This is a genomic window from Roseomonas sp. TS2 (genome assembly GCF_058833935.1).
Genome location: NZ_JCACVY010000001.1, coordinates 1 through 57,671, shown reverse-complemented (window position 1 = coordinate 57,671; position 57,671 = coordinate 1). Strand labels below are relative to the sequence as shown.

Here is a 57,671-nt window from a genome sequence, read left to right as displayed (position 1 = left end):
TGTGCGGCGAACAGCGCCGGCCGGTCGCCGGGATGCGCGGAGCGCCGCAGCAGCCGCCCGCTCGGCGTCAGCACAAGCCCGTTGCCGAGGCCGAGCAGCGCCCAGACCGGCAGCAGCACCGGCCATGACGGCACCAGGGGCGCCAGCAGCAGCCCAGTGACCAGGAGCGCGGCGCCGGCCAGCATCGCGCTCCGGTCGGTCATCCGATCGCCGAGCAGGTGCGGCAGGGCGAGCGCCGCGACCATGGAGCCCAGGCCGTAAGCGGCCAAAGTCCAGGCCACTTCTCGCTCGCCGAGGCCGAAGCCGGCCCGCACCAGCACCACGGTGTTCACGATCACCATCGCGCCCGCCGCGGCCGCGGCGAGGTTCAACGCCAGCAAACCGCGCAGCCGCGGCGTCGCGAGATAGATGCGCGCCCCGCGCGTCGTGCGCCCCCAGGCACCCTCGGAAGTCGTCGGTGGCTTCGGCGAGGGCAGCACCACCGACAGCACCAGCACTGCAGACGCGAGGAAGCCCAGCGCGTTCAGCCCGAACAGCCAGTGGAAACCGATCACGCCAAGCAGGGCCGCGGCGATGGCGGGGCTCGCCAGCGCCTCGAGGTCGTAGGCGAGGCGCGAAAGCGACAGCGCCTTCGTGTACTCCGCCTCCTCCGGCAGGATGTCGGGGATGGTCGCCTGGAAGGTCGGCGTGAAGGCGGCCGAGCCCGCCTGCAGCAGGAAGATCAGCAGGTAGACCTGCCAGATCTCGGTGACGAAGGGCAGGCAGACCGCGACACCGGCGCGCAGGAGATCGAGTGTCACCAGCAGGCTGCGCCGCGGCACCAGGTGGACGAAGGCGCCGGCGACGGGCGCGATGCCGACATAGGCGATCATCTTGATCGCGAGCGCCGTGCCGAGCACTGCACCGGCATCGGCGCCTGCCAGTTCGTAGGCCAGCAGGCCGAGCGCGACCGTCGCTAGCCCGGTGCCGAGCAGCGACAACACCTGGGCCAGGAACAGGTGGCGGTAGGTCAGGTTCGACAGCGGCGACAGCACGGCGTCCTCCGAGCGAATTAGCCTAGCGTAGTCCGGCCGGCGCCGCTCGGCACCGGCCGTGCGTGTGCATCAGGGCATCACATAGCGCGCCTGGACGGTGTGGCCGTCCGGCATGCGGCCGGTGACCACCACGCGGGCGCCTGGCGTGATCGGCGTCTCCAGCGTGGCGGAGAAGCCGTCGCCGCTGGCCGTGAGCGCCGCCGTGCGGTTCGCCTGGCCTTCCTGGATCACCATCCGCGCCGTCGCCCCGCTGCGCGGCGGCGCCACACGGCCGTGATTCACCAGGTAGACGCGGATCGCCGTGCCATTGGCGACCAGTTCCACCTCATGTCCGTCGCTCCCGGCGAGCAGCCCACCATTCGGGCCGCGTCGCTCGCGCTGCTGGGCGAGCGCCGGGGTAGCAAGGGTAACGGCGAAGCCGGCCAGGATCATGCGTCGGTTCATCGGGGTCTCTCCTTTCGGGTTCAGAAGGTGGTGGCCGGGCGCAGCGCCGGCCTCAGCCGCCGCATCGCGCGCGGCGATCAGGCGTTCGAGCGGACGCCGCCCGAACAGCAGGAACAGCACCGGCGTCAGCACCGCGTCGAATAGGGTCGCGGTGACCAGCCCACCGAAGATCGTCACCGCCACGGGGTGCAGGATCTCGCGCCCCGCTTCGCCGGCGCCGATCATCAGCGGCACCAGCGCAAGCCCGGCCGACAGCGCGGTCATCAGTACCGGCCCTAGCCGTTCCAGCGTCCCGCGGAGGACGAGGCCGGGCCCGAAGGTCTCGCCCTCATGCAACGCCAGGTTGATCCAGTGCGAGACCTTCAGGATGCCGTTGCGCGCCGCGATGCCGACGAGCGTCACGAAGCCGATCATCGAAGCGACCGAGAGCGGCTGCCCCGCGATCCACAACGCCGCGACGGCGCCGACAAGGCCCATCGGGACTACCGCCAGCACGATCAGCGCAAGCACGACGGAGCGGTAGCGCTGCCACAGCACCAGCAGGACCAGCAGCGCCGAGACCGCGCCGAGGATGGCGATGGCCCGGCTTGCCGCCTCCTGCGCGCGGAAGGTGCCGTCCAGCACGATGCGGATGCCGGGTGGTGGCGCGGGCTCGGCCACCAGCCGCGCTAGATCGGCGGCGAGCGCCGCCATGTCGCGCGAGCCGTCGCTGTTCGCATAGACGACGATGCGCCGCGCGCCGTCCTCGCGCAGGATCTGGTTCGTCACCGTGGTCTCGACCACCTCGGCGAGGCGCTCCAGCGGCACCGCGCCATGCGGCGTCGGCACGAGCAGGTCGCGCAGCGCGTCGGCATTGCGCCCCGCCTCAGGCAGGCGGAGGACGATCTCGGTCCGCCGCGTACCCTCCCCGAGCGCGCCGAGCACGCGGCCGCCGGCCAGCGCCTCGACCGCCGCGGTGACGGCCTGCGGCGTCAGCCCGTGCAGCGCGGCGGCGGCCGGGTCAACGCGGATCTCGACCTGCGGCACCAGCGTCTGCGCCTCGACATTGATGTCCACCAGGCCTGGGATGGCCTGCATGCGCGCGCGCAGCCCTTGGGCCACGATGCGTGCCGCCTCCTGATCCTCGCCGAACACCTTGAACGACAGCGCCGCCCGCACGCCGGAGAGCATGTGGTCGATGCGGTGGCTGATCGGTTGGCCCATCACCACCGAGGCTGGCAGCACCGCGAGCCGTTCTCGGATCTCGGCGAACACAGTCTCGCGCGGGCGGTCGGAGCGGCGGAGCGTCACGTCGATCTCGGCCGCGTGCACGCCCTCGGCATGCGGGTCGAGCTCAGCGCGGCCGGTGCGACGGCCCACGCTCACCACCTCCGGCACCTGCATCACCAGGCGCTCGGCGATCAGGCCGAGACGCTGGCTCTGCTCGAGGCCGATGCCCGACTCAAAACGCATGCCGACCAGGGCCGTGCCCTCGTTGAAGGGCGGCAGGAAGGCGCGCGGCAGCAGCACGGCACCGACTGCCGCCAGCGCCACCGCCCCCGCCACGCCGCAGATCACCAGGCGCGGCCGGCGGAAGGCGCCCTGAAGCACGCGCGCCTGCGCACGCTTCAGCGCACGCAGCACAGGCGTGTCGCCATGCGCGCGCTTGGGCACCTTTACCAACAGGAAGCTCGCCAGCGCCGGCGTGACTGTGATGGAGACCAGCAGCGAGGCCAGGATGGAGACGATGTAGGCGACCCCGAGCGGGACAAACAGCCGCCCCTCCAGGCCGGCGAGCGCAAAGAGCGGCAGCAGTACCAGTACGATGATGAAGGTCGCATAGAGGATGCCCGAGCGCACCTCCTGGCTTGCCTGCGCGATCACCACCATCGATGGCAGCGGGTTGGGTCGCTCGGCATTCTGGCGCAGGCGGCGCAGGATGTTCTCCACATCCACCACCGCGTCGTCCACCAGCTCGCCGATGGCGATCGCCAGCCCGCCCAGCGTCATGGTGTTCAACGTCAGCCCAAAGGCGTCGAAGACCAGTACCGTGACGAGGATCGAGATCGGGATCGCCGTCAGCGAGATCGCCGTCGCCCGCCCGTTCAGCAGGAACAGGGCGAGCACCAGCGTCACCGCGATCGCCGCTTCGATCAGCACGATGCGCAGGTTGCGGATCGAGGTCTCGATGAAATCGGCCTGGCGGAACTGGATCTGGTTCGCGGTGACGCCGGCGGGGAGCGACGCCTGCACCTCCGCCAGCCGCGCCTCGACCGCACGTGTGGTCGGCAGCGTGTCGGCGGTCGGCGCCTTCTGGACGCTGAGGATGACGGCGGGCTGGCCGTTGAAGCCGGCATCGCCGCGACGGGTGCGGGTGGCGAAGTCCACCTCGGCGACCGTCCCGAGCGGTACCGCGCCGCGCGGGGTTGCCACCGGCAGGGCGCGCAGCGCGTCGAGGTCCGGCGTCGGTGTGCTGGCGCGCAGCACGAACTCGACGCCACGGCTCTCGATGAAACCGCCACCGGCCGAGGCACCAACGCGGGCCATCGCCTGCGCGATGGCGTCGATGCCGATACCGGCCTCGGCCAGCGCGGCCATGTCGGGGCTGACGCGGATCTGCCGCACGGCACCGCCGATCGGGTTCACCTGCACCACGCCGGGAACTTCGAGCAGGCGCGGGCGCACCTGAGCCTCCACCACGTCGCGCAGCCCGGCCGGATCGAGCCCGGACGCGGTCACGGCGATGAGCAGGATCTCGCCCATCACCGTGCCGATGCCGCCCATCTGCGGAGCGAGGCCTGGCGGGAGTCGTCCCTGCAGGCGCGTCAGGCGTTCTGCCGCATCGGCACGCGCTGCGGTCAGGTCGGCGGCCCACTCGAATTCGGCGAGCACGATGGACAGGCCGGGCGCGGAGGTGGAGCGGATGCGCGCCAGCCCCGGCGCGCCGCGCAGCGCTGCCTCGACGGGCGCGGTGACCAGCCGCTCGACCTCGGGCGGCGCGAGGCCCTCGGCCTCGGTCATGATGGTGACGGAGGGCCGCGTCAGGTCGGGGAAGACATCCACCGGCACGCGCGGCAGGACATAGAGGCCATAGGCGACGAGCAGCGCCGCCGCCGCCAGCACCGCGACGCGGTGCCGAAGGCTGGCCGAGACCAGGAAGTTGAACATGCGCGCCCCCTCAGCGGATCTGGTTCACGAGGAGGGCGCCCTGGACGAGGATCTGCTCGCCCGGCTCGATGCCGGCCAGGATCGCGACGCGGGTCGCGTCCAGCGGCTCGAAGCGCACGATGCGTGGCTCGAACAGCTCCGGCTCGGCGTGGCGGAACACCACGGGCAGGCCGTTCGGCGCCTGCACCACCGCGTCGCGCGGCAGGATGATGGCGGTGCGGCGCTCCGGCAGTTCCACCACGACCTGCACGCGGCGGCCGATCTCGAGGCCATGGTCCGCGGCGCGGGGCGCGAAGTCGAGCAGCGCGGTCTGGCCGCGGAGCGCGGGCGCGCGGCCGAGCAGGGCGGCCGGCACCGGCGCCATGCCGCGCGCCTCGATGCTGGCGGCGGCAGTGGGCGCGAGCGCCAGCGGCGCGAAGGCCTCGGCCTCGATCCGCACGCGAGCGGGGTCGAGGATCTCCACCAGGGTCTGGCCGGGCGAAACCGTCTGGCCCTGGGCCAACGCAACGGTCGCGATCACGCCATCGGCCGGCGCGCGCAGCGTTTCCGCACCGGCGATCTCGCCGGTAGCGGCGGCGAACGGCACTACGAGGGCGAGCGCATCGCCCGCGCGCACCGCCTGGCCACGCCGCGGCAGGGCGCCGTCGATGGCGACGATCCGGCCGGCGGTCGCGGGCTGGACGACGGCCTGCGCGTCCGGGCTCGGCAGCACACGGCCGGCAAGGGTGACGCGGCGCGCGGTCTCCTCCGGCACGACGCGGCGCGTGCGGAGTTCGAGCAGGCGCTGCGTCGGCTTTGGCACGAAGACCATGCCATCGGCGCGGCGGCGCGGCGCGTCGCCGTCCTCGGCGGTTGCCGTCTCGGGGCCATGGCTGTGGTCCGGGCCGCCCGGCCCCGCCGTCGAGGGCGAGACAGCCAGCAGCGTCAGCGCCAGCACCGCGATGCCGGCGCGGCGACGGCCGAACAGGAAGCCGATCGCAAGGGCGCCGGCGCCGGTGGCGGCCAGGGCGATGAGCACCGTCTCGACCGAGATGCGGCGGTGCAAGAAATCACTGAGGGCGTGGGAGTGACCGTGCGCCGCGGCGGGTGCGGCCGCAGCGCCAGGGACCCGGATGGTGCCGACCAGCAGGTCGGGCGCCGCGCCGCCGATGGTGGCGAGCACCTCGATCTCCCCGGTGCCGAGCGCCTCGGCCGGGATGCGGAAGCTGCCGTCCGGCTGCGCCTCGGCGCGAACCGTCCGGCCCGCGATGTCGAGGTCGAGCGTCACGCCCGCGGCCGGCGCGTTGTCCTCCTGGCGGTCCAGGTAGAGCGTCAGCGCGCCGCCCTTGAGGATGCCGACGAGCTGCCAGGCCTCGGAGACGGCTACGAGCCTTGGGCTCTGCGGCAGGGCCGTGGCGGTGGGTTCCGGACCATGCTGGTGGTCAGGGCCGCCAGGGCCGGCAAAGGCGGGCGTGGCAAGCAGGAGTGAACACAGGGCAAGGCGGCGCAGCCCGGCACGGGCGCGCGACAGCAGATGAGGCATGGGAACTCCACGAGAAACGACGCGGGCCGGCGCGGTGGCGCCGGTGGCTCAGGCGAGCGCTGCGTCGCCTCGTGGCGGACGGTCGAGATTGCCGGACGGCGCCCCGGACAGTCGGGCGAACAAGGCCCGGGTCATGGATGCGCCGAGGTCACGTTGAGCCAGACCCGATGCGGCGGGCAGCAGGAAGGCGACCCCATGGGCGTGGTCGGCCAGGAGACCGTCCGGCCCGTCATGCTGATGCGCGGGCCCGTCGCCATGGCTGTGGCGGCCCTCGGTACCGAAGACCTGCACCGACGCATCGTTGCTATCCGCGGCGCCACCGGCGAGCCAGTCGCGTTCGGCCTGAAGGGCTGCGAGCCAAGCCGCCGCAGGGTCGGGACCACCGTGATGCGCCCAGGCATGTCCCACTTGGCCCAGCACTCCGGTCAGGAGCATGAGCGCAGCGAGCAGCATCCGGACGCGGCGGACAACGGATTTCGGCACGCGACGGCGGGTAGCATTCGCGCGCCGCGTCTGTCCAGTACGCAGCGTTCTAGGCTTGGCGTTCCTCCGGCGGGCGGATTTGACGGAACGCCCACAGCAAGGCGAAGTCCTAGGCGATCTTGAGGACACCGCAGAGGATGAAGGGCGTCGCCTGCCACCCTGCCGCAAAGATCGCCCCGGCAATCGCCGGTCCTGCCGCCGCCGCCAGGCTGCGCGGCACAGCCGTGAAGCTGGCCGCGGCGGTGCGCTCGGGGGGCGTCACCACGGCCATGACGTAGGAGGAGCGCGTCGGCACATCCATCTGCGACAGCGCCGCGCGCAGCAGCAGCAGTCCGAGCGCGACCTCCACCTGCGGCGCGAAGGCGGCCCCGATCAGGCAGAGGCTGGACGGGATGTGGGTGAACACCATGGTGTTCACGAGGCCGATGCGGGTGGCGAGCCAGGCCGCCACTGGGAAGGAGAAGGCCGAGAGCACGCCGGACCAGAAAAAGAACAGCCCGGCCTCGGCGAGCGAGAGGTCGAAGCGCTCGAATAGCCACAGCGCGAGCAGCGACTGTACCGCGAAGCCGCCCGCGAAGGAATCGACGCAGAACAGAGCCGCGAGCCGCACCACAATGCCGCGCGACGGGCCGAGAACGCTGTGGCCTGAGCCCACCTCAGCCGGCGCCTCCCGCGGCAGGCTGCGATAGACGAGCCCGCCGGCGATGCCGAGCGCGGCGTAGAGTACGAACATTGCGCGCAACGCGACGATCTCCGACAGCCCGGTCCGCGCCAGCAGATCCGGCGAGGCCGCGGCGAGCGCGCCCAACGCCGCCGCCATGGCGCCGACCAGGCTGTAGCGAGCGAAGCTGCGCGTGCGCTCCGCGTCCGGCACGGCGCGGGTCAGCACGGCATGCTCCAGCGGCACGAAGATGCTGACGCTGCCGGCCGAGGGATTGATCGTGCCCACCAGGGCGACGAGGAGGATGATGGCGAGTGCATCCGTCGCCGCGAAGACAAATCCGCTCGCCGCCATCACGACCGAGGCTGCCATCAGCAGGCGTCTTTGCCCGAACCGGCCACTGACCACACCGATGCCGAGCGTCGTCAGCGCCGACCCCAGCAGCGCGAGCGTCGCGACCAGGCCGATGGCGGCCGGGCCGAGGCCGAGCGCGGTCAGATAGACCGGCAGGAGCACCGCTACGAAACCGTCACCGAAGTCGCGCAGTGCGCGCGCCCAGAGCAGGCGCGTCGTCACCACAGTCACGTCAGGATCTCCCGCAGCCGGCGCGTGTCCTCCGCCGCTTCGCGCAGCAGCCAGTCGCGGAAGGCGATCACTTTCGGCAGGCCGGATGTCGCCCTGGGTCCAACGATCCAGTAGCCATAAGGCACCGCGAGGCGCGGGCCGAAGGGCTGCACCAGCCGGCCCGAAAGCAAATCCCAGGCGGCAAGCGCTGTGCGCGCCAGCGCCACGCCCTGGCCGTCCACCGCCGCGTCGATCGTCATGCTCGCCTGGTTGAAGACCGGGCCGCGCCCGGCATCCACGCCCTTGGCGCTGGCCTCCTCCACCCAGCGCGACCAGTCGCGGCGGTCGTTGGTGTGCAGCAGCGTGTGGTGATGCAGTCCCGCTGGCGCGCGCAGCGGACGGCGCCCACGAAGCAAGGCCGGGCTGCAGACGGGGAACAGCGCTTCCTCGCACAGCCGGGTCGCGTGTAGCGTCGGCCAGGATCCGTCGCCGTGGCGGATGGCGAGGTCCACATCCTCCCGCGCGAAGTCGATGTGCTGGAGCGAGGCGCTGACGCGCAATTCGATTTCGGGATGCGCTTCCGCGAAACGGCCGAGGCGATGGACCAGCCACTTCGACGCGAAATTCGGGGAGGTGCTGACGGTAAGCGTGCCCGCCCCCTGGCGTTCCAGCAGGCGCTCGGTGCCGGAGGCGATGCGGTCGAAGGCGTCGCGCACGACTTCGAGATAGGCGCGCCCGGCCTCGGTGATGACCAGGCCCTGCGTGCCGCGGTCGAACAGGCGCAGGCCGAGGCCCGCCTCCAGTGCCTTGACCTGGTGGCTGACGGCGCCCTGGGTGACGCAGAGCTCCTCGGCGGCGCGCGTGAAGCTCTCGTGCCGCGCGGCGGCCTCGAAGGCCTTCAGCGCATTCAGCGGCGGCAGGCGACGCGGCATGGCACCCGGGAGGGCATGAGGAAAACTAGGGCAGGCTAGAGAAACGATGCTTCGACGTCCATCGCACCGTGCCCTTATTCATCCGGCTCCTCAACAGCGAGCGGCCGCAGGTCGCCAGGACAGGAGCAACGGAAATGCGTTCAAGCATGCGCCTCGCCATCGAACCCGCCGGGCCGACCATCGGCATGAGCGGAACGATGGTCGATCACGACCGGGCGGAGAACCGGATCGCCCACCTCGTCGCGCTCGTGAGACTGTGGATGCAGCGGTATCGCGAGCGGCGCGCGCTGGTCGGCTACACCGACCTCGATGTGGTCAGTGACCATATTCTGCGAGACCTCGGGCTGACACGCGCCGAGGCGCGAGCCGAATGCCGCAAGCCCTTCTGGCGGCAGTGATCGGCCCGGTTGCCGGATGGGCGGGGATACTTCTCCCGCCGTCCGGTGGCAGCCGCGGAGACCCTGACTTGCCGACTGGTGCGGATCGTCGGGCCTCTACGGCATCAGACGACCGTGAATTCAGGCCAGAGAAGGTTAGATTCGGGTTCCCACCGCTGCTCCAGTCGGCCTTCTCACAACTTGTCTCTCCCAAGCAGGATACCGCGCTGAGGCGCAGGTTTCCTGCGGTTTTTGGCCGCGACCTTGATGGTGCAGATCCGGAATGGGGGCAGGTTTTCTCTCCAATGTTGCAGAGATTCTCCAAACCTTGAGGGTTTACGGATTTTTCCTACAAGCTTCAAGGCATTGATTTCGCGTGTTTTACTGTGGCGTCGGGTTGAACGATTTCGTCGACTCAACCGCTTTCCCTTTGCTTGTTACAAAATGGGTGAGGCGTCCGAAACTCAAGCCTGCTTCACGGCCGTACTCTCGGTGCGAATCTCACGCGCTCCGCCAGTTCCCATCCGAGCCGTGCCCTCCGCTTGACCATGCGCCGCGCTGAGTGGCAGGTTTCCTGGAGTTTTCGAGGCGGACCTGTTGACTGACTCGGCCTGGGGATGCCCGAATTTCGCCCTCCGGAGGCCAATTCTCTCCGGACCTCCTGACTTAGCTGTTTTCGTACGGACCTCAAAAGCCTAGGTCAAAGGCCGGTTTCAGCGCGGTCGGCACTTGCGCCGGTTCGAACCCCACCTGCCCGAAATCCGTACTTCGAGAGCGAACACGTTGGTACGAAGTTCGGTGGGGCCGTCTACACTGCGTGGATGGTTCCGCTCGACGACCGGAGACGAGGTCCCGTTTCCGCTCTTGATCCTAATGCCGGTTCGCATGCGGACGAATTCTGTCTAGCGTAGAAGAATGAGTGCACTCGTTTCCCCGCAGAACACTGAATCGAGCCAGGTCCCATTGGCGACTGGTGCCTTCGTGCGAGTGCGCCATCGGCGATGGCTCGTCGAAGAGGTAGAGCAGCCCCCTCAGCCGGACGAGAGCCGACTGGTGAAACTGTCCTGCATTGATGATGATGCCGTTGGAACGAGCCTAACGGTGCTCTGGGATATTGAACCCGATGCGTCGGTCATTGCCGAATCAGGGTGGCAGAGTGTCGGGGCGGGCAACTTCGACCCACCGGATCGCTTCGGGGCATTTTATCGGACAATGCGCTGGGGGTGCGTAACCGCGACAGATCCCACTCTGTTCCAGTCGCCGTTCCGTGCCGGAATTAGTTTGTTTGACTACCAGCTTGAACCGCTGCGGAAGGCGCTTCTCATGCCCCGCGTCAATCAGTTCATTGCCGACGATGTCGGTATGGGCAAGACGATTGAAGCAGGCCTTATTCTGCGCGAACTTTTGCTTCGGCGGAGAGCCGAGACCTGCGTCATCTCCGCCCCACCTGGCATGCTGATTCAGTGGCAGGAGGAGATGGAGGCGCGGTTTGGCCTATCCTTTACTATTATCGACAGGGACTACGCGACAACCGTGCGGCGTCAGCGCGGGTATGCTGCCAACCCATGGCAGACGGGGAGCTTCTTCCTCGTCTCGCACCGCCTGCTGGTCGATCCGGCCTACCGTGACGGGCTGGAAGGTTGGCTCGGTGGCGCTAAGGCGAAGTCCGTCTTCATTCTAGATGAAGCTCACCACGCGGCGCCGGCAAGCGGCTCGCGCTATGCGATCGATTCTGCATTCACTCACGCGATTCGCGCGATCGCTGGACGGTTCGAGCACCGGATATTTCTCTCTGCTACCCCCCACAATGGCCACTCCAACAGCTTCTCAGCGCTGCTCGAAATCCTCGACCCGCAGCGCTTCCTGCGCGGTGATCCTGTCCGGAAGGCTGACCGTGAAGCGGTCATGGTGCGGCGCCTCAAAGAGGATATTCGGGAAATCCGCGGCGGCTTTCCAAGACGTATCGTCAAGCAGGAAGACATCACCGGCTTGCCGACTGACGCGCCGGAACTGCTGTTAAGTGCGATGTTGGCTGAGCTGCGTGAATTGCGTGAGGCCCGCCTGAACCAGGGGCCGCGCTCCGCTAGGCAAGCAGGTCTTCTCGTACTCGGGACGCTCCAGCAGCGCTTGCTTTCCTCCATCGCGGCGTTCCACCGGACAATCAGCGTGCATGGCCGTGCACTGGCGCGTGAAAGCGGAACCTCACTGCTCTCAGACGCCCAAGCAAATCTTCTGCTCGCGCCGCCCGACGTGGATGCATCTGACAGTGAACTCGAGAGCCGCGCTGCAGATGAAGACGAAGCAGTGTTGCGCGCCACGCTGCTCTCATCCGGTGGGCCAGCTGAAATCCTCACGGCTGAGCGGGCTCTTGTCGCGCGAATGACGGAGATCGCAGACGCCTCATACGACGCACCGGACAAGCGCATCGCATGGCTGGTCGATTGGATTGAGAAGGAGATGTGCCCGGGCCTCAACTCGCGGATGCCTCATGGAGTGCCGCTGGGGCGGGGTGCCTGGAATGGCCGACGGCTGCTCATCTTCACCGAATGGGAGGATACGCGCCGCTGGCTGGAGGGTCGGCTTCGGCAAGCAGTAGCCCACACAGACGAAGCAAGTCGGCGTATCGCCTGCTATAGCGGCAACACTCGCCCGGCGGAGCGGGAGCGCCTCAAGCACGTCTTCAATCTTCCACCTGACCGAGATCCTCTTCGCATTCTCATTGCCACGGATGCGGCGCGCGAGGGTCTGAACTTTCAACGGAATTGCAGCGATTTGCTGCATTTCGATCTGCCGTGGAATCCGAGCCGCCTTGAACAGCGCAACGGTCGTATCGACCGAAAGCTGCAACCTGCGCCGGAGGTCACATGCCGGTACTTCTTCTTTCCGCAACGTGCTGAGGATCACGTACTCCGCGTCTTGGTGCGCAAGTCTGACACCATCCGCCGAGAGCTCGGCTCGATGGCAAATGTGCTCGAGGCGAAGGCCGCTGCCCTGCTTTCCAACGGTATCCGCCACAAGGAGGCCGACGCTACGATCAGGCGGCTTGAGGCTATTGGGCCTGATGAAAAGGCAGCCATTGCAAAGGCCGAGCTCGACGAAGGCCGTGAGCGCCAGGCCGAGTTGCTCGCACAAATTGAACGGCTGCAGCGCCAGCTCGACCGTTCCGGCCGCGCCATTCGATTGAAGTCCGACCAGTTGCGTGATGCTCTATCGGCGTCACTTGCCCTCTCGCGGGTTACGCCCATCGTGCCGGCCTCACCGCCTCAGCCGGGCCAGCCGGAGAGCTACTCCGTTCCTGCCGCGGCGCTGGCAGCCGATGCGTCCTGGCAACCGACGCTCGACCTGCTGCGGCAACCCCGCCCTCCGGGCATCTCGATTCCCGAATGGAGGGCGACGGCGGCTCTCCGTCCGATCACCTTCGAAGACCCGGGCGAACTTGGCGAAGATGCCGTCCAAGTCCACCTCGAGCATCGCCTCGTGCGCCGCCTACTGTCACGTTTCACCACCCAGGGCCTCGTTCATCTCGACCTATCACGTGCATGCCTGGCAGCCACGAAGCTGGGCGAGCCTCGCGTCGTATTGCTCGGCCGACTGAGCCTGTATGGCCCTGGCGCCTCACGCCTCCACGAGGAGATCGTCCCGGTAACGGCTCGCTGGATTGAACCCTCGCTCCGCCGCGGCCCATTGCGCCCCTACGGCGAAACCGGCGAGGCCACGACGCTCGACATGTTGGAAGACGCACTTGGGGCGACAGCAGACGCCGTTGCACCGGAAACGCGGTCGCGTCTCCATGCATCGATGGCGCAGGACATCGCCGATCTACGCCCCTACCTCGAGCAGGCCGCCGGCACCGCCCGAGCTGCTGCGGAAGCTGCCTTGGCTCGTCGAGCTGAAAGCGAAGCTGAAGGCATGCGGCGGCTCCTCTCCGATCAGCGAGGTCGAATTCTCAAACTGATTCAGAAGGCGGAACCGCAAGATCAGCTGGTCTTGCTGTTTCCTGACGAGCAAGAGCGCCGCCAGGTTCAGGATGATCGGCGCGCCTGGGAGAAGCGTCTCGCAGCCCTGACAAAGGAAGAAGCCGAAGAGCCGGATCGCGTGCGCGCTGGATACACCACCGTTGCGTCGCGGATCGAGCCGGTTGGCATCGCCTATCTCTGGCCTGGGACGGCGTAAGACATGCCGCCGCCGGATCCTCACGCCGAATGGCTCGGCAATGTTCAGCCGCAGGGAGTTCTGGTCACCAGCCCGGCGCTGCAGACCCATGGCGTCGTGCCCAACGCCAACGGCAGCGCGCTGGCTGAGCTGCAGACGCTCCTCACAGCGTGGACGGCAGCCCCAGACACACCTGCGCTGCTGACGTCGCTCTTCGGATGGCAGCCCACCGACATCGTGCCCGCCGATCAGCTGCCCGACAGCCTGGTCGTGCCGCTTCCGGAGACTGGACACGCCCTCCGTCCCGACCATGCGGTGGCAGACCCCAATCCGGCACCTGGGGCGCAGCCCTGGCAGATCCTCATCCGTGATGTCGCCGATGGTGCAGACTTTGACGCTGCCGTTCCCTTCGGCTCCTGGTCGGCCAGCCCCCACCATCTCATGACGCGTCTCCTCCAGGGTACGGGCGTCGCGACTGGTCTGCTCGTCTCCGGTGCGGCAATACGCCTCATCTACCTGCCCCAGGGCGAGACAGCCGGCCACGCGACCTTCCCGATTCCCGAGATGATGGAGGTTCGCGGCCGGCCCATGCTGGCGGCGCTACACATGCTGCTGGAGGAGCAGCGCCTGTTCGGTGATCCGTCGCACCGCTTGCCGGTGCTGCTGCGGGATAGCCGCAGGCACCAGGCGGACGTCTCGGCCAAGCTATCCGGCCAGGTCCTGGCCGCGCTCCATGCCTTGCTCCGCGGCCTTCATGCCGCCGACCAACGCGCTGGTGGCGACAGGATCGCGCGCCTTGCCAAGGATCAGCCGGACCAGCTCTACGGCGGCCTGCTGACCGCGCTGATGCGCATGGTGTTCGTACTCTATGCTGAGGATCGCGGCCTGTTCCCAGACAACGAAGTCTGGACGAACAACTACACCCTATCCCGGCTGTTCGACCGGCTCCGCGACGACAAGGCGCTGAACCCCGACACGATGGATGACCGGTTTAGCGCCTGGGCGCAGATCATCGCGCTCTCCCGCATCGTCCATGGCGGTGCACGGCACGGTGCGCTCGTCCTTCCTGCCCGGCGCGGCGCGCTGTTCGATCCCGATCGCTATCTTTTCCTGGAAGGCCGAGACGCGACATCTGATCCTCCCAATGTGCCGCGCGTCTCTGATGCGACGGTGCTGTCCATTCTCGAAGGACTTCTGATCCTGGATGGCCAACGCCTCCTCTACAGCGGCTTGGACGTGGAGCAGATCGGCGCGGTCTACGAGACAATGATGGGATTCACCGTCGAACTGACAACGGGCCCCTCCGCCGCCATCACCAACACCAAGTCCAACGCGTCCACCGTCATCAACCTCGCATCGCTGCTGGCCGTCCCCGCGGCGGATCGCGGCAACTGGCTGAAGAAGCATGCGGAGCGGAAGCCATCCGACGTCGCCATGCGCCCGATCCAGCTGGCAAGCGCTCTGCCCAGTCTCGAAGCCGCCCTGCATCAGCTGATTGACCGCGCCGCAACACCCGTCGTCGTCCCGGCCGGGACGCCGGTCCTGCAGCCGACCGAGGAGCGCCGGCGCTCTGGCAGCCACTATACGCCACCCACCCTGACGCGGCCGATTGTGGCCAATACCCTCGCCCCCGTGCTCGCCCGGCTCGGCACGGAACCCACGCCGGAGCAGATCCTCAGCCTCCGGGTGCTCGACCCTGCCATGGGAAGCGGTGCCTTCCTGGTGGAAGCGTGCCGGCAATTGGCAGGTCATCTCGTGGCGGCCTGGGGCCGGGCCGGCGTCACGCCGCAACTTCCGGCGGATCAGGATGCGCTGGAGCATGCGCGCCGTCTCGTCGCCATGCGCTGCCTCTGCGGCGTCGATCGCAATCCCTTCGCGGTTGAGATGGCCCGGCTCTCGCTATGGCTCGCCACGCTGGCGCGCGACCATGAGTTCACCTTCCTGGACCACGCGCTTCGGCACGGTGACGCGCTGATCGGGCTGCCGCGCAGCCGCATCGTTGACTTGCATTGGTCGGTACGGCCGGAATCCGCTCAGCTCGCTTTCCCGCTGATCCGGCCGCGTATCGCGCGCGCCGCCGTCGAGCGCCGTCGTATCCGTGAGGCGCTGGATGGTGAGGGCGAGGACGTGCTGCGCCCCATCCTGGCGGGGGCGGATGCGATCCTCGACAACGTGCGCGACATCGGCAACGCGATCTGTGCCGCCTGGTTTGGCAAGACCACCGCGACCGCGCGCAGGCTGGCGCAGGCCAAGCTGGAATCGGACTACATGGCCGCTGGCGAGACCTGGCAGGCGGCTTTGGCGGAGGGGCGCGACGTCCAGGCGCGGCTGGGCGCGGCAGGACATACCTACCAGCCATTCCATTGGGACATCGAATTTCCCGAGGTGTTCGAGCGGGAGAATGGCGGCTTCGACGCGGTGGTCGGCAACCCGCCCTATGCGGGCAAGAACAGCTACAAGAAGGGCAACGTCCCGGGCTTCCCGGAATGGCTGCAGGCCATCCATGCTGGGGCGCATGGCAATGCCGATCTTTCGGCGCACTTCTTCCTGCGTGGATATGATCTGCTGCGCGAAGGCGGCACGCTGGGTTTTGTAGCCACCAACACGATCCGACAGGGCGACACGCGTGAAAGCGGCCTGCGTGCCCTTCTGAAGCGGGGCGCCACGATCACCCGCGCGACGCGGCGGCTTCGCTGGCCTGGCGACGCGGCGGTGATTGTCTGTGTCGTGCAGATGGTCCGCGGCGAGAGCGACATGACGCCGGTGCTGGATGGCCGGGACGTCTCTCGGATCAGCGCATTTCTAGAGGAAGGCCAACGGGACGAGGCGCCGGTGCCCCTGGAGGCCAGCAAGGGGCTGGCGTTCATCGGTAGCTACCTGCTCGGGATGGGTTTCACCTTCGACGACGACTCGCAGGATGGAGCTGCGAACCGGCTTGCCGACATGCATCGGCTGACGGCGCCGGGAAATCCCTCCGGTGCCCACAACGCCTTGCGCATCAGGCCCTATCTCGGCGGGGAAGAGGTCAACGACAGCCCGAGCCACGCGCACCGTCGCTGGGCGATCGATTTTGGCGACCTGCCCCTGGAACGCGACGCTGAGCTGGAGCCGATCTGGGCGGAAGCCGACCTCCAGCAACGGAACGCGTATCTTTCTCAAGGCGTCGTCCCGCGGGATTATCCCGATGCTGTTGCGACTGACTGGCCGGACCTGCTCGACATTCTGCGGGATCGGGTAAAGCCGGAGAGGGACAAGGTCGAACGGGAAATTCGGAAGCGCCTCTGGTGGCGACACGCGGAGCGTGCTCCAGCGCTTTATCAGGCCGCAGCTAGCGTTTTAAACGTCCTCGCTATCAGCCGTGTGTCGCCGCATCTGGCGTTCGCTCGCCTGCCTGCTGGAGCGATCTTCGCTGAGACGCTTGTCGTCTTCCCAGACGAAAATTTTGGTGCCTTCGCCGTCTTCCAGTCGCGTATCCACGAGGTCTGGGCCCGCGCTTTCTCATCCTCGCTCGAAGATCGGCTGCGTTATAGTCCCTCCGATTGCCTGGAGACCTTCCCGCTTCCTCCGTCGGCGCAGGCGAGCGCGGCCGCGTTGGAAGTTGCTGGCGAAGCCTTCCACGAGGCGCGTGCCACCTGGATGCTGGCCGCCAACGAAGGCATGACGACCACCCACAACCGCCTCGACGATCCGCAGGAGGCTGACCCCGCCATCCTGCGGCTCCGCGCCCTGCATGACGCCATGGATGCCGCAGTGCTGCACGCCTATGGCTGGAACCAGGCGATCCCCACGCCGATCCACGAACGCGAATGGCCCGGTGGGGAGGACGATCCGCCCGGACCCTGGCGCCGCCGCTGGCCCGAAGCCGACCGCGCCCGGGTGCTCGAATTCCTGTGGCAGTTGAACGAGGCGCGGGCGAAGGCCGAGGCCGATGAACGCGCCGCGGCTGCCTCCGCGGGCGCTTCCCCAGCGCCGGTACCCCGCCGTCGCGGTCGCCGCCCCGCTGCACCCGCGCCGCTCCCCTTGCTGGAGATCCCATGAGTCAGGCCTTGCCCGCGCCCACAGCACCCGCTTCGGCCGCCATTCGGACCCATCTGGTGGACACGCTGCGCCGGGACCTGATTGGTCCACGCGCCGGCGTGGATATCGACCTCGAGCACGAATTGCTGCCCGCCCGACCCAGCCGCTGGTATCTGACCGGCTACCTGAAGCCGAAGCGGCAGCTCGAGGACAGCGCTTCCGGCACAGCCGCCACCGAGGGTGAACTCGGCGCCATCCAGGGCGGCAGTGACAGCGGTGATGACGGCGCCGGTGACGTGGCCGGCACCAACCGATCCTTCCTCCCCTCCAGCATGGGCATTTCGGCTCTGCTGCCCTGGGGGACGGAGGTGATCGAGGCCGAGGTCACCTGGGGGGACTATCAAGCGCAGGATGTCGCTGAGGGCCTCGGACAGGCCGTGGCGGCGGTTGATGCCGGCGATGATCCGGCGAGCCAGGTCGCGACGGTGCAGGCAGGTGGTCCGGAAACGCAGGGCGTTCTCACCCGCCAGCGCTGGCAGAGAACGCCGCGCGACGTCACCGTACCGGTGCCGCTGATCCCCAACGGCGTGCTGGCGGAAATTCCGCTTCCCGGCACTGGCGGTCTGCATCTCGCTGTCATCTGCCGCAAGGTCAGGCTGACGATCAACGAGGTCGAACAGGACCTGCTGGCGCTGCAGGTCTTCCTGGTCAACGACCGCGACCCGGGCGCCATCAAGGAGCTGGCCGACGAGGCCTATATCTTTCAGGCTGCCCTCGCTCTGCGCAGCGAGGTCGGCTTCACCGCGCGGCCTGACCTCCGCAGCGCCGACGCCAAGGATTGGGACCAGCAGGTCAATGACCTGCATTTCGCCGAGGTCGGAGAGTTGGCGGTCGGCCACAACGTCGCCGCGGAATGGGATGATACCGTCCCCTGCCAACGCATCTGCACGGCATGGATGCCGCAGGCGATGGTTCCCCGGGTGGAGCCGCACAAATCCATCGCCGGCGAGCGACGGATGGAGGTGCTTGGTGCTTTGCCAGACTTCGCCGCCGCGCGCGCCGCGCTCGAACCTCTGACGGCGGACTACCGCGTGTGGATCGCGGGCCAGCGACCCAGGCTGGCCGCCCTGACACCACGCCGCCACACCGTAGCGCAGCAGTTGCTGGACAATGCCGGAGCCGCCGCAGACCGGATCGACGCCGGTATTGCCTGCCTCGCCGCGCCCGATGTTCTGGATGCTTTCCGCCTAGCAAACCGTGCCGTGGCCCTAGCTGGTCGGCGACGCGAAGCGCAGGAACGCCGCCGGGATGGCAAAGCCTTCGATCCTGCCAACTCACGCACACCCGAATGGTATCCATTCCAGCTCGCATTCATTCTGCTGGGGTTGAGGGGGCTCGCGGAGCCGGAGCACCCGGATCGGGAATGCGTCGACCTCCTGTTCTTCCCCACCGGCGGCGGCAAGACCGAGGCGTATCTTGGCCTCGCCGCCTTCACCATCGCGCTGCGTCGGCGTCGGAACCCGGGTCTCCAGGGTGCGGGGCTGACGGTGTTGATGCGATACACGCTGCGGCTGCTGACACTCGACCAGCTCAGTCGCGCCACGGCGGTGGTATGCGCGATGGAGCTGGAGCGGCTGGCCGATCCGACGCGGTGGGGGACCTGGCCAATTGAGATCGGGCTTTGGGTGGGCCAGGCCGCAACGCCCAACCGCATGGGCAGCAAGGGCGTGCCCGACCCCAAGCGTCGCACGACCCGCATCAAGGTGATGGATTTCCGGAATGGCCGGAAGGACCAGCAGCCGATTCCGCTGAAAGCTTGCCCATGGTGCGGTACCGCCTTCACGGGCAACTCATTCAGCCTATCGCCGAACTTCGATCAGCCGCGGCGGCTCGATATCCAATGTGTCGACCCGACCAGGAGCTGCGACTTCCACTCCGGACGGGGCCTCCCACTGCCGATTCAAGCTGTGGATGAGCCTATTTACCGGCGCCTTCCTGCCTTCATGATTGCGACCGTCGACAAGTTCGCGGGAATGCCTTGGACGGGCGAGATTGGTGGCTTCTTCGGCGGTGCGGATCGCTACGATTCGGACGGTTTCTACGGCGCAGCCAGCCCGGGCCGAGGGAACCCTCTTGCCTCCCCGCTGAAGCCGCCTGACCTCGTGATTCAGGACGAGCTGCATCTCATCAGCGGTCCGCTCGGCACGATGGCTGGCCTCTATGAGGCGGCGCTGGATCGGCTTTGTCTGCGCCACGGGGTTCGCCCAAAGATCGTCGCCTCGACAGCCACTGTGCGCCGCGCAGAACGACAGATCCGAGCGCTGTTCGACAGAGATCGCGTGGCTGTCTTCCCGCCACCCGGCCCGGATCGCGCGGATAGCTTCTTCGCCCGCAGCCGAGCCAAGAATGATCCGACCGGCCGTATCTATGTCGGCATCGCGGCTCCTGGTGGCAGCCCGAAGGTAAACTTCCTGCGCGGTGCCGTGACGCTGATGGCAGCAGCCGAACACCAATGGCAGCAGCACGGCGTGAAGCCGAACCCGGCTGACCCCTATATGACGCTGCTCTGCTACTTCAACGCACTCCGTGAGCTTGGATCAGCACGGAATATGATTGAGGGCGAAATTCAGTCGCGCCTCGCGAAGTACGGCACGCATCTCCGCGTGGGCGAGACGGACGCGGGCCTTGCCAGCCGCCAGATCGACTTCGACTGCCCTGAGCTGACGTCACGTGTTTCGACGGACAAGGTGTCGGAGACGAAGGAGCGTCTGGCCCTGCCTCACGACAAGAAGGGCCGGGTCGACGCTGCGTTGGCGACGAACATGATCTCGGTCGGCCTGGACATCACGAGGCTTGGTCTCATGCTGGTTTCTGGCCAGCCGAAGACTGTGTCCGAATACATCCAGGCGACGAGCCGCATCGGGCGCAGCGACGAGCGACCCGGCCTCGTCGTCGTGCTTCTCAACACCAACAAGCCGCGAGACCGGTCGCACTACGAGCGCTTTCGGGCCTGGCACGATGCGTTCTACCGCGGGGTGGAGGCGGTGAGCGTCACGCCGTTCTCCGCTCGCGCCCTGGACCGCGGATTGGCGCCAGTCGTGGTGGCGTTGGCCCGGCTTGGTGAATACGCACTGACCGGCGACGCGATGGCCGGCACGCTTCGTGCGTCGCGTGCAGCAGCTGACACAATCGTGAATTCCGTTTCTTCACGTGCCGGCCGCAGCGATCGCAGCTTGACCAGCGCCGACGCGGCGACATTGACCGCAACCGTCGGTTCTCGAACGACCGGCCTGTTGGATTCCTGGCAGGCGATTGCGACGCGGATTGAGGCAGCATCCGCCTCGCTCGTCTACTCAGGCCTGGGGGTGAAGCTGCTCCAGGAAGCAACGCCCGGAGCTGATCAGGGGCTGCCCGCCGATCAACGCCAGTTTCGTGCACCACGCTCTTTGCGCGACGTGGAGGCCAATGTCCTGGTGAAGATACTCAGCCCGACTGACGGGAAGGAACTGACGTAATGGCTGACGATAACTTCCTTCGGCAGAGCCAAGTCGTCACCAGCTTCGGCCCTGGGGCATTGGTCGATTTGCCCGAGCATTCTGTAATCGTCGGGAGCCTCAGCACGTGGAAGGGTCAGCACGGGCACCAGATCCACGAGAAGCGGCTGGAAGCCAAGCTTGCGCTCGCGCTCGGCGTAGCAAGGATGAAGCTCTACGCCCCGCCTGCCTTCGACGAAAAGGATGATACACGTCGTGCCGCGATCGGTGGGTTCGTGTTTCCAACGTGGTTCGAGACACAGGCAACCGTCGCCGGTGGCGGAGGCAGACATCGTCGACGCAGGCTTGTCGGATGGGACGGCACCGACAAGGGACGAACCTATCTAGACCCGCAGGAAGCAACCCCAAGGGACGCAAAGAAACGCTTGGTGCCGGTTCGCTTCGTGTGCGGCTGCAAGCGCGGCCACATCGATGACATCGATTGGAAAGTCTATATCCACAAAGGCAGCACGACCTGCACCAGGCCGCTTTGGATTGAGGAGCGCGGGACAGCAGGTGACGTTGCGGATGTCGTGGTTGGCTGCGACTGCGGCCAGGAGCGACGCATGTATGAGGCCCAGGCCGTCGGTGCGCTCGGCGGATGCCGGGGGCGAAGGCCGTGGATGGGCAGTGTTCCCTGGGAGAGCTGCAATCAGCCGAACAAGCTGCTCGTTCGCACAGGCAGCAACACCTACTTTCCTGAGCGTATGAGCGTGATTTCTCTGCCTGATGGTGATGACAAGCTTAGGGAGATCATCGGTCGCTGCTGGGACGACGTGAAGGACATCCGCACCGTCACCGAACTCGCAGATGCCCGTCGTTTCAACGGGGCGCTGCGGCGGGAACTGGACGGCTTCCATGATAGCGCGATTCTGCGTGCCATTCTGGAGCACGGCACGGAAGACTTGCCTGAAACCGAGCTGAGCGTGAAGGCGGCAGAGTTCGAGGTTCTCGCGTCGAACACGCCGCAGATCGGTACCGATGCTGCTGACAGCCTCTTTCACGCCGAGACGTTGGAGCGGTCGGCCTGGGGTGGAACTGATCCCAGCTTGGCAGGCGTTCTCCGTGTCGTTGCCGTGCATCGATTGCGGGAGGTGATTGCGCAAGTTGGGTTCACCCGCATCGTACCCTCCGCGACCGAAGTCGATGGTGAGCTTGATCCAGCAGTCGAGCGGGCGGCCCTCGATGTGCAGCAGGACTGGCTGCCAGCATTCGAGAACCGTGGTGAGGGTGTCTTTGTCCAGCTTGATCCGGAGCAGATGGCTCTATGGGGTCAACGGGCCAAAGTGCGGGCGCGAGCGGCGCAACTGGAGGCCGGATTCGACCGGTGGGCAGCGCAACGGAACGACACGAACCGCAAGTTTCCAGGCGCCGCGTACGTGATGGTTCATAGCTTTTCACACCTGCTTCTCAGCGCAATCGCAGAGGAATGCGGCTATCCAGCCAGTGCACTGAGAGAGCGAGTCTATGCACTACCCGCTGGCCAGTTCGGTGTCCTGCTCTACACCGCAACGCCCGGGGCAGATGGCACTCTTGGGGGGCTAGCCGCTTGCGCTGGCCGGATGGGTGCGCTCATCGGCCGTGCGGTAGAGCTTGCAAAGCTGTGCTCCAACGACCCGATCTGCGCCCACCATACACCAAATGACGATCACGGCGACCGGCCACTGCATGGTGCCGCATGCCATGGCTGCCTCTTCATCGCCGAAACAAGCTGCGAAGCACGCAATGATCTGTTGGACAGAAATTTGGTCACCGACACGCTGGAAGCCGCAGGGGCAGGGTTTTTCCTATGAATCACGGCGGTCGACCTGCACTGGCCTGCTGGCCCTCCCACTCCACCGGAAACGGCTCCATCAGCGCCGGCAGTGTCATGCTCTCTGGCTGCCGCCCGTTCAGAATCGCCTCGACGATGTCTGGCGCCAGCAACGTGAGGCGCAGGATGCGCGAGACGTAGGACGAGTTGATCTTCTCGGCCGCCGCCAGCTCGTTGATGGTGCCATATCGCCCGGCCTCCATCATCCGCCGCTATCGGAACGCTCGGGCCAGTGCCTTCACCAGCGTCGCATCTGCCGCCAAGGAGGCGAGGTTCGCCATGCTGCCCAGCGCCAGCAACAGCTTCGAACCGCTGAGAGCTAGCGCAACTGCAATCACGCGTCGCTCATGGGGAGGGATGCGTGCTGACGACATCACCGCAACCTTTGCACGGGCAAGCGACCGTCGACGCCTTCGACGATCATCTCATGCCTACTGGCTATTCGAATGATCGTGACACGAGGGGAGTAGGCGTAGTGATACCGGTAGGCGTAGCTGGATTGTTGCCAGATTTGGCCATTTTGGAGCCGGAAGACTGTCTCTCCATCCCAGCCCCTGAACTCTCCGTCGATCCTGGACTCAGTGACGCCCGAGGACGGTGACGGTATCGCTGCCCCTCCCGAAGACGGACCCGCCGAAATCTGGCTCACGTTTAGTGATTTGCCGTGCACATGAAGGCGGCCGTTGGCTGGGCATATCACGACGGTAGGGCTGTATTCATAGAGGTATTCGTACTCGAACTGGACCTCCCACAGGGAGCCGTCGGAAAGGCGGGCTACCTCTCCGTGATTGCCGAGGAAAGGCTGTGGCGACATGATCGTCGCCTCGTAGCAAGCGGTTGCTGCTGCGCGCCTCGGGCCGGGAGCGGGTAAAGTAATGCGAGGCGCCTGCTGTAATTGTGCCCGAGCGGCGGGCGGCTGCGGCTTCGTCTGAGCAGGCGGCGGCACAGCACATGCGGCGACGCAGAGGCACAGCAAAAGCGCAGAGGCGCAACGACCCGCTACGCGGCAGCCCTTTTTGGTCGCTCGGACGAGAGGCCATCTGAGAACATTCATGGACGCCGCTGCTCGAAAGTGCCGTCAGCCGTCAGGCGATTCCTAAACTCAAATATGTCCATTACGCGAATCCCGCTCCACGACTGTTGGGGAAGCGTAAATGCGAACGCACTAGAATGGGAGGGGAGATTGCCGGACAGCTTGCCGATTCGTCCCCATCTGGCGCTGCCTGGAAGGGCAGAGGCGCTTCTCCGGCACGCGCAAGCCAGCGCAACAGATCCCGTGGTCGGGCTCTATACCGTCGTTTTCGCGTTGGCATGTGATCGTTGACTCTCCCACTCCACTGGAAACGGCTCCAACAGCCCCGGCAGCGTCATACCCTCTGGCTGCTGCCCGTCTAGGATCGCCTCAACCAGATCCGGCGCCAGCAGCGTCAGCCGCAGCAGCGTGCCCAAGTAGCCGCGCTCGATCCGCTCGGCCGCCGCCATCTCGCTGATGGAAGCGTAGCGTCCATCGTCGAGCAGCCGCTGGTACCGGAATGCTCGAGCCAGCGCCTTCACCACCGCCGGGTCAGACTTCGTCCTAACCGTAAGCGCGGTGTCCTGGCCAACCGGCGCCACCACCGTCTTCCGCCCCGGCCGCCGCCGGATCGTCAGCGGCACTCGAACCGTAATGCTGGTGGCCACGCTCATGCTGCAGGCCTCAGCGCCTCAGGGGCCATGGCGGTCAGATCCTGGACCAGGCCGGCCAGCCCCTCCACCCTGAGGCGGATGTCGGCACCGGACGGGCCAACCACCACCCGCTCCACCAGCGACCGCACAATTCGCGCCTGCTCCGCTGGGAATAGCTGCTCCCAGAGCGGATCGAGGCGATACAGCGCCTCCTGGGTCTCGCCCTCCGTCAGGTCCAGCGCCTCTTGGCGCGCCGCCTGCCAGGTGCCGACCACGATCTCCGGCTGCCGCAGCAGCGCCCGCACCTGGTCCACCACCGCCGCCTCGATCTCCGCGGCTGATACCCGGCGTACGATGCTGGCGTCACCGGCGGCACCACCCTTCAGGACCTGCTGAGCCACGTAATAGCGGTAGAGCCGGCCGTTCTTGCGGGTGTGTGTCGGCGACAGCGCCCGGCCATCCACCCCAAAGATCAGCCCCTTCAACAGCGCCGGCGTCTGCGCCCGATTCTGGTTGGCACGCAGCCGGGGGCTGACCTGCAGCACGGCATGCGCCCGGTCCCACAGCTCCCGCGGCACGATCCCCTGGTGCTCGCCCGGGTAGACCTTGCCCTTGTGGGTAGCCTCGCCGACATAGGTCCGGTTGTTCAGCAGCTTGTAGACGTCCCCCTTGTCGAGCGGCCGGCCCGACTTGCTGGTGGCGCCTTCAGCACGCAGTCGCCGGGCCGTCTCCACGCCCGAGCCCGTCTCGGCAAACAACTCGAACAGCCGCCGGACCCGGGCCGCCTCGCCCTCATTCACCACCAGTTTCCGGTCCCGCACATCATAGCCGAGCGGCACCTTGCCCCCCATCCACATGCCCCGGGCCCGGGAGGCGGCAAATTTGTCGCGGATCCGCTCGCCGATCACCTCGCGCTCGAACTGTGCGAAGCTGAGCAGGATGTTCAGCGTCAGCCGGCCCATGGAGGTGGTGGTGTTGAAGCTTTGCGTCACCGAGACGAAGGTCACGCCATGGGCGTCCATCACCTCGACCAGCTTGGCAAAATCCATCAGCGAGCGGCTAAGCCGGTCGATCTTGTAAACGACGATGACGTCAACCTGGTCGGCCTCGATGTCGCGCAGCAGGCGCTGCAAGGCCGGGCGCTCCAGCGTGCCGCCGGAGAAGCCGCCATCGTCGTAGCGGTCTCGCACCAGCACCCAACCCTCAGCGCGCTGGCTGGTGATATAGGCCTCGCAGGCGTCGCGCTGCGCGTCGAGGGTATTGAATTCCCGATCCAGCCCCTCATCGGTGGATTTCCGAGTGTAGACGGCGCAGCGGAGCTTCCTGGTCGCCGCTGGCATAGCCGGTTCGGCGCGCGCACGACGGCTCATGCCCCAGGCCTCCCGCGCAGCCCGAAGAAGGTCCAGCCATTCCACCGCGTGCCAGTAATGTGCCGGGCAATGGCGGAGAGCGACCGGTAGGGCCGGCCCTCAAACTCGAAGTCGTCGGGGCGCACCGTCACCACGTGCTGGACGCCATCGTACTCCCGCAGCAGCCGGGTACCCGGGAGCGGCCGGCTATCCGCGCGGATCCGGCGGAGCACGACGTTGCCGCCATCCAGCTGCTCGCCCAGCGCCTCCAGCCGGGCGCGGGTTTCCCGCTTCAACCCGCCATAGGCCAGTTCCTGGATGCGATAGGCCAAGCGGGACTGGATGTAGGTACGGCTGAAAGGCGGCGGCTCCGTGCCGTACAACTCGCGCCATTGCCGCTTCAGATGGGCGATGGGCGCGGTCTGCAGCGCCGCCAAGCGGCCCAGCACGTCGGCGGGCGGGATGACCGGGATGGTGGGCGGAGTAGAGCCGGCGCTGAGGGCCTGGGAGGGCACCTTGCGCGGTCGAGCAGCAGATTGCCGGGTCATGGAGACATCCGATTCGTGGGAGACACAGGACCGCTCTGCTGGGCGGTGAAGTGTAGCGAAATCTCACCCACTCCTCGGCCTGTTTCGCGGTCCTGCGCCAGATCCTCGGCGGTGCGGCTGCGGAGACGCAGCAGGCCAGTCGCGAGCAGGGCACAGACTTCGCGGAGATGTGGGGGAAGGTGAAGGTTCAGATCACGCTGATGTTGGGCGGCTGGCGGCTCCTGCGTCGGCTTCCCAGGGTCGACCGGCCGGGGATTGCTGGTTAGAACAGAAGAGCACCTTGAGGGCGGTGTTAGCTTCATGGGAGGACATCCTCGTCGTGCCAGCTAAACCTGTGTGCTTGCCTTTGCGGAAGGCGTTCCTGGAGTTTGGGGATCCAGCCTTGGTGGCACAGTACCAAGAGGTCATGCGGGAGGCTGTTCCCTTTCCGCCGATCGGCCCACCGTACTCGATGCATGATGCTTGGAAGCACGAGATGTTCGGAACACCACTCCCCCAGCACCCGTATCTCGTCGCGATGTTCGCGAGGCAGCGAGCGCGTTATGACGCGGTGATGGAGCGGAGGCAGAATGCATGGCAGGCGCTGGAGCCCGGCTTTCGGAAGCAGATCGCCTCCGGGGAGCTTATCTTGGAAGGATTGCAGTGCGCGCCGATCTTGGCGACCGCTCGATCGGTGATCCCCACCTTGTGGGCACGGTTGCTGATCTTCAATACGGCGTCGGACATGGTCTCCACCACAGTTCAGGACCTCGAGTTCATGAACGTGACGGTGCGTCGCGCAGGGCGGCAGCTCAGCGCGGAAGCGAATGCTGCCCTGCCCGACGATCCACCTGAAGCACGCGCAGTCCTCTCTCCGCGCCCACGAGGACGTACGAGCTACGAACCGCTGATCGAGGCCGCCCTCCGCGCGAACTGGGTCGAGGTGCAGCGGCGCGCGGCCAATCGCCCGGGGCAGCGACCCGTTTGGACCGAAATCGCACGGCTCTTGCACAAGTGGCTCGGCAAGGAACATCGCAGCGGGGGGCGGCAGATTCCACATGAGCAGACCATCCGAACAGATCTGCCTCGGATCTACGAGCGTCTGCTGAGCGAAAAACCTGTTCTAAAATAGATCGCTCAACCAAATATCGCTCACCCGATTTCTGCTCATTCAGGCGCACTAACCTTGTGGCATCTCGATCCCTTGCGAGGTGCACCGCATGCCTTCTCTCTGCCCAAACCACCTTTCTCCCCGCCATCTTCGCCAGGCTGACCTCGCACAACGTTGGGGTATCAGTCCGCGCACGCTGGAGCGCTGGCGCTGGCTTGGAGGCGGTCCTCCCTTCCTCAAAATTGGCGCACGCGTTGCCTACCGTCTTGAGGACATCGAGGCATTCGAGGTGCAGCAGCGGCACGCTGCGCGCGAGACGCTGGAGCCTCACAGCAGCAGCCCAACGAAGCGCTTCAAGGATGGGATCGGTGGGCAATGAACGCTCATAGAGAAGCCAAGCAGGAGGAGATGGGGCCGACCGCCCGGACCTATGCCTGCACCTTTGGGTCCTACATGGACAGGGTCTGGACCGATCGGCGCGATCTGGCCTGGGGTGAGCTGACCTCCCTGCTGACCCAGCATCAGATTGGCCCCAAGGAAGGGCCCTGTATTGTCCCTGCCACCTTTACTGGAACGCGGCGGCACAAGAACGATGCGGCCCGCATTGATGTCGTCATGCTTGACAGCGACGCTGGCCATACTCTTGCCGAGATCCAAAGCGCGCTTGTTAAGCAGAGGTGGGCGGCAATCATCGCCTCCACTCATTCCCACCTGACGAACAAAACTCAGGTCAGGCGTGGCAACTGGGACAAGTTCCTGCTCACCGCGCCCGACCGACGCCGCGCCCCGGCCGACTTCCTCCTGGCCAAAGGCTACCTGCCGCGGGTTGTGGAAGGCGCCCGGATCGTGCCTGAGACCGGCGAGTTCGTGGTGCTCGAGCATCAGCCCTGCCCCAAGTTTCGCATCGCCCTGCCGCTGCTCCGGCCCTGGCTGGCTGCCAGCTACGATAGCCAGTTCGGGGCCAATAAGGCTTGGCAGGAGCGGATCGAGGCACTCGCGGCCGCCCTCCACCTCAGCCACGACCAGGCCTGCACTGATACCTCCCGCCTGTTCTATCTGCCCCGCCGCCCCCCGGACGGTCCTCCTCCCGAGACAGCTGTGCTGGAGGGCGAGGTCTGCGATCTTTTCGGGCTACCGCCCGCACCGCGGCCTGATCGCGCAAAGGCAGCGCAGCCTGATGGTCGTCGCCACAAGCGTCTCTTCGGAAGCGAGGAACCACTGGCCTTTACCGATGCTGCGACCGGAGAGACCCTTGAGCTTCAGGAATGGGCGCGCCTTTACGCTGGACGGTTCGAGATTGTCGCAGCGCTCCATACGCGCCGGCCGGACATCTTCACGGGCAAGGTGGCCGAAGGTACCAAGCACCACCTGCGCTGCGTCAATGAGGAATCGCACACGCAAGCCGGCGCAGACGCTGCCACCTTCGTCGTAAATGCCAGCGAGAGTACCAGCCGTGGTTTTGTCTGCCACTGCCGACATGCCCATTGCGATGGTCGCGATCGCCTTCTGTTTCTCCGGCAGATGCTGGAGCAGGGCTGGCTGACCGTGGCTGACCTCACGGCGCCGCAGTTCCTCTCAGGCCAGGAGCGGCCAGTCATCCGTTTCGTTGCGGGCCAGATCCCCAGCATTGTCGACCAAGCTGAGGATGCCCTCCTGCACGCCGATCTCGGCCTCTACCAGAGGGGCGCCTTCGTCGTGCGTCCGGGCGCCGTGCGGGTCAATGTCAGGCAGCGCCACGACGTCTCGACCCTTCGCATCCTGGAGGTTGGCGAGCGAGCTCTCGTCGAAGCCATGACCCAAGCGGCGGAGTGGTTGAAGTACGACAAACGCTCGGAGGATTGGCTGGCCATTGATGCGCCACTGCAGGTCGCTGCAACCTACCTGCAGCGGGTTGGCCGCTGGCGCCTGCCGGTGCTGACAGGCTTGATCAATGCTCCCACGCTGCGGCCTGACGGCTCTATCCTCGCGCGGCCTGGCTACGATGCCGCGACGGGACTTCTGCTTAACACTCATGGCGCCGCGTTCGCCGAGATCCCGGAGCAGCCGGACTGGGAGGAGGGCCGACGAGCGCTGTCCGTCCTGCTGCAGCTGATCCAGACCTTTCCCTTCGTCGGCGAGGCGGATCGGGCGGTGGCACTGTCGGCGATCCTGACCGCCTGCATCCGTCGCTCGCTGCCAACTGCCCCCCTGCATGCTTTCTCCGCCCCCGTCATGGGTTCGGGCAAGTCCAAGCTGGTGGACATCGCCACCCTCATCGCCAGCGGGCGCGAGGCGGCCGTCATCGCGCAGGGCAAGACGGAGGGGGAGTTGGAGAAACGTCTCGGTGCCCTGCTGCTCGCAGGCGAGGCGGTCATCCCGATCGATAACTGCGAGGCTCCCCTGGGAGGCGAGTTCCTCTGCCAGATGCTGACGCAGCCGATCGTCCGCGCGCGCATCCTGGGCCGCTCAGAGGCGCCCGAGCTCCCGGCCAACGCCATGGTCACGGCCACCGGCAACAACCTCGTCCTGGTCGGCGACATGGCACGACGGGCGCTGCTCTGCCAGGTCGACCCGCAGTGTGAGCGCCCGGAGCTGCGGAGGTTTGCCTCCGACCCGGTGCGGCAGATCAAGGCTCACCGACCCCGCTATCTCGTCGCGGCACTTACGGTCCTGCGGGCCTACCATGTGGCTGGCCGGCCACAGCAGGCCGACCCGCTGGGCTCGTTTGGTGAGTGGAGCCGCTGGGTGCGTGACGCTCTGATCTGGCTCGGCCAATCCGACCCGGTCACGACGTTGGAGACGGTGCGCGCGCAGGATCCGCAGTTGGATGCGCTGACTGCTGTTCTCAGCCAGTGGTGGGAGGCCCTGGGTGGCCGGCGTGTCGCGGTGCAGGACATCATCGAGTGCGCCACCAGGACTGTGGCCCGCCCTGGTTTCGGTTTTACCGAGCGACCGACGCCTGTTCACCCCGCCTTCCGCGAAGCGCTCTTGCAGGTGGCGGGCGACAACGGCTCGGTGAACAGTCGTCGCCTGAGCCGCTGGATCAGCAACAACGAGAACCGCATCGTCGCCGGTCTGAGGATTGTACGGAAAGGCCTGCTGACCGGCTTTCTGACGTGGGAGCTTCAGCCGGTCGCAGCTGAGTCGGATCGTCCTGCAGAACCTCGTCTTGATCCGGTGGCTTAGTGGCTTTCAGTGGCTTTGTTTTCCATACCCCGCGGGAAGTGTCACAGAGCTTCCTACTCATGTTTAATCGTGATGTGTGCGTATGACAGTTACAGGAGAGGGGTGAAATCTAAGCCACCAAAGCCACTAAGCCACCGCGGGAGCGGGTTTCGATCGCGCGCGACGTTGGCAGCAGGCGCGCCTGCAAAATGCGGAAGTATGCTTCCTGCAGCGTAGACAAAGGAAGCCGAGCGAAAGAATGTCATGTAGCAGCACGAATCTCGGAGGTGTATTTTGCACAGGTGTCCCAAGGATGTGTAATGCCGCTCCGCCCCGCTCTGCATCACCCACCGCGCGACGATCCGCACGCGGTACGTCGCGCGCAGATGCAGGCGCTGGACCGGCAGCGCGGATCGGCGTCGGCCCGCGGCTATGACACCGCGTGGCGGCGGTTGCGGCTGACGGTGCTGGCCGAGGAGCCGCTGTGTCGCTTTTGCCGCGAGCGAGGCCGGGTGGTGGCTGCAACCGAGATCGACCACATCACGCCGATCGCCGCGCGCCCCGACTGGCGCCTGGCCCGCGCCAACCTCCGCGCACTCTGCCGCTCCTGTCATGCCGCGCTGACCGCGAGCGGCCTGCAGCGGCGGGGTCAACCACCATGACCCCCGGGGGGGGCGGGTCAAAACTCGCCGGCTTGTGCCGGGGGACCGCGTCCCCCGCAGATTTTTCACGATTGCACATTCGGCCAATTTGCGGCGGAGGCTCTGAGCATGCAGCAGACAGCTTGGCCGGCGGATCAGGTGCAGCGCTGGCCTCTGGCGCGCCTGACACCCTATGCCCGCAACGCCCGCACCCACTCCGACGCGCAGGTGGCGCAAATCGCCGCCTCGATCCGCGAGTGGGGTTGGACAGTGCCGGTGCTGGTGGATGAGAGCGGCACCATCATCGCCGGGCATGGTCGCGTGCTGGCGGCGCAGCGCCTCGGTCTCGTCGAGGTGCCGGTGATGGTCGCCCGCGGCTGGTCCGAGGCCAAGCGCCGCGCCTATGTGCTGGCCGACAACAAGCTGGCGCTGAATGCCGGCTGGGACGAGGCCATGCTGCGGGCCGAGCTTGCGGACCTCGCGGGCATGGGCGCCGATTTGTCGCTGACCGGCTTCAGCGCCCAGGAGGTGGCGGCACTCACCGCGGAGGACAGCGCCGGGCTGACCGATCCGGATGACGTGCCCGAGGCGCCGGCGGTTCCGGTGAGCCGCCTGGGCGATGTCTGGCAACTCGGGCGGCACCGGCTGGTCTGCGGCGACAGCACCGGCGCGGATGACGTGGCCAAGGCCCTGAACGGCGTCCAGCCGCATCTGATGGTTACCGACCCGCCCTATGGCGTCGCCTACGACCCGGCGTGGCGCAACCAGGCCGGTCTTTCGGGCACCCAGCGCACCGGCAAGGTGCTGAACGACGACCGGGCCGACTGGCGCGAGGCCTGGGCGCTGTTCCCCGGCGCGGTCGCCTATGTCTGGCACGGTGCGCTGCACGCCAGCACCGTGGCCGAGAGCCTGCTGGCCGCGGGCTTCCAGATCCGCGCGCAGATCATCTGGGCAAAGGACCGGCTGGTGCTGAGCCGTGGGCATTATCACTGGCAGCATGAGCCCTGCTGGTACGCCGTGCGCGACGGCGCCAAGGGTCACTGGTCCGGTGACCGCAAGCAGACCACCCTCTGGTCGATCCCCTCGCGCGATCAGGATGCGGCCACGATCCATGGCACGCAGAAGCCCGTCGGCTGCATGCGCCGGCCCATCGAGAACAACTCCTCGGCCGGCCAGGCGGTGTACGAGCCGTTCTGCGGCTCCGGCACCACCTTGATCGCCGCCGAGATGACCGGCCGCGCCTGTCACGCGCTGGAGCTCGATCCGGCCTATGTCGACGTGGCGGTGCTGCGCTGGCAGGCCTTCACAGGCCAGCAGGCGGTGCTGGCGGGCGATGGCCGAGGATTTGCGGAGATCGCCTCTGCGCGCCAGCCTGAGGCGGTGGTGGCCGCCTGATGCCGCGCCCTGGTCCCAAACCCGTGCCGACCGCGCTGCACCAACTGCGCGGCTCCTTCAACGCCACGCGCCATGGCCGTGGCCGGGCGGGAGAGCCCGTGCCGGAGGGCGAGCTGGCCGCCACCGCCCCCGACTGGATGAGCCCGGGTCAGCGGGAGAGCTGGGCTTATGCCATGGGTCATGCGCCAAAGGGCCTGCTCAAGCCGCTCGACCGTGGCGTGCTGGCGGTGTGGGTGGAGGCAGAGGACCGTCACCGCACCGCCGTGCAGCAGCAGGCCAAGCTCGATGCCAGCTCCACCCTGCCGCTGATGACCCGCGGCAAGGACGGCCAGCCGATCCCCTCCCCGTACCTCCGCATCATCCGCCACGCCGCCGAGACCATGCTGCGCGCAGCCAGCGAGCTGGGCTTCTCGCCAGCGGCCCGGCCGAGGCTGGCCGCAGGCCAGCCAGAGGCGCCGGCCAGCGAGAGCCCCTGGACCCGGCTGCAGGTGATCCATGGCCGCCAAGACGCCGGCTGATCCCTGCCCGGGCGTGGCCGAGGCGCTGGCCTATGCCGAGGCGGTGGTTGGCGGCACGAGCTCTGCCTGTCAGTACGTGCGTCAGGCGGCGGAGCGCTTCCTGGCCGATAGGGCGGCAGCGGAGGCTGGAACGGGACCCTGGGCGTTTCGCCCTGATCTCGCCGAGGCAGCGATGCTGTTCGCCGAGCAGCTGCCCAACATCAAGGGACCGGAGGCAGGGCGTCCCCTCCGCCTGATGGGCTGGCAGCGCTTTGTCTTTGCCAATCTGTTCGGCTTCGTGGAGCGCGGCACCACCACCCGGCGGTTCCGCCAGGCGGTGGTCTATGTGCCGCGCGGCAACGGCAAGACCACCTTCGCCGCGCCCATCGCCCTCTACCTGACCTTCATCGAGGGCGAAGGCGGTGCCGAGGGCTACGCCGCCGCGGTCACCCGGGACCAGGCCCGCATCTTGTTCGACGCCGCGCAGCAGATGGTCCGCCGCAGCCCGGAGTTCCGCCAGGCTTTCGGGGTAGCAGAGCGGGCCAACGCCATCTACCAGGAACACACCGCCAGCAAGTTTGTGCCGGTCTCCTCGGACGCCAAGTCGCTCGACGGCCTGAACGTGGCGGTCGCCGTCTGCGATGAACTGGCCAGCCACCGCACCGCCCTGGTCTATGACGTGCTGCTCACCGCCATGGGCAAGCGCCGCCACCCGCTGCTGCTCTCCATCAGCACCGCCACCGGCAATACCAGCGGCATCGGCCGGCAGATGTGGGACTACGCGGTCCGGGTACTGGAGGGGCTGCAGCAGGATGAGCGGCTGTTCGCGCTGATCTATACCGTCGATGAGGGCGATGACCCTTGGCAGGAAGCCTCCTGGATCAAGGCCAATCCCTCCTGGGGTCAGGCGGTGCAGCCGGACGCCATCCGCGCCATCATGCGCCAGGCCCGCAACAACCCAGCGCAAGAGGCGGCGGCCAAGACCCGGCATCTGAACGTCTGGGTTGGCGCCGACGAGGCGCTGTTCAGCACCCGGGCCTGGAAGGCCTGCACGGATCCCAGTCTCACCCTGGAAGCGCTGGCAGGACAGGAGTGCCATGTGGCGGTGGATCTGGCAGCCACTACCGATTTGACGGCGCTGGCCCTGGTGTTTCCGAGCCAGGACCGAGATGGCAAGCCGCACTACGACGTCCTGGCGCGCTGCTACCTGAACGAGGCAGCGGTGCTGGAGGCCCGCAACCCTTCCTATCCCGGCTGGGCGGCGGAGGGCTGGCTCACCGTCACCCCAGGCAGCGAGACCGACATGCGCACCGTCGAGGAGGATCTGCGCAGCCTGGCCGAGCGCTTCCAGATCCGCAGCCTGGCGTTCGATCCCTGGCAGGCGCGGCAGATGCGCCAGTCACTGGCCGCCGACGGGCTGCCGGTGGTCGAGTTCCACATGCGCACGGGCAACCTCTCGGAGCCCACCAAGGAGCTGGGCGCGGCGATGCTGGCCGGCCGCATCCGGCACGACGGCAACCCGGTGCTGGAATGGTGCCTCGGCAATGTGGTCGGGCACTACGACGCGCGCGGCAACGTCTACCCGCGCAAGGCCCGGCCCGAGCAGAAGATTGACGCCGCCATGGCGCTGATCATGGCGCTGGGGCGGGCCACCAGTGACGGCGAGCAGGGCAATATCGGGGAGTTCCTGAGAAACCCGGTATTCGTGTGAGCGGTCCCGCGAGTGGCCAGCGATGCCCTGCGGGAGGCGCATGGCGCTTGGCAGCGGCGCCGAAAAACCCTAAGTAATACCTCTCTATACATCGGTATTACCGAGGCAGCCATGACAACCACCGTGACCAGCAAAGGCCAGGTCACCATCCCGAAGCCGGTGCGCGATCTCCTGGGCATCACCACCGGCAGCGCGGTCGAGTTCCGCTTGACGCCGGAGGGTCAGGTCGTGCTGACCCGCGCGGGTGCCACGCCGCGGCCGCAAAGCCGGTTCGCCAAGCTGCGCGGTGCGGCGGGGCCTGGCATGAGCACCGACGAGATCATGGCCCTGACCCGCGGCGAAGGCTGAGCCGGCTTGGCCACGCTGGTCGATACCAACGTCCTGCTCGACGTCGCGACAGACGACCCGCGTTGGGCGGACTGGTCGCTGCGGCAGTTGGAAGCCGCGTCGGCGCAGGGACCGCTGCTGATCAACGACGTCATCTACGCCGAGCTCTCGGTGCGCTTTGCGGGCATCGAGCAGATGGACGCTTTCGTGGCCGATGCCGACCTCCGGCTGGAGCCGCTCACCCGCCCTGCCCTGTTCCTCGCCGGCAAGGCCTTCAACCCGTATGCACCGCGGGGTTGGGAGTGGGAGTAGCGGAACGGGGTGGACGGCAACGTCCTGCCTCCGCGACGGGCGATGCGGCTTTGTGCCGTGCCGTGGCGAGCGGTCGGAGAACCCGGACCGTCCCACTTCAAGTCCGGGGCGCCGTTGCCCAGGCGGCAGAAACGGTCAGACCCTCAGGCTGATACGACTGTTACACAAACTACCAACGGTCATGGTCGAGGATGGCGGGCAGGGCGTGCTGCGCAGGCCGTTCAAGCGTGGTGGCGCGTGGTTCGTCCACTGGGCTGGAACGACCTGGCTGACGAACCCGGTGCGCCGCGGCGGCGACATCGTCTTCGGTGTTGACTGGGGCCGCGCCAAGGACTGAACCCCGCTCAGTTGCGATGCCGCGGGCTTCCACACCCCGGCGTCCCGGGGTACAAAGCGGCATCGCCAAGGTTGCCAGCGAGTGGACCCTGATCGCTCTGGCCTACAACTGCCGCAGGCTTCATCGTCTGCGGCCCGCCGCCTGACCCACAACCCGACTATCACACCGCCAGCAGACCCAAACCCGACAGACTGCTAGAGCGATCTAACATCCGACGAAAGCGTAAAGGCGGCGTTTGAACGCGTACGGAAACCGAGCCGGGGACCACGCATCATTTTGCGGCATGGAAGCTCAAGGCGACAAAGGCTGTTCCGGCCTGTTCCAAACATAGGCGAGCACGGAGAGCATGATTCCGGCCGCGAGGGCCTGTAGAACACGCGACTCCGTCTCCAGGAAGATCAACGAATAGCTTACTATCACACTGAACGTAATGATCCATTTCATGCCACGCGGGATCACGCCCGAAGACTGCCAGTCCATTATGAGCTTGCCGAACCGCGGATGCGTTGTCAGCCATTTCTCCATCGCGGGCGACGAGCGAGAAAAGCAAGCGGTCGCGAGCACAAGAAATACGACGCCGGGAATCAATGGGATCACCAGCGCAACGATGCCGAAGACGACACAGAGGCAGCCGAGCGAGACATAAAGTGGGCGCTGCCAGCGGGGCTTCAGGGTGGGACGCTTGCTAATAGGGGGGATCCTTGCTCGTGGGCGGAATGTTAGCTTGACTTAGCCCGTGACAGCAGGCTTGCCCAGCCGCAGCGGCGTCATGAGTCCTGAGCTCAGTCCGGCGTTCCGGTTCAGGCTAGCACTACTTTGGCAGAAAAATGCTGACCGACATTCCCCAAGTGGCCTGCCGCTTGACTTCAAGATCGCCTAGTTTTTGCTCGCTGGGCAAGCGTTTTTCGCCCCGAGCGGTGTCTGTCGTCGCGCAAACGGCCGAAGTCGGGTGGATCAAGCCTCGAACCCGCAGCATTCTGGCCCGGCAGAGCCGCTTTTCCGCGCGGCAGACGGACCTGTCCTGCCGCTTTCGTTCAGCTTGGGCATGGATCGTGGTCATGCGCATGACGGAGGCGTTCGAAGACGGCGGATGGCGGCAAGGACGGCCCGCACCATCGGGCCGGTGACGGCGACCTCGGCCAACTGGAAGGTAATGGCGCGGGCGTGGCGGACGACGCGGGCGCCGATCTTGATCAGCTTGAGTTGCAGGCTGGTCAACGACCAGTCCGCCATGGCCTCGGGCAGTTCGATGCAGCGCAGGAAGGTTGCCAGGTTGTAGGCCAGCGCGTGCAGTTGCAGCCGCACCTCGTTGTGCCGGAACTTCCGGCATGACAGCCGCGTCCAGCGAAAGGCATATTTGCCTTCCTTGATGTGCTGCTCTGCGGTGCCGCGCTGGTTGTAGAACCTCACCACCCAGTCTGGCTCCATCGGCAGGTTGGTGACGATGAAGCCGACTTTGGGGAACAGCTCGCCCGGATGCCATTCGATCTTGGCGATGACGCGGCGCGGCTTGTCCCAGGACGCCGCCTGATACTCGAAGTCCTCGAAGAACCGTTTGACCTTGGTCAGCGAAGGCCGTCCCACGGGCCGTGTCAGCCGATGCGCGATCTTCTCGCGCAAGACGGCGTTGGCGGGCAGACGGATGGCGTAGAAGAACCTGGCTTCTTCCAGCCGCATATAGATCGCGGGGATCGCGTAGGCAGCGTCGGCCCGGAAGAAGCGTCCACCAAGGTCGCGGCCAGCATATCGGGCAATGACGGGATCAAGGACATCCCGCCAGCCATCGGCGCTGTGGACATTGCCGTTACGCAGGGCGCAGCGCTCCAGCATGCCAAACTGGTTGAACAAGAAGATGGGGTGATAGCAGGTGCAGTCGAAATGCCCGTTCCAGGCAGCACCTTCCTGATCGCCGTGGGTGGGGCTGACCGAGCTGTCCATGTCCAGCACGATGTATTTCAACCCGTTGCGGTCATGAAACCGGTCGATCCATTGGCCGTTCAGATCGGCCAGCGCCGCCCGGTTCGCGGCCAGAGCCAGCGTCTCGGTCTCGAACCGTCCCATCTGCGATGCCGAAGCAGCTTGCGCCTCGACGGCCCTGCCGCCAACGACCTGACGCATCACGGGATCGAGGGCCAAGCGGTCGGCATCGTTCACATCCTCGTATCCGGCCAGTCGTCCGAACACCGATTGCCGGAACAATCCGTCAAGCCGATGGAGCGTGTTCTTCCCGGTGCGGCTGTCTCGCAGCGCCTCCGACGCCAGATTGGACAGGCCGAGCACGTCATCAAGCTCGCGCATCACCAGCAGGCCACCGTCTGAACTGATCTGCGCACCACGGAACTCCAGACGCACACGGCGGTCGAAATCAACCCGATCTCCCCGCGCCAAGCCCGCACCCTCCAGGTGATCCATGAAACGCGCCCCTCGCAGCCGTCAACGCCATGATTTATATGCGAAATATCACGATTACGACAGCGAAATCAGCGACTTACTTGGAGAATGTGGGTTCAAGGCTTATCGCTCCCGTGGAGGCTCTCGCACCGGTGTTCTACCCGACTTCCTGATCGGCGCTCAGGCGGCGGTCCTGCAGCTACCGCTGCTGACCCGGGATTTGACACGCTACCGCAGCTACTTTCCCACTGTTGCGCTGATCGGGCCAGATCAGGAGTAATGGTCTCGGCAGCGGCAGCGGCAGCGGCAGCGGCAGCGGCAGCGGCAGCGGTACCGAAACAGGCTGGTGAGCGCTCGTATAGAAAGACAGGACTGCTACCCCTGCTTGCGCAGCGGTCGAGTAAATCGGGGACCGGTTTCAACAAAGCCTGTGGCTCGGCAGAATTCGTACAGGGCCGGCGCATCCGGCGTGGCGATGATCTCCAATTCACCACAGCCGGCGATACGTGCAGCCTGCGCGGCCGCCTTGACCAGTAGCCGGCCAATCCCGCGGCGGCGCTCCTCGACGCTGACCAACAGCGTGCTGATCTGCGCCCTGGGACGAGCTGCCTCGAGCATCGGATACCAATGCATCACCACCAAGCCACTGGGCGGCCCCCATTGCAGCGCCACTAGCGCGGTTGCTGATGCCTGACGCAACGCCGCGAGCCGCTCTGCCAGGTCACGCGCATCAATGGCGTAGCCGGCCGTCGCCAGCAGATCGGCGAGACCAGGCGCCTCGGCGGCGGTGGCAGCGCGGATCTCCAAGCCGTAGCGTGATGTCACCCGTGCGGTCCAAACATGTGGAGGCAGGTTAGCCCGGATCAGCCACGGCATGAAGCAAGGCTGCGTCCCGGCCTCAATCACTCCGCGCTTGGCCAGGCTGAGGGTAAACAGCCAACATGGTCAGTAACGCGCAGGTCGAGCCAAGTGGCGTCAGCATGTACGCCGCTGTCGTGTGCGCCCATTCTCCTGTCTGATACGAGACGGGAAAACCAGTTCCTGTTTCGAGCTGGTGCCGGGGCTATCCGATTCAGGAAGTATCTGGACCCAGACGGCCTCCGTCCTGGCGCGGCAGGGGAAAGGCAGCAATAGCTGACGAGGCAGTGTCGGCAGGAGACAGGTGTCGCATCAGGCCTCCTCCGCCAGACGGTAAACGGTATAGCTGCCGCGAGCGCCGGCCTTGCCGGCTCCAACTTGCCGGACGCGTTCCAAAACCTCGACCCTGTGTCCCTGCCGCTGCACGCCAGCCAGGAAGCCACGCACTGTGTGCGGTGCCCAGCCGGTGGCCTCGGCGATCTGCGGTCCGCTGGCGCCCTCGGGGCGGCGGAGCAACGCCAGCACCTGGGCGCGCTTTGTGTCGGCCGGTGAACCGCGTGGCGCAGCCAGAGCAGCCCGTAGGGCGGTGAGGGCCTCCTCCAAGCCGCTGCCTCTTTCCCAAGCCGCTACCGCCACTTGGGCGGCGCTGCGCAGGTTGGTGCGAGCGACAGGCGCTGCGGCGGCTTCCGCCGGAGCGCCGATCGCCGTCAGTCCTGCCCCAGTAATGCGGAACTTCCCCGCGTCCTCCTCCAGCAACCCACGTTGGAGTAGAGACCGGAGCACGGCGCGTTGCGCAGCCGCGGGCAGGTTGAGCGCGAGAGCGCGGCGATCTGCCTGGTCAGCGGCGGCGATTAGCACCGCGCGGGCCGAGGGGGAGAGGGTGTCGGTTGTGTCCATGGTCAGCCTCCGGTGCGGTTGACCGAGACTGGCCGGCCGCTACCAGGGCAAGCCCTGCCGATCCGAAGCGGCGCAGGGCGTGGCGCTACGCTTCGCGTAGCTTACGCCATGAAGCAACCCCCTTCTGCGTATCTCTTCTGACCGGGCTGGCAGATCACAAATCCCCCCTTACCACTCATGTGCTCGGTCGCATCGCTGCAAGGATGGCCGCGATGTCCTCGCGCCCTCCCTCTGGCAGGAAGCTATCCCCGATTCCTCTGCGGATGCGGAACACGCGCGCAGAGCCCGAGTAATGGCGGCGAAAGTGACTGAAGGTCTGGGCGCCGAGGGCAATGATTATGGAAGGTGCTAGGAGCCTAATCTGTGTCTCCGTCAGCTCCCAGGAATTGCGATAGAGGGCGGCCCGGAATCCACTGTCCTTCGTCCGGAACTTGACGAGGTTGGTGTAAGCCACATCGCAGAGTGAAAGGCCCAACCCGTCCAGAAGAGGCGCGACCACTGTGCGGATGATCCGCCAGGTCGGCATAACCTCCTCGCCGAGGGCCTGCATAAGGCTTTGCGCGGCGTCCGTCGCGGCCTGTTCATCCATTGCATCGCGCAGTCGCTCCAGAAGGCGATATTGCAGCTGATCCGTAGTGGAGAGGCCCTTCCCAACCGGATCTGCTCCAGGATTTTGCCCGAGCAGCAGGACGCCGCCTGGTTGGTATAGAGCGCCCACAAAGCCGGGCTGCGGCAGCCTGTCATAGCCATGGCTGCGGTCCCGGCCCTGTGCCTCCGAGCCCGCAAAGAAGCTGGAGTGCTCGACCCGAAGGATGCTCTGCCAGAGCATGGCCACGCGGGAGATAAACGCCGGATCAAATTTGGCCTCTACCAGCCTTTGCCGAGAAGGGCGGTGCACCTGTGCCGGCTCGTCTTCTGTCGTCAGGACCAGTACGGTCTGCTCTGGGTACCGCCAATCCTGCTCATGGAAGATCGCGACGAAGCCTTCCACGTCCAAGTGGTTGAGGCCCCCAAGGCAGGCAATGCCCGGATGCTGCCAGCCGCAGAAGCGCTGGTCGACAGCGACCAGCTGGCCGGAGTTCGCGCGCCGGAGCCAAGCCTGGAGCGCGGCGAGCGGCGGGGGCGGCACGCCGAGGCTATCCTCCTCGCGGTCCGACATCATCAGTGCGACTGCGGTGACATGGCTCATGCGCCGTCCGCCACCTGCCGCCGATGCCGGCGAATGAACTCAGCGTGCCGCAGGGTAAGCGCCTCGGAGCTGATAGGCACCGCCCCGGGCTCCCTTGGACGGAGCGGCCGCCCATCGAGGCCGCCGTACTCCGAATCGTGGAGGGAGGATGCGACGACCAGCTTCGGGCCATCCGCACCGCTGGGATCGACTGCAATCAGGCCGCAGTCGAAGAGGGTATGCAGGTCTGCCCGCAGCAGAAGACCGTTCGAGGGATGGTTGGTTTTATCGCCGCAATACGGCAGGATGTGCGCGGCTTCCAGCACGTCGGCAACGGCGCATCCGGTGACGGCGCAGCGCTCGCCGTAGGCCACCATCAGGCTGCGGCGGAACTCGGTCTGGCCGCGTCGGGCCTTGATGGCGCGCAGAACGGTGGTTCGCGCGTCCTCCAGGTTCTGCGGATCGAAGGGCTGCTCGTTGGCCTCTTGGGCACCGATGGACAGGTCCGCCTGCCCAAGGGTGCCCTCGCGCTGGAGAACAAAGCTGCTGGCGCCCGGCCCGCCCGGCGTCTGGTGTGAGACGTAGGTGAAGGGGCCGAGATAACGGAAGCCGTAGCCCGGGAGCTCCCCTTTCTGGCGGCGGTAGAAGACCAGGAGTTCCAGGCCGCGTTCGACATGTTCGACGATCCAGGCGTCTGTCCCGCGCTTCTCCTGCCCTTGCCAGTGGAGCACGTCCCATTCCAGGCGGTCCTCGTACGGCGTGCGATCGGCGGACTTGTGCTCGGTGACGAACAGCAGCACCGAGGACGAGCCCTTCCGCCGGAAAACGCCCGACCCCATGGCGCCGGGGCTAATCCCCAGTCGCTCGGCCAGATCGGCCCGTGTGTAGACTTCGTCTGGCGTCAGTTGCCCCGAGAGGAGCTGGCCTGCGGGCTGCAGGGCCGAATCGACGACGACCTTGAAGCCCAGTTGCTCCGCCTTTCGTTGCACGGTCGCCTCGCCGCCACTGAATTGGGTTGGGCGAAGCACCGGGCGAGCCGGGTCCTCATAGTGCCAGGCCACGCCCAGGATGGCCTTGGACGGGTAGCGCTTGCCTTCGTGCAGGATCCAGTAGCCGGTTGGCGTGCCGTAGCCGTACTTCCGCAGGAAGGCCGCACTGCCAAGCCGGTCATGCTCGGCCACCGCCCTAAGGACGGCTTGGCGGCTTTGCAGCTGGGCAATACGGACTTGGGACTCCCAAAGCAGAGCCGGGGAAGTTAGCGGATCATCCAAATTTCTGGATTGTCTCATAGAGAAGACCGTGCGACCATTTCTCCAGTATAATCATTCAACTCACGAGTTAGAAGCTGCATTGCGGATAGGGAGGCGCGGGATGGTGCGGGAGGTGGCGTGCAATGCCCTGCGCAGTTCCTGCGTCGCCGTGGGCAGGGAGGCGAAGCGGGGCCCGAGCGTCTGGCTGCCGGGCTCCTTGGTGCGGCTGCTCACCGCCCCATGCGGATGGGAGGCTGAGCATGCCCCTTGGCGCTGACGTTCCCCGGTCGTCGGGGAAGGCATCTCCGACGCACCACCCCCAGCAGATCGTGCTCGTCAAGCTTCTGATCTGCCTTGGCATGGCGGGAGTGGGGACTGCTGCTGCAGGCCACTCCGGCATGAAGCCCCACGATGCCGTTGCCGTGGGCCTCCTTTTTGCTGCCCTGTGCGCCATGTTCCTGTTCGGGCTGTTCTCTGTGGCACAGGCCGATCCGGCTCCAACCGCAACGTCGGCGAGGGCGCAGCCCACACAGCCTTCAGCCGGCGCCACGTCACCAACGCCGCTGCCCGCGACGCCTCGAACCTACGGCGCTTCGCCTCTCACCTCTGCCAGCCGGCTGCCGGTGATTGAGTATGTGAGCGCCAGAGCGGTCGAGAGCCATCCGGGGATAGCGACCGCATTAGCGCCGGCCTGGCCCCCTCCACGCCAGCCGCCCCCACCGCCGCGGAGCGCATTTGCCTCGCCGGCACCGCCTCGAGCCGTACCGCCCGCAGCGGCCCCGAGCAGCGCGCCACCGCTGCCCTCCTTCGGCTCCGAAGGTGCGCGCGGCCGCTTTACCGAGGCTGACTGGCACGAGAAGAGCTTCCTCAAGCTGATGGGCTATCAGGTCGGCGTTTCCGGAATCTCGGCTTGGCGCCGGCAGGACATCCTGCGCCGGGCCTATGAGCGGCCGCTCCCGGGGGACATGCCAGCCGCGATGCGGGCGGAGTGCGGCGTGCCGGGCAGCTCCGTCCGGCTGCAGCGCATCGTCCGACATTTGCGGTTTTGCATCGCCATGGCCCGACCCCGGGCTGCCAATATGACCAAGGCGCTTGCGGAGTGGCAGGCGGACATCGCCTGGCTGCAGGCGACCTTTGGTGCCTTCCATCGCAACGTCAACTTCCATTGACCGCTGCAAGTTCACGGTCGTCGAACTGCAAACCAAGTCGGCCGCCTTCTGCCTTTGGCCAGCTTGTCATTGCTGCGGGCCGGTCGCAACTTCCGCTGCCCCTTCTGTGAACTCGCCCTGGAGAGCGGCCTGGACCAACAACACGGTCCGGGTGATAGCGCGCAACATCTCGCCCTCCGCCACCTTCGACCTCAGCCCGGCCACGCTTTCCGTGGCGGTGACGAAGCGGCGGATCCCCTGACGCTCGATCAGCGGCATCGAGGCGAACGGACCAACGGTGCGCGGCGTTCACCTCGCCTTCACCCTGTCCGGCGACCCTATACACCATGGCACCGACCCAGTTGCGTGCTCCGGTGGTGATGGCGCGGATCCTGCTCAGCACCATTCTCTGCCTACTGGCGCAGCTGGCGGCAGCCGAGGAGATCATGGGGCGCGTCGTCGGCATCACCGACGGCGATACCCTGACCCTCCTGACTGAGCGGCACGCGGAGGTGCGGATCCGGCTGGCGGAGATCGATACACCCGAGCGCGGCCAGCCCTACGGCACCCAGGCCCGACGGTCGCTGTCGGACTTGGCCTTCGGCAAGACCGTTCGGGTTGTCGTCCGCGGCACCGACCGCTACCGGCGCGCTGTGGGCCGCGTCTACGCCGGCCTTCAGGAAATCAACGCCGAGATGGTCCGCCGCGGAGCCGCCTGGGTGTACCGGCAGTACAGCGATGATCCCGTACTTCTTCGCCTCGAGCATGAGGCACAAGTCGGGCACAGAGGGCTCTGGGGGCTGCCGGAAGCCAAGCGCATGCCGCCCTGGGAATGGCGGAGGGCAGGCCACAAGTAGCGCCCGAAGCCGTCCGCAGCACCGGCAACTGGCCCGCTGTTCACCACGGACCAACGACCGTTGATCGGCGGTGAACAGCGGGCCTACGCCGGCTCGAGCTGCATCAACGCTGTCCTGAGGCAGGCCAGCCGCCGCTCGTGATAGGCAATCTCCAGCGCTATGCGGTCCGGGTTCGGGCCTCCGGTGCGGTTCAGCAGGCGCAGGCCCAGCTTTGCCGCCTCGGCGATGGCTGTCCGCTCGTAATGCCGGCGCCGCGCGGCATTCGTGAGTAGGGCATCAGCGCAGATCTCGAGCCGCCCTCCACTGGCACGCTGGATGGCGAGGTGAATAACCTCCTCGCCGATCGTGCCGTCGGTCGGGCGCCGGTATTCGCGCATGCGGCGATCGAGGTTGGCTGTCTGACCGATGTAGACGAAGCCACCGTCCAGCGTGATGCGGTACAAGCCAGGAGCCGAGGGCACTGGCCCGAACTGTGGCCACCGGTCCTGGTCGAGGGTGATGCGCCCGCAGGCGTCCCAGTTCAGCAATTCCGGGTCCATGGGTCTGCTCATCCTCCGCGCCGGTCCCTTCAGCTTATGGGCTTCAGCACGAACTCGAAACAGCATCACCCGTACCGAGGGCTCGCCATGTCCGGTATTGTCTTTAGAACAAAAATAGAACATCATGGCAGCATGAGCGAGCCTGGTCCGGTCAGACCTGAAGTCCTCCGGCGCATGCGGGAGGTGATTACCACGGCCATTGCCACCCGTTCCATGAGCATCCAGGAGGCGGCCGCGAAGGCACGGGGCCTGGGGCGCGGCCTGCAGCCGGCATTGCCCGCCGAGGTCGTGGTGGCGACCGTCACCGAGCTGTTGCGGGAGCTTGGCTGCTACGAGCCGCCTCTGGTGCTGGAAGACATAGCCGGGAGCACCCTGCGCCCGGCGGATCCGGCCGAGGTGGCGGACTCGCTGGCCTATGCGATGCGCTTCGACGAGCGCGGCAAGGCGCGCCGGACCGGCGTCGAGTATGCGGCGCTGCTGGCAGCCGAGACGCTCCTTAGGCACCTCCAGGCAAGCGGATACGTTGTCATGCGGCGGCGTGCTGCTGCCGCAGGCCGTTAGCCGAAATGTAGCGGCTCCCCAGGTGCGATGGCCGGCATGGACCCCGCCTTCACATTCACCGCCGGCGACCTGGCCGAGGACCAAGCGCTGCGGTCGCCCTGTGTTTGCCGCGTCCGGATCTTCCAGCGCCGGGTGCTGATCTCGTTGGTCGGGCGCGATACTCGATTGCACCTGATCGGGCTCTGCCGGGAGCTCTGGTGCTCGGACTGCGGCGAGCCCCCATTCATCGGTTCGGTGGTGCAGGAGGATGCAGTGAAGGCCTGAGTGGCTGCGCCGCCGTCGCCGGGTACGGTGCGCGCCCCGGTCAGTTCCGGTTCAGCCCCATCTCACGGCTCTGGAGCTTGGCTTTCCAAAGTGCCTCAATATGCAGGACGTCCTCGACGGATGCGGAGCTGCCGGCCACCTCCAGAATGGTAACCTGGTAGTCGCTCGGCTCGCGGCTCTTCAACTCGACATTCCCGCCGTGGCCGGTGTCGAAGTAGTCCAGCCATCGCTGCCAGAAACCGCCTTCGCCCGTGGCCGACCCGACATACTGCTCGCGGGTTCGCGGGCAGGTTAGCAGGTACACACCGCGGCTGGCCCGCAATGCCTGCACCCAGCCCTTCGGCAACAAGGCGATGCGGGAGAGAGACTCGACGAAGCGCTGGAAGCCTGGGAACTCCGGTTCCTGAAAGACGCGACGGACCTCCAAGATGACCTTGTCCTGCTTGTCAGCACGCTGGATCCAGGCGCGTGTGCCAACGCCCCAGTCGATCACCATGCGGCCGCTCAGGTCGGCCAGCAACTCCATGCGGGTCGCGGCATAGGTATCGCATGAGCCAGCCGGGTTGATCTCGTCTCGCTGGATCATCGGCGAGTCGACGGTCAGCAGTTCGCGCCCCGTGATGTGGTAGATGCCAGCAAAGAGCGTCTCTTCGGCCGGGGTCACGACGAAGGATGCCCAGTAGTGGGCATCGCCAAAATTCGAGCGCTGGGTGACCCCCTGCCGCGCCTGATAAGCCTCGAACAGCGGCAAATTGTCGCGCCAGAGCTCGTAGGGGCTCCTGCCGGGCGCCGCACGCTCCTTGTGGCGCAGCAGGCGGACATCGCTCAGGTCGAGCCCGGCAGAGGACAGCAGGAGGTTGAACCTGATCGGCAAGGCAGGCCATCTCGGAAGAGATATGAAAGCTACCCTGCCCGCCGTGCCGACACCAGCCGCCTCGGCCGCGGCGAGAGATCGCCGATCGCTGCTTGGGGCAATCGTCAGCATCGGAACTTGGAGCGTCGGTGACGGGCCAGGAAACCCTGCTCGGCCGGTGTCAGGGGTTCCCGCAACGGGCTGGGCAGCCCAAGCCGCGCGCGATCCGTCCCCGAGAGAGTGGCGGACACCAGCATAGTGCCGTCGTCCTCGAACGAAATGAGGCCGTTGTCGAAGAGCGCATCGAGGTGTGCCGCCAGCAGGAGGCCATTGCGCGAATCCAGCCGTTCGGCATTCGTCGCCTCCCGCCAGGGCAGGACGTGCGAGGCGCGGAGGATTTGGGAGACTGCAATCCCCGTCACGGCGCACGCGCCGGCCCAGCGGCGCATCAAACCCGCCCGGAACTGCCCCTGCCCGCGACGCGCCTCGACGAGAGCCAGCCGTGTCGTCTCCGGGATCGTCGTGTCGGACCGTATTTCTGCAACGTCGGCCTCGACCTCATCTGCCGTCGTGCCAGCCGTGATGAGCATAGATTTCACGCTGGACCATAAGACCGACAGGGCCTCGGCTTCGTCCGGTTCCAGGAGGAAGTTGGTGCCGGTCCGACGCCTCAGCAGCGGCATCTTGGCGAGCACCGGGTCGGATGCGACAGTGTCTCTATGAAGAATGTCTCGCCCCTCGGCGAGGCGCAGCAGGCGAAGCCTGACACGGTTCTGCGGCAACGCCGGATCAGCGCTGCCGCTCCTGGGGATCCAGTAAGGAACGGCTACAGCATCCTCTGGACGGACAGACGGCAAATCCATGATCTCGGCCTCTGCAATAACGCCGCTCAGAGCCCTATCGTCGTCACCGATTGCCCGCCATGCAAACACGCGGTCGCCTACCACCATCTTCGAGCTGTTCTGCCGGACGACCCAGAGGAAGTCAGCCGGTCGCGTTGCCAGGTACCCTGAGATGTTAAAGTCTCGCGGCGTGGCCTGGAAGATCCAGGTTTGCTGTTGCGCCGCCTTGTCTGACCGAGCTGCCTGCGGATCCACTTTGGCAGCGCCGGAAACTGCATCCGGCAATGGCTCGACAAGAACAGGGAACCCCAACTCTTCAAGCTTCCGTCGTACGGTCGCATCACCGCCGGAGAAATCCTCGGCTCGCAGCCACCGGTCACCAGCGGCGTGTTGGAAGCTCCAAGCGACGCCGGCGATCGCCTTCGAGTCGTACCTCTTGCCGTTTACCACAATCCAGAACCGCCGGGCTGCGCCGAAGCCATAACGGCGGAGGAACTCTTCCCGACCCAGCTCGTCAAATCGTGCAATCGCCTGCCGCACGGCAGCAGGGTCGGTGAGGTCATCAAGTGATGGCAAAGGCATCTATCTCCCGGGCAGCACGGCAACAGAATTCAGCCAGCGCTCGCCGGAGCGCTGGGGCCGAACGTCGGTCGTTGTCCAGACCTCCATCAGCGTCAGGTCGGTGCCGCTCAGCGCGGCGCGCAGCGTCTCCTCTGTGTGGTCGGTGAAGCGTCGCCCCGCTGCCACGCGCTCGCCCGCGCCATGCTTGAAGGACATGTAGAAGGCCCCGCCGGGCCGGAGCGCGGCTGCAAGCCGCCGGGCGACGGCGGGCAACCCCGACGCCCGCACGTGCAGCAAGGAAGCGCATGCCCAGATGCCGTCGAACTCTCCACGCCAGGCCACATCCTCGAAGCGCATGTGCAGGACCTCGGCTTGGCCGGCAATCCGCTCCCGCGCTAGCCGCACCATCTCGGCCGAGGCGTCGAAGGCCACCACTGGATAACCCCGCTCGACGAAGGCCAGCGTGTCGCGCCCCACTCCACAGCCCGTGTCGAGAATCCGGCCACCCCGCGGGATGTACCTGAGGAAGCGCCCGTAGAGCCCCGACATGTCGAGGCCGGCGGTCTGCGCCGAGAACTCCGCGGCGTGCCGGTCGTAGTAGGCGACCGTATCGTCGGCCGATTCATCCATCCGCGGCCGCCATCTTCGGTTCCCACTCATGCACGAGGGTATCGAGCGCAATCCTCTGGCGCGACCGCAGGAATGACGCCCGCGTATCGGCGTCGGCGCCCGTCTGCAGCATGATAGTCTCCCGCAAGGGGTGGTGGCTGTCCACAAGCCAGTTGTTCCGCTCATGCAGGCGCGCAATCAGCCGCGGCGAGGGCACGGCCGCGAACTTGCCGCGCTCGCCCCGGTTGCAGCCCCGGCAGGCGAGCACGAGGTTCCAGACGCAGTCAGCGTCCGGCATCTCGCCACGCTCTTTCAGCACCCAAGGGAAGAAGTGATCCACGTCGGTCGCCGCGAGCGGCACCTCAGCCCGGCAGTAGAAGCAGCGCCCGCGCTGATAGCCGTTCAGCGCCCCTCGAACCCGGGTCAGACCCGTCCGCCGGATGCGGCGCTGTTCGGCCTCGACAAACAGCAGATCCTGCGTGGCGTCTGCTTGCACGGCGATGCCGGCTCGGGGCAGGTCAAGCTGCCAGGCGGCCTCGACCAGCCGCCAGCGTGCCTCGGTCTCGTCAGCGAGCCCGGCGCCCTGCACCGAGCCTGTAAGCCGCCGCAGGCTGTCAGTCAGACGGATGGCGCCGCCTCCGCCGCGGTTGCCCCCTCTCTCGTCCTCGAAAAAGCGGACCGGGACCGGCCCGCGGCCGACCACGTGGAAGGCATCGATGACGTTGACGAAGCCGAGCCGGGCGGTGGTGCCGACCAGCGCGTCCTCGGACAGCTCGCCGCGGTTGAAGGCGCGGCATGCGTCCAGGAACTTGCTCGACCGGGAGGTGGTCTGTTTGTCGACGAGCTTCAGGTGTTCGCAGAGGTGCCGGGCGAAGGGGCCGGCGAGCTCCTCCAATGGCACGCGGTCGTCGGCGCGGTCGGCAAGCCCGATCAGGGTCTTGGCCAAGGCGAACTTGTAGGAGGCCACGTTGCGGCCGAACAGGACGACCGCGCGCCAGTTGGCGTCGAGTGTCGGGGCCTTAGCGAGGAAGTCGGTCAAGCGGCGGAAGGTCCGACAGACGCGAGGCGCCCAAGCTTAACACTTCGGGTCCGCCGACGGCTGGGCTGAGGATGCCACCATACTGGACCAGGTCTCCGAAACGCCACCACTGCCTTCTTCTCAGCAACCATCCCCATCAGCCAAGCCTGCCTGCACAGCAAAGACGAGTGCTTGAGGCCCTCGCTGCCAATCATCTGATCTTCAGGGTCACCTGGCTGTGCCTTCTGGCAACATCAGGCGCTGAAGCGCATGGAGTCGATGCCGCTGCGACAGCTGGTTCAGCGCCCTAACCGCCGTTACACAGCTCTGAACCGCATCTGGCTGACGTCGACGGCAAATATCTTGAATTCTTTCTCCAGGTATCACGAACTCCGTACCATTAAGCGGCGATAAAGCATGCCGTGGAGGAAGAACTAGAATATTTCCGACACGCAGTCGGTCCATACTGCGCGGGTCAATCCTATTGGCGGCGGCAAGCAGGTGATAAAGAAAGCCGTTTCCGTACTCTCTTTCTGCCAATCTCCACAAATTTTCCCCACGTTGGACAACAATTTGCCGAGACGGCTCCTTGAATGAGCGAATAATACGAATTTCCTCTTCAATATCTGCCCTTACCCACTCAAATGGCCAATTGGGGCGTAGGCGAGTGGTGAATGCAATCCGAATGAACGGTTCCTGGGAGCTGCCCTCAAACCCCGACAGCCCTGGATCTATCCTAAACTGAGGTTGGATGCTCCACGTAACGCCAGTTATAGCAGAAAGAAAATCTCTATATTGACGAGACAGAACTCGACCGTCATTTTGTTCTAAGAACTCCCCATTTATAAAGGTGTTCTCAGGTATTCTATGTGCTTGGGAACTGATATTGTTTATTGCAATCAGGAGTGCTATGTTAGGGCTGGCTGGAACTATGAGGGCGCCGACAGGCGTTGTAGTGATGGCCTCCAATATTTGTCCGACAACAGAATTTGTGTCAACTCCGAATATTGATGACAAATCAACGTCGATGCTCACTTGCGGTGAGTTCGCCCGTAGTTGTCCACTATACCGACTGCGAGCACGGCTGAATTCCGACGTTTCTTCCGCACGGAAGCTAAAATTACCGACAACTGTGCCACGCAAATCCCCAAGGTCGGTGGCCCATCCACCACCCCAAGGCCAATCACCACACGCCCGTTGTTTGCCTTCTACACTGCCAATGAAGCTGATGGCACGTTGAGAATACGCGGCGACTTGCACATCGACGACACGGTAGAAAGAGCAGCCATCGTGCCTGAGGTTTGCTACCGAATTTCGGATTGATTCGAACAAATCTGCCGCTCGAAATACCTGCTGAAAAGTGACGTCCACGGTGCCAATTTCATTCGTCCGAAAAGTGTAGCCCCAGGCTGTAATCTTCGGAGCAATCTGAAAGAACTCGGAGGGTATCTCGATCGGCCGCCCGACCGACAGCTGTAGCCTCGCGATGTAGTCCTGAAAGGCGTTAACTGCATCCTGATCGGGAAATGGATTGTTAGCGATTAGTGGACTCAAATCGAGGGGCGGACGTGGCGCAGTGCGATCACCATTGGGGGGAGCCGGTGCACGGTCCGGCCGCCCGTTAGCGCTGCTGTCGCTTAGCGCGCACAAGGAGGCGGCAAGTACAATTGCGCTAGCAAAGACTTGCCAGCCTCGGCTCACAGCGAGAGCCCTCATGGCTCGTCCACGGCGATACAACCGTTGGAGGTAGCCACGACGGTTTGCCTGAACGGCTGTCCGGCGTTACCACTCGGTCGTGAAACGCGGGCGGCGCCGATGACATGTCCACCAAAGATTGCCGTCAGTCGATCTCCACCGGCACCATCGAAGACGATGTATGGCGCATTATCAAGACGATCAAATGTCGCGCCATGAGTGGCAAAGATTTGCGGGGCAGGCGGCGTAGCAACAGCTTCGGCGCGCTGCGGTAGCACGCTAATCATACGGCCTGGCGTCGTGAGACCCTGGGGATCGATGTTGAGGGTTTGTAGGACTCGTGGAGGCAGGTTCGTGCTTGGGATCTGACAGGCTTCGGTTCTGCCTTCATTTACAACGCGGCCAGCAGCAACTGTGATATCGCCACGTTGGCAGGTATCGTCAGCATCTGTGAGGTTATAACGTTGGAGAACGTCGGCTCGTCGAACCGTGCCGCCAGACTGAGCCGCGTCAATCATCTGGGCGAGGGGCGCTACTGCGGAATAGAACCGAACGCCTAGGGGCAGGCACGAGCCCGAATTCGGATTTTGTGGATCAGAGCACCAGGATGTACATGTCGAAACTGAGGGCGCGCTAACCGCGCCATACGAGCCCCAAGCCTCGATCGGATTTACCCTCACGGCAACGTTCTGGCGAAGAGAGTAGGCTGCCTGGAAGCGGCAGCTAGTTGCAGGGTCGTGGATCGTACATCCAAGAAATGTGCGACCGTTCACGTTCCCAGATCGCGCGGGGACCAAACCGTTGCCCTCAATAGGTTTCAGGAACTCGCCACTAAGCGTGTCGCGGGTGTTGACCGACCACCTAACCTGCCGTGCCACGTCAGACGTGTTCTCAGCGTAAGCACCTTGGGAGTTCTGACACTGGCAGCGCGGCTCAGCATTAGGATTTGTCAAAACAACGCTCACCGGGATCGCGGGCGGTAAATTCGGAACTTGATCCTTCGTTGTTCCGCTGCAGCCAGCCAAGTTTACACTCAGGGCAGCAATCGAGGAAGCCGTTGCAAACCGGGATCCGAAGGTGCTCTCAGCTGAGGCGCCGCAGCCTAAACCGGCATGGCGGCGAAGCGTCGGACTAAGACTGGAGGGAGTCATGATAGAGTGCCGGCGAGACGACACGAGCGAACGGCACGTCAGTAGAAAGCCAACGGCAAACACGATACCCATTTGCGCTTCGACCACCAAGTTCTCGCTTTGCGCAGATCGAAGCGGATCGGTCATCAGTCGGACAAGAGCGTACCACATTGCGAAGGCACCAGTCGCAAAGCCGCTGCGCCAAACAATCGGTTTGCGCCACACCAGGAAAAACAAGCAAAGTCCGGGAACGGCGCCCTGCAGCAGCGCGTCATACAGAGCGACCGGATGCCGAAGCACGCCCTGACCATCGGGCAGACCAGCAAAATAACTAGTCTCTACCCCCCGGTAATCGTCCTCTATAAAACTTGCAAATCTGATCAGAATGACAGCGAAAGGCGCGGTCAGCGCCACCATATCCAAACAACGCAATACTGAGATACCGTGGATGCGCGAGAATAAAAACACTGCCACTGCCACGCCAAGAAAAGCACCGGATGACGACATGCCGCCGGACAAAAACTCAGCCGCGTATATGTTTGCTCCGTCAAGAATTATCGAATTAAACAAATATCCGGATCGCCCACCGAACACAACGCCGAACGCGACGACCAGGAATAAGAAATCGGCCTGCCTAGCGCTGATTGCGACCTGAAAACCACCTGGAGGCCAGCGTCGCAACAGCTGCTTTGACATCCACCACATGCAGGATATGCCCACGATGTAGGCAGTGGCGTACCAAGTTGGTAGAAGTGCAGCAGCGGAAGCGTAGACTCCAGCGACATCTGGCATCGTTGGTGTTCCTCTTCGCGGTAGCGACTTGCCCGGATGGCCTGCAACCGCGATTGAGGTACAATCGAGGTAATCTCTGCAACAGTTTTCTGACGAGATCAGGCGGCACAGCCGGTGCCGATAGCAGCTAGAGCTGCTCTGTCGGTGGAGTGGCCCCTATCAAACCGGACATGCGGCGTGGTTGGCTGACTGCTCAGCGATGAACTCACGCGGCGAGCGCATGCGCAAGCCGGAGTGAGGGTGGATGGTGTTGTAGTCCTCGAACCAGGCGGGGAGTTGCTGGAGGACGGAGATGGCGTCCGGTCTGGGGTTCACGCGGGCGTAGTCGCGCTTGAGGGTTTTGACGAAAGCCTCGCAGACCCCGTTGCTTTCGGGGCTGCGGACCGGCGTGAAGCACGGAATGAGGTTCAGCGCGGCGGCGAAGTCGGTCGTCTCGGCGGCGGTGTAGGCGGAGCCGTTGTCAGCAAGCCACTGGACAGGCTGCGGGGCGCGGATGGCGTCGAACCGGCGCTCGACGCAGTCCAGCATCATGTCCCTGATCATCTCGCCGGAGATGCCGCCGCCGGAGGTGGCGACCCAGGCGATGATCTCGCGGTCATGGGTGTCGATGGCAAAGGCGACGCGGACCACCTCGCCGTTCCAGCACGAGATCTCCAGGCCATCGGAGGCCCAGCGCTGATTGGAGGCGGGCGTGACGACGGTGCCCTCATGGGCGCGGATCGGCCGCCTGCCGATGTGGGGCTGAAGCAGCATTGAGGAGAGGCGCATCAGCCGGAAGATGCGCTTGTGATTGACCGGGGGCTCGCCGGTGCTGCGCCTGGCGCGGTTCAGCAAGGCGGTGACGCGGCGGTAGCCATAGGTGGGGCGGGCATCGGTGATGGCGCGGATCTCGGCCAGTACGGCCTCGTCCTCGGCACGGCGGTAGGAGCCACGCCGCGGCCGGTCGGGGCGCCGGAGCTGGTCGGCCAGGTTGGACCTGGCGACGCCAAGGGTGTCGGCCACGGGCTTCACCGGGAACCGCCCCGTGGCGGCGACGGCAAGTGCCACGCGTGTTTTTTTGGGCGTGCGGCTTCCAGGGCCTCGCGGAGGATCTCGGTTTCCATGGTCTTGCGGCCGAGGAGGCGCTCCAACTCGCGCACCTTTGCCTCGAGTTCGCGGACGCGGCTGACGGGGACCACGTCCTCGTCTGCCCTGACCGCCTCGTGCCCGCCCTCGGCCATGCGCCGCCTCCACTGGAACAGCAGGCTGGGGGAGACGCCGTGGAACCGGGCGACGGCAGAAACCGTCATGCCGGGCTGCATCGTCTGCTCGACCAGCCGGACCTTCTCCTCGGCAGTGTAGCGTCGGCGGCGCTCGCGGCCGGTGACGATTTCGACACGCTCGATGGGCTTCGACATAGGCGCACGCCTAGGCTTCCACCTAGGCCCTCACGGTTGCGCCGCGTGTCCGGTCGAATTGGGGGCCGCTCCAGTCGGCAACTGTGGGTTGATAAAAGCCGGCATCAGCGTACCGCCGCCTCGCGGTCGACGATGGGCCGCCCAGTGCCGGCGGCGCAGCAGCGAGTCACGTCCGCCCGCAGACAGCCACGCCGACCGCGCGATCAACACGGGCCAGGGCGTTCCAGGCTTTGGCCGATCGGTCTAACTTGACGCGCATTCGCCAGTGCTGGGGCGCGTAGCGGTCTGGACGGATCTTCGCGCCCATTGTCAGCTGGGCGGCCATTGCGTGGAGGCTCGCCGACAGCCTCGATGTGGCGAACAAATCGGACGAGCTCGTCTCGCGCAGCGATCTTGGACGCCAGCCTGGCGACTATAAACGGGCGCGCCGGCCTGACTCGTCCTCGCAGCGGCCACTTGCCCGCGGTCAGAGACTTTCATTCCCCGGTTCCCATGGCTGCTCCAAATCCTCTCGGAGAATGCAGGTGTTCAGCAAGGGCCCGCTTCGGCGGGCCTCTGCTGCGTCCGGCGCAGTGTAAGCGGGCGGCGCACCACCGTGGCCCAGCCATGGGACAGGCCGGGAAGCCGCGATGCGGTCTGCCTCTCCCTTATCAGGCGAGGGGCGCGTCATCGCGGATCCCGCCCTCCGGCATCGCCTGGCTGGTGCCGCGGCGGCCGGCGCGCTGGGTGAACAGCCGGGCGCCCTCGCCCAGTTGCCCGTGCTCCAGCGCCTCCAGCACCTCGCGGTACACAAAGTGGCTGGGATAGAGCGCGGCGGGCAGCTTCGTGAACCAGCACAGGTCGCCCGCCTCGGGTGTGCCGCCCGGCTCCACGACGCGCTTTCCGGGGCTGCCGCGCAGCGTCGCGGGATAGCAGAGCGAGATGGAATGGCCGCGATCGTCGAAGATCTGCAGCAGCGCGACCGGCCGCTCGGCGGCCTCCACCGCGCAGCCGAACTCATCCCGGGCACAGGCCTCGATGCGGTGGGCCATGTCCTCCCGGTGGCGGATGATGCTGCCGGGAACGTGCCAGCCGGTGCCGAAGGCATCGTCCCGCCAGGCGAGCAGCACGCGTCCCTCCCCGTCGCGCACCAGCAGATCCACATTGGCGGTGGCCGAGACCTCGGTGATGAAGCGGAACAGCGGTTTGGGCAGGCTCGCTCCGCGCCCGCTCAGCCGGGCCAGCAGGCTCTCGAGCGTCCGCAGCTCCTCGTCCGAAAGTTCCTGTTCACCAGCCTGCATCTCCATGGCTCCTTTCGCGCACCGGCAACGGCATCAGCTGCCCGCCTTGCGGCCATCCGTCCCGGCCGGGGCGGAGGGGGGAGGAGCGGCGCGGCCTTCACCCTCATGGTTGTCCAGGGGCTTGTACTCCTCCGTCGCGATGTTCCTGCCGAACTGCCCGTGATTGCCAGGAAGCTCCTTGGGGCTGGATGGATCGGCCATGCTTCGGTTTCTCTCTGGCTGGAGGGCACACAGCACATCAACACGGCCGGGGCCTTCCGGTTCGCCGGCGCGGAATGCGGCCGCTCCGCTCAGCCTCCGGGACGAAGGGAGGCCGGCGAGGGCGGCGTCATGACGCCGCCCGCCTGCAGCCGGACGACCATGGCCTGCAGGTGGGCGAGAACGGCACGCAGGGCCGGCGTCACCGCACGGGTGGGGCTGAGCGCCACCATCAGCCGCGCGCGCAGGGGCGGCGTGCCGATGCCCCGCAGCACGTAGCGCCGGTCCGCCGCCTCCCGCGTCAGCGCGGCGCGCGGCAGCACGCTCCAGCCGATGCCGCGCTCGACCAGCGTGCGGATGGCGGTCAGGCTGTCCACCTCCAGCAGCAGCCGCGGGTCGGGATGCGCGCCGGCCCGTTGCAGCGCGCGCCGCAGCCCGTGCTGCCGGTCGGGCAGGATCAGGTCGAGCCGCGACAGGGCGGAGAGCGGCACCGCCTCCTGGCCCGGCAGGTCGGCGGCCCGGCGCCGGCGGGCGAAGAGCAGCAAATCCTCCTCCGCCAGCACCTCCGCCGTGATGGCCCGGCTGCGCTGGCTGTCATAGAGGATGGCGATGTCGAGCCTCCCCTCCGTCAGCCACTGGTTGATGAAGCCGCTGAAGCCATCGACGAGGCGGATGTTCAGCTGGGGGTAGCGCCGCCGCAGCTCGCCGAAGATCGATTCCGCCAGATGCACGGACATGAAGGTGGGCACGCCGAGCACCACCTGGCCGCGCGGCACCGGGTCGTCCAGCGCCGAGGGCAGGTTCGCCAGCGCCGTGAGCAGCGGCCGGGCGGCATCGGCCAGGCGCTGCCCGTCCTCGGTCAGCCGGGCGCCGCGGCCGTGGCGGTAGAGCAGCGGCCGGCCGACCTCCTGCTCCAGCAGCGCGATCTGCCGCGACAGGCTGGGCTGCGCCAGGCCGAGCGCCGCCGCCGCCCGGCCGAAGCCGCCATGCTCGGCGATCGCCAGCAGGGAGCGGAGCCGCGTCTGGTCCATAGCCTGGGACCATAGCTGCTACTGCAAGCCGGCGCATGTGCTGGCGCGCTATCCATCCGGCATGGGAAACGCCAAGACCGCCGCCGAGATCCTCCTCGACACCCTGGCCGCGCGGGGGGCGGACCGCGCCTTCTGCGTGCCGGGGGAATCCTACATCGCGCTGCTCGATGCGCTGCACGCGCACCCCTCCATCGACCTCGTGACCTGCCGCCACGAGGGCGGGGCGGGCTTCATGGCGGTGGCCGATGCCAGGCTCACCTGCCGGCCCGGCATTGTGCTGGTCTCGCGCGGGCCCGGCGCCTGCAACGCCGCCATCGCGCTGCACACCGCCGAGCAGGACGCGGTGCCGCTGATCCTGCTGATCGGCCAAGTGGAGAAGCGCGACCTGCGCCGCCGCGCCTTCCAGGAGATCGACTACGGGGCGATGTTCGGCGGCATCGCCAAATGGGTCGGCGAGGCCACGCACCCGGACGAGGTGCCGGAGCTGATCGCCCGCGCCTGGAGCATGGCCACGCAGGGCGTGCCGGGGCCGGTGGTGCTCTCCCTGCCGGAGGATGTGCTGGCCGCGCCCTGCGCCGCGCCCGCCCTGCCGCCCACCCGCCTCGGCGCCGCCGGCCTGCCGGCGGACACCGCCGCC

49 protein-coding genes (1 of these 49 running past the window's edge) are annotated in these 57,671 nt (G+C 66.3%); 21 read left to right on the top strand and 28 right to left on the bottom strand.

Features of this window, described 5'->3' with window-relative positions; translation table 11 throughout:
* The 6 genes from ACZJYS_RS00245 to ACZJYS_RS00220 all read right to left on the bottom strand — a co-directional run.
* On the bottom strand, positions 1 to 1,034 hold the 5' portion of the coding sequence (locus ACZJYS_RS00245; protein WP_211848935.1) for an MFS transporter. It extends 310 nt beyond the left edge of the window; the window shows 1,034 of its 1,344 coding nt (coding positions 1-1,034); it begins with the start codon at positions 1,032 to 1,034; its stop codon lies off the left edge, out of view.
* Between the two features lie 69 nt (positions 1,035 to 1,103).
* Positions 1,104 to 4,625 (bottom strand): efflux RND transporter permease subunit, encoded by a 3,522-nt coding sequence (locus ACZJYS_RS00240; RefSeq protein ID WP_211848934.1) that lies wholly within the window; start codon positions 4,623 to 4,625, stop codon positions 1,104 to 1,106.
* Between the two features lie 10 nt (positions 4,626 to 4,635).
* Complete coding sequence (locus tag ACZJYS_RS00235; protein WP_211848933.1) at positions 4,636 to 6,147, bottom strand: efflux RND transporter periplasmic adaptor subunit; 1,512 nt, start codon at positions 6,145 to 6,147, stop codon at positions 4,636 to 4,638.
* A 48-nt stretch (positions 6,148 to 6,195) separates the two neighbouring features.
* Positions 6,196 to 6,630, bottom strand: a complete 435-nt coding sequence (locus tag ACZJYS_RS00230; RefSeq protein ID WP_219764938.1) for a hypothetical protein — start codon at positions 6,628 to 6,630, stop codon at positions 6,196 to 6,198.
* Positions 6,631 to 6,739: 109 nt separating this feature from the next.
* Positions 6,740 to 7,876 carry an MFS transporter gene (locus ACZJYS_RS00225; RefSeq protein WP_211848931.1) on the bottom strand — a complete coding sequence of 379 codons (1,137 nt, stop codon included), beginning with the start codon at positions 7,874 to 7,876 and terminating at the stop codon, positions 6,740 to 6,742.
* Positions 7,873 to 8,787: a transcriptional regulator GcvA gene (locus ACZJYS_RS00220; RefSeq protein WP_211848930.1), complete on the bottom strand. Its 915-nt coding sequence runs from the start codon at positions 8,785 to 8,787 to the stop codon at positions 7,873 to 7,875. The genes ACZJYS_RS00225 and ACZJYS_RS00220 overlap by 4 nt, the downstream gene beginning before the upstream one ends.
* A gap of 146 nt (positions 8,788 to 8,933) precedes the next feature.
* On the opposite strand from ACZJYS_RS00220, the gene ACZJYS_RS00215 reads away from it, so the two are divergent.
* The 5 genes from ACZJYS_RS00215 (at position 8,934) to drmB (ending at position 22,659) form a co-directional block, all read left to right on the top strand.
* Positions 8,934 to 9,185 (top strand): DUF1127 domain-containing protein, encoded by a 252-nt coding sequence (locus tag ACZJYS_RS00215; protein ID WP_211848929.1) that lies wholly within the window; start codon positions 8,934 to 8,936, stop codon positions 9,183 to 9,185.
* Positions 9,186 to 10,079: 894 nt separating this feature from the next.
* On the top strand, positions 10,080 to 13,337 hold the full coding sequence (gene drmD, locus ACZJYS_RS00210) for a DISARM system SNF2-like helicase DrmD (protein WP_493175061.1): 3,258 nt from the start codon (positions 10,080 to 10,082) through the stop codon (positions 13,335 to 13,337).
* Between the two features lie 3 nt (positions 13,338 to 13,340).
* Entirely contained in the window at positions 13,341 to 17,354 is a 4,014-nt protein-coding gene (locus tag ACZJYS_RS00205) for an Eco57I restriction-modification methylase domain-containing protein (protein WP_493175059.1), read from the top strand.
* Complete coding sequence (gene drmA, locus ACZJYS_RS00200) at positions 17,351 to 20,848, top strand: DISARM system helicase DrmA (RefSeq protein ID WP_493175057.1); 3,498 nt, start codon at positions 17,351 to 17,353, stop codon at positions 20,846 to 20,848. The genes ACZJYS_RS00205 and drmA overlap by 4 nt, the downstream gene beginning before the upstream one ends.
* Positions 20,848 to 22,659: a DrmB family protein gene (gene drmB, locus ACZJYS_RS00195; protein ID WP_493175055.1), complete on the top strand. Its 1,812-nt coding sequence runs from the start codon at positions 20,848 to 20,850 to the stop codon at positions 22,657 to 22,659. The genes drmA and drmB overlap by 1 nt, the downstream gene beginning before the upstream one ends.
* A gap of 1 nt (position 22,660) precedes the next feature.
* Here drmB and ACZJYS_RS00190 read toward each other — a convergent pair whose 3' ends face one another.
* The 4 genes from ACZJYS_RS00190 to ACZJYS_RS00175 all read right to left on the bottom strand — a co-directional run bounded on the left by ACZJYS_RS00190 (position 22,661) and on the right by ACZJYS_RS00175 (position 26,241).
* The gene (locus ACZJYS_RS00190; protein ID WP_493175054.1) at positions 22,661 to 22,885 is read right to left on the bottom strand and encodes a hypothetical protein; all 225 of its coding nucleotides are present in this window, start codon (positions 22,883 to 22,885) and stop codon (positions 22,661 to 22,663) included.
* A 1,081-nt stretch (positions 22,886 to 23,966) separates the two neighbouring features.
* Positions 23,967 to 24,365: a hypothetical protein gene (locus ACZJYS_RS00185; RefSeq protein ID WP_493175052.1), complete on the bottom strand. Its 399-nt coding sequence runs from the start codon at positions 24,363 to 24,365 to the stop codon at positions 23,967 to 23,969.
* Entirely contained in the window at positions 24,362 to 25,714 is a 1,353-nt protein-coding gene (locus tag ACZJYS_RS00180; protein ID WP_493175050.1) for a recombinase family protein, read from the bottom strand. The genes ACZJYS_RS00185 and ACZJYS_RS00180 overlap by 4 nt, the downstream gene beginning before the upstream one ends.
* Positions 25,711 to 26,241, bottom strand: a complete 531-nt coding sequence (locus tag ACZJYS_RS00175) for a DUF2924 domain-containing protein (RefSeq protein WP_493175049.1) — start codon at positions 26,239 to 26,241, stop codon at positions 25,711 to 25,713. The genes ACZJYS_RS00180 and ACZJYS_RS00175 overlap by 4 nt, the downstream gene beginning before the upstream one ends.
* A 385-nt stretch (positions 26,242 to 26,626) precedes the next feature.
* On the opposite strand from ACZJYS_RS00175, the gene ACZJYS_RS00170 reads away from it, so the two are divergent.
* From ACZJYS_RS00170 to ACZJYS_RS00125, 10 genes are all read left to right on the top strand, one after another.
* Positions 26,627 to 27,352: a hypothetical protein gene (locus tag ACZJYS_RS00170; protein ID WP_493175047.1), complete on the top strand. Its 726-nt coding sequence runs from the start codon at positions 26,627 to 26,629 to the stop codon at positions 27,350 to 27,352.
* 88 nt (positions 27,353 to 27,440) lie between these two features.
* Positions 27,441 to 27,710, top strand: coding sequence for a helix-turn-helix transcriptional regulator (locus tag ACZJYS_RS00165; RefSeq protein ID WP_493175045.1), 270 nt, complete (start codon positions 27,441 to 27,443; stop codon positions 27,708 to 27,710).
* A complete protein-coding gene (locus ACZJYS_RS00160; RefSeq protein WP_493175043.1) occupies positions 27,707 to 30,496 on the top strand; it encodes a hypothetical protein in 2,790 nt (929 codons plus the stop codon). Before ACZJYS_RS00165 ends, ACZJYS_RS00160 begins: the two co-directional genes overlap by 4 nt.
* Before the next feature lie 299 nt (positions 30,497 to 30,795).
* Positions 30,796 to 31,137: an HNH endonuclease signature motif containing protein gene (locus ACZJYS_RS00155; protein WP_493175041.1), complete on the top strand. Its 342-nt coding sequence runs from the start codon at positions 30,796 to 30,798 to the stop codon at positions 31,135 to 31,137.
* 108 nt (positions 31,138 to 31,245) lie between these two features.
* Positions 31,246 to 32,511 carry a site-specific DNA-methyltransferase gene (locus tag ACZJYS_RS00150; RefSeq protein ID WP_493175039.1) on the top strand — a complete coding sequence of 422 codons (1,266 nt, stop codon included), beginning with the start codon at positions 31,246 to 31,248 and terminating at the stop codon, positions 32,509 to 32,511.
* A complete protein-coding gene (locus ACZJYS_RS00145; RefSeq protein ID WP_493175037.1) occupies positions 32,511 to 33,029 on the top strand; it encodes a phage terminase small subunit P27 family in 519 nt (172 codons plus the stop codon). The genes ACZJYS_RS00150 and ACZJYS_RS00145 overlap by 1 nt, the downstream gene beginning before the upstream one ends.
* Complete coding sequence (locus ACZJYS_RS00140; RefSeq protein WP_493175035.1) at positions 33,007 to 34,719, top strand: terminase large subunit; 1,713 nt, start codon at positions 33,007 to 33,009, stop codon at positions 34,717 to 34,719. The genes ACZJYS_RS00145 and ACZJYS_RS00140 overlap by 23 nt, the downstream gene beginning before the upstream one ends.
* 111 nt (positions 34,720 to 34,830) lie before the next feature.
* Positions 34,831 to 35,067 (top strand): AbrB/MazE/SpoVT family DNA-binding domain-containing protein, encoded by a 237-nt coding sequence (locus ACZJYS_RS00135; RefSeq protein WP_493175034.1) that lies wholly within the window; start codon positions 34,831 to 34,833, stop codon positions 35,065 to 35,067.
* A 6-nt stretch (positions 35,068 to 35,073) separates the two neighbouring features.
* Positions 35,074 to 35,358, top strand: coding sequence for a type II toxin-antitoxin system VapC family toxin (locus ACZJYS_RS00130; protein ID WP_493175032.1), 285 nt, complete (start codon positions 35,074 to 35,076; stop codon positions 35,356 to 35,358).
* Between the two features lie 181 nt (positions 35,359 to 35,539).
* Complete coding sequence (locus ACZJYS_RS00125; protein WP_493175031.1) at positions 35,540 to 35,695, top strand: hypothetical protein; 156 nt, start codon at positions 35,540 to 35,542, stop codon at positions 35,693 to 35,695.
* 291 nt (positions 35,696 to 35,986) lie between these two features.
* On the opposite strand, the gene ACZJYS_RS00120 is transcribed toward ACZJYS_RS00125, so the two are convergent.
* Both ACZJYS_RS00120 and ACZJYS_RS00115 read right to left on the bottom strand, forming a co-directional pair.
* Positions 35,987 to 36,367 carry a YbaN family protein gene (locus tag ACZJYS_RS00120; RefSeq protein ID WP_493175098.1) on the bottom strand — a complete coding sequence of 127 codons (381 nt, stop codon included), beginning with the start codon at positions 36,365 to 36,367 and terminating at the stop codon, positions 35,987 to 35,989.
* A 384-nt stretch (positions 36,368 to 36,751) separates the two neighbouring features.
* A complete protein-coding gene (locus ACZJYS_RS00115; protein WP_012112698.1) occupies positions 36,752 to 38,107 on the bottom strand; it encodes an IS1380-like element ISPme1 family transposase in 1,356 nt (451 codons plus the stop codon).
* Here ACZJYS_RS00115 and ACZJYS_RS00110 point away from each other — a divergent pair.
* Positions 38,106 to 38,366: a type II toxin-antitoxin system VapC family toxin gene (locus ACZJYS_RS00110; RefSeq protein ID WP_493175028.1), complete on the top strand. Its 261-nt coding sequence runs from the start codon at positions 38,106 to 38,108 to the stop codon at positions 38,364 to 38,366. The two genes, ACZJYS_RS00115 and ACZJYS_RS00110, sit on opposite strands and share 2 nt — an antisense overlap.
* A 95-nt stretch (positions 38,367 to 38,461) precedes the next feature.
* Here the strand turns inward: ACZJYS_RS00110 and ACZJYS_RS00105 are convergent, their stop codons facing one another.
* The 4 genes from ACZJYS_RS00105 to ACZJYS_RS00090 form a co-directional block, all read right to left on the bottom strand.
* Positions 38,462 to 38,911, bottom strand: a complete 450-nt coding sequence (locus tag ACZJYS_RS00105) for a GNAT family N-acetyltransferase (RefSeq protein ID WP_493175026.1) — start codon at positions 38,909 to 38,911, stop codon at positions 38,462 to 38,464.
* A 345-nt stretch (positions 38,912 to 39,256) separates the two neighbouring features.
* Complete coding sequence (locus ACZJYS_RS00100; RefSeq protein WP_493175024.1) at positions 39,257 to 39,841, bottom strand: DUF3489 domain-containing protein; 585 nt, start codon at positions 39,839 to 39,841, stop codon at positions 39,257 to 39,259.
* A gap of 175 nt (positions 39,842 to 40,016) precedes the next feature.
* Positions 40,017 to 41,030 (bottom strand): uracil-DNA glycosylase family protein, encoded by a 1,014-nt coding sequence (locus tag ACZJYS_RS00095; protein WP_493175022.1) that lies wholly within the window; start codon positions 41,028 to 41,030, stop codon positions 40,017 to 40,019.
* The gene (locus ACZJYS_RS00090) at positions 41,027 to 42,298 is read right to left on the bottom strand and encodes a DUF3427 domain-containing protein (protein ID WP_493175020.1); all 1,272 of its coding nucleotides are present in this window, start codon (positions 42,296 to 42,298) and stop codon (positions 41,027 to 41,029) included. Before ACZJYS_RS00090 ends, ACZJYS_RS00095 begins: the two co-directional genes overlap by 4 nt.
* 290 nt (positions 42,299 to 42,588) lie before the next feature.
* On the opposite strand from ACZJYS_RS00090, the gene ACZJYS_RS00085 reads away from it, so the two are divergent.
* Entirely contained in the window at positions 42,589 to 43,428 is an 840-nt protein-coding gene (locus ACZJYS_RS00085) for a hypothetical protein (RefSeq protein WP_493175018.1), read from the top strand.
* Between the two features lie 66 nt (positions 43,429 to 43,494).
* On the opposite strand, the gene ACZJYS_RS00080 is transcribed toward ACZJYS_RS00085, so the two are convergent.
* A complete protein-coding gene (locus ACZJYS_RS00080) occupies positions 43,495 to 43,686 on the bottom strand; it encodes a hypothetical protein (protein WP_493175016.1) in 192 nt (63 codons plus the stop codon).
* Positions 43,687 to 43,754: 68 nt separating this feature from the next.
* On the opposite strand from ACZJYS_RS00080, the gene ACZJYS_RS00075 reads away from it, so the two are divergent.
* Positions 43,755 to 44,264 (top strand): thermonuclease family protein, encoded by a 510-nt coding sequence (locus tag ACZJYS_RS00075; protein WP_493175014.1) that lies wholly within the window; start codon positions 43,755 to 43,757, stop codon positions 44,262 to 44,264.
* An 83-nt stretch (positions 44,265 to 44,347) separates the two neighbouring features.
* On the opposite strand, the gene ACZJYS_RS00070 is transcribed toward ACZJYS_RS00075, so the two are convergent.
* Positions 44,348 to 44,803, bottom strand: a complete 456-nt coding sequence (locus ACZJYS_RS00070; protein ID WP_493175013.1) for a GIY-YIG nuclease family protein — start codon at positions 44,801 to 44,803, stop codon at positions 44,348 to 44,350.
* 87 nt (positions 44,804 to 44,890) lie between these two features.
* Between ACZJYS_RS00070 and ACZJYS_RS00065 the strand changes: the two genes are divergently transcribed.
* Both ACZJYS_RS00065 and ACZJYS_RS00060 read left to right on the top strand, forming a co-directional pair.
* Positions 44,891 to 45,364 carry a hypothetical protein gene (locus tag ACZJYS_RS00065; protein ID WP_493175012.1) on the top strand — a complete coding sequence of 158 codons (474 nt, stop codon included), beginning with the start codon at positions 44,891 to 44,893 and terminating at the stop codon, positions 45,362 to 45,364.
* A gap of 36 nt (positions 45,365 to 45,400) precedes the next feature.
* The gene (locus tag ACZJYS_RS00060; protein ID WP_493175010.1) at positions 45,401 to 45,628 is read left to right on the top strand and encodes a hypothetical protein; all 228 of its coding nucleotides are present in this window, start codon (positions 45,401 to 45,403) and stop codon (positions 45,626 to 45,628) included.
* Positions 45,629 to 45,668: 40 nt separating this feature from the next.
* On the opposite strand, the gene ACZJYS_RS00055 is transcribed toward ACZJYS_RS00060, so the two are convergent.
* From ACZJYS_RS00055 to ACZJYS_RS00010, 10 genes are all read right to left on the bottom strand, one after another.
* Entirely contained in the window at positions 45,669 to 46,502 is an 834-nt protein-coding gene (locus ACZJYS_RS00055; RefSeq protein WP_493175008.1) for a GIY-YIG nuclease family protein, read from the bottom strand.
* A 104-nt stretch (positions 46,503 to 46,606) separates the two neighbouring features.
* Complete coding sequence (locus ACZJYS_RS00050) at positions 46,607 to 47,905, bottom strand: HNH endonuclease (RefSeq protein WP_493175006.1); 1,299 nt, start codon at positions 47,903 to 47,905, stop codon at positions 46,607 to 46,609.
* Positions 47,906 to 48,514: a methyltransferase domain-containing protein gene (locus ACZJYS_RS00045; RefSeq protein ID WP_493175004.1), complete on the bottom strand. Its 609-nt coding sequence runs from the start codon at positions 48,512 to 48,514 to the stop codon at positions 47,906 to 47,908. It abuts the gene before it with no gap.
* Positions 48,507 to 49,532, bottom strand: a complete 1,026-nt coding sequence (locus ACZJYS_RS00040) for an HNH endonuclease (RefSeq protein ID WP_493175002.1) — start codon at positions 49,530 to 49,532, stop codon at positions 48,507 to 48,509. The genes ACZJYS_RS00045 and ACZJYS_RS00040 overlap by 8 nt, the downstream gene beginning before the upstream one ends.
* Before the next feature lie 207 nt (positions 49,533 to 49,739).
* Positions 49,740 to 50,882, bottom strand: coding sequence for a LysM peptidoglycan-binding domain-containing protein (locus tag ACZJYS_RS00035; RefSeq protein ID WP_493175000.1), 1,143 nt, complete (start codon positions 50,880 to 50,882; stop codon positions 49,740 to 49,742).
* A 341-nt stretch (positions 50,883 to 51,223) separates the two neighbouring features.
* Entirely contained in the window at positions 51,224 to 53,128 is a 1,905-nt protein-coding gene (locus tag ACZJYS_RS00030) for a prolipoprotein diacylglyceryl transferase (RefSeq protein ID WP_493174998.1), read from the bottom strand.
* Positions 53,129 to 53,287: 159 nt separating this feature from the next.
* Positions 53,288 to 54,525 (bottom strand): IS3 family transposase gene (locus tag ACZJYS_RS00025; RefSeq protein ID WP_493174996.1). Its coding sequence is split into 2 segments (ribosomal slippage): positions 53,288 to 54,189 and positions 54,189 to 54,525, totalling 1,239 coding nucleotides; the frame shifts between segments, so codons are not numbered across the junction.
* Positions 54,526 to 55,175: 650 nt separating this feature from the next.
* Positions 55,176 to 55,805, bottom strand: a complete 630-nt coding sequence (locus tag ACZJYS_RS00020) for an NUDIX hydrolase (RefSeq protein ID WP_493174994.1) — start codon at positions 55,803 to 55,805, stop codon at positions 55,176 to 55,178.
* Positions 55,806 to 55,838: 33 nt separating this feature from the next.
* Positions 55,839 to 56,006 (bottom strand): hypothetical protein, encoded by a 168-nt coding sequence (locus ACZJYS_RS00015; RefSeq protein ID WP_181377982.1) that lies wholly within the window; start codon positions 56,004 to 56,006, stop codon positions 55,839 to 55,841.
* Between the two features lie 89 nt (positions 56,007 to 56,095).
* Entirely contained in the window at positions 56,096 to 57,034 is a 939-nt protein-coding gene (locus ACZJYS_RS00010) for a LysR family transcriptional regulator (RefSeq protein WP_493174992.1), read from the bottom strand.
* 61 nt (positions 57,035 to 57,095) lie between these two features.
* On the opposite strand from ACZJYS_RS00010, the gene ACZJYS_RS00005 reads away from it, so the two are divergent.
* The coding region (locus ACZJYS_RS00005; protein WP_493174990.1) for a thiamine pyrophosphate-binding protein at positions 57,096 to 57,671 on the top strand (576 nt) is incomplete at its 3' end.

Bases quoted from the DNA above. Each gene is read 5' to 3' on its own strand.
- ACZJYS_RS00240 (WP_211848934.1), bottom strand. From the start codon at position 4,625: ATGTTCAACTTCCTGGTCTCGGCCAGCCTTCGGCACCGCGTCGCGGTG.
- ACZJYS_RS00235 (WP_211848933.1), bottom strand. From the start codon at position 6,147: ATGCCTCATCTGCTGTCGCGCGCCCGTGCCGGGCTGCGCCGCCTTGCC.
- ACZJYS_RS00220 (WP_211848930.1), bottom strand. From the start codon at position 8,787: ATGCCGCGTCGCCTGCCGCCGCTGAATGCGCTGAAGGCCTTCGAGGCC.
- ACZJYS_RS00215 (WP_211848929.1), top strand. From the start codon at position 8,934: ATGCGCCTCGCCATCGAACCCGCCGGGCCGACCATCGGCATGAGCGGA.
- drmD (WP_493175061.1), top strand. From the start codon at position 10,080: ATGAGTGCACTCGTTTCCCCGCAGAACACTGAATCGAGCCAGGTCCCA.
- ACZJYS_RS00205 (WP_493175059.1), top strand. From the start codon at position 13,341: ATGCCGCCGCCGGATCCTCACGCCGAATGGCTCGGCAATGTTCAGCCG.
- drmA (WP_493175057.1), top strand. From the start codon at position 17,351: ATGAGTCAGGCCTTGCCCGCGCCCACAGCACCCGCTTCGGCCGCCATT.
- drmB (WP_493175055.1), top strand. From the start codon at position 20,848: ATGGCTGACGATAACTTCCTTCGGCAGAGCCAAGTCGTCACCAGCTTC.
- ACZJYS_RS00190 (WP_493175054.1), bottom strand. From the start codon at position 22,885: ATGATGGAGGCCGGGCGATATGGCACCATCAACGAGCTGGCGGCGGCC.
- ACZJYS_RS00185 (WP_493175052.1), bottom strand. From the start codon at position 24,365: ATGAGCGTGGCCACCAGCATTACGGTTCGAGTGCCGCTGACGATCCGG.
- ACZJYS_RS00180 (WP_493175050.1), bottom strand. From the start codon at position 25,714: ATGAGCCGTCGTGCGCGCGCCGAACCGGCTATGCCAGCGGCGACCAGG.
- ACZJYS_RS00175 (WP_493175049.1), bottom strand. From the start codon at position 26,241: ATGACCCGGCAATCTGCTGCTCGACCGCGCAAGGTGCCCTCCCAGGCC.
- ACZJYS_RS00165 (WP_493175045.1), top strand. From the start codon at position 27,441: ATGCCTTCTCTCTGCCCAAACCACCTTTCTCCCCGCCATCTTCGCCAG.
- ACZJYS_RS00160 (WP_493175043.1), top strand. From the start codon at position 27,707: ATGAACGCTCATAGAGAAGCCAAGCAGGAGGAGATGGGGCCGACCGCC.
- ACZJYS_RS00155 (WP_493175041.1), top strand. From the start codon at position 30,796: ATGCCGCTCCGCCCCGCTCTGCATCACCCACCGCGCGACGATCCGCAC.
- ACZJYS_RS00150 (WP_493175039.1), top strand. From the start codon at position 31,246: ATGCAGCAGACAGCTTGGCCGGCGGATCAGGTGCAGCGCTGGCCTCTG.
- ACZJYS_RS00145 (WP_493175037.1), top strand. From the start codon at position 32,511: ATGCCGCGCCCTGGTCCCAAACCCGTGCCGACCGCGCTGCACCAACTG.
- ACZJYS_RS00140 (WP_493175035.1), top strand. From the start codon at position 33,007: ATGGCCGCCAAGACGCCGGCTGATCCCTGCCCGGGCGTGGCCGAGGCG.
- ACZJYS_RS00135 (WP_493175034.1), top strand. From the start codon at position 34,831: ATGACAACCACCGTGACCAGCAAAGGCCAGGTCACCATCCCGAAGCCG.
- ACZJYS_RS00125 (WP_493175031.1), top strand. From the start codon at position 35,540: ATGGTCGAGGATGGCGGGCAGGGCGTGCTGCGCAGGCCGTTCAAGCGT.
- ACZJYS_RS00110 (WP_493175028.1), top strand. From the start codon at position 38,106: ATGAAACGCGCCCCTCGCAGCCGTCAACGCCATGATTTATATGCGAAA.
- ACZJYS_RS00115 (WP_012112698.1), bottom strand. From the start codon at position 38,107: ATGGATCACCTGGAGGGTGCGGGCTTGGCGCGGGGAGATCGGGTTGAT.
- ACZJYS_RS00100 (WP_493175024.1), bottom strand. From the start codon at position 39,841: ATGGACACAACCGACACCCTCTCCCCCTCGGCCCGCGCGGTGCTAATC.
- ACZJYS_RS00095 (WP_493175022.1), bottom strand. From the start codon at position 41,030: ATGAGCCATGTCACCGCAGTCGCACTGATGATGTCGGACCGCGAGGAG.
- ACZJYS_RS00090 (WP_493175020.1), bottom strand. From the start codon at position 42,298: ATGAGACAATCCAGAAATTTGGATGATCCGCTAACTTCCCCGGCTCTG.
- ACZJYS_RS00080 (WP_493175016.1), bottom strand. From the start codon at position 43,686: ATGCCGCTGATCGAGCGTCAGGGGATCCGCCGCTTCGTCACCGCCACG.
- ACZJYS_RS00075 (WP_493175014.1), top strand. From the start codon at position 43,755: ATGGCACCGACCCAGTTGCGTGCTCCGGTGGTGATGGCGCGGATCCTG.
- ACZJYS_RS00070 (WP_493175013.1), bottom strand. From the start codon at position 44,803: ATGGACCCGGAATTGCTGAACTGGGACGCCTGCGGGCGCATCACCCTC.
- ACZJYS_RS00065 (WP_493175012.1), top strand. From the start codon at position 44,891: ATGTCCGGTATTGTCTTTAGAACAAAAATAGAACATCATGGCAGCATG.
- ACZJYS_RS00060 (WP_493175010.1), top strand. From the start codon at position 45,401: ATGGACCCCGCCTTCACATTCACCGCCGGCGACCTGGCCGAGGACCAA.
- ACZJYS_RS00050 (WP_493175006.1), bottom strand. From the start codon at position 47,905: ATGCCTTTGCCATCACTTGATGACCTCACCGACCCTGCTGCCGTGCGG.
- ACZJYS_RS00045 (WP_493175004.1), bottom strand. From the start codon at position 48,514: ATGGATGAATCGGCCGACGATACGGTCGCCTACTACGACCGGCACGCC.
- ACZJYS_RS00030 (WP_493174998.1), bottom strand. From the start codon at position 53,128: ATGCCAGATGTCGCTGGAGTCTACGCTTCCGCTGCTGCACTTCTACCA.
- ACZJYS_RS00020 (WP_493174994.1), bottom strand. From the start codon at position 55,805: ATGCAGGCTGGTGAACAGGAACTTTCGGACGAGGAGCTGCGGACGCTC.
- ACZJYS_RS00015 (WP_181377982.1), bottom strand. From the start codon at position 56,006: ATGGCCGATCCATCCAGCCCCAAGGAGCTTCCTGGCAATCACGGGCAG.
- ACZJYS_RS00010 (WP_493174992.1), bottom strand. From the start codon at position 57,034: ATGGACCAGACGCGGCTCCGCTCCCTGCTGGCGATCGCCGAGCATGGC.